Consider the following 51061-nt stretch of genomic DNA (forward strand, 5'->3'; position numbering starts at 1 on the left):
GGTGGAATGACCGTTTCGGATCACATCACTCGTTTCAGAACAGCGGGGACAAACTACATCAATCTTTGCCATCAATCATCCAAAGGGCGAAGAATACCACAACACTAAATATGCGTCACGACCGAAAAAAGTCATAATTAGCTTTGTAATAATATCATTCATTTTACTGCTATCGGATATAACATATGAATTCAAAAACTGAATATACATTAGGTGCAGATATTGCACGTTTAGTACGCAACTGGCGGAGCATTATCGATCTCCAGCTTAAACCAATAGGGTTGACTCAAACGCATTGGATTACGCTTTATTATTTAAATGGCTTACCTCCAAATCAATCGCAAATACAGTTAGCTAAAGCAATTGGAATAGAACAACCATCATTAGTTCGCACGTTAGATCAATTAGAAGGGATGGGATATGTCAGAAGAGATCCTTGCCCATGCGATCGTCGGGCGAAACAAATTAATCTGACTGAGGATGCTAAACCCATTTTGAGCCAGGTGAGAGATGTTGTTGATGGTGTAAGAGAAAGTATCCTGCGTGGTGTCAAGGACGAAGAGTTAGCAACATTTGTCAATCTAATCAGGAAGTTTGAGCAAAATATTGCTGATTTATCTGGAAAATAATTTCCGGCTATCATAAGGCTAAATACCTTAGCGTCATCTAATGGTTAAGCACCCCCGTCAGGGGGTGTGCACCTTACCTCCATATCAAGGTATATCCCGCATTTTTCCTCGATTAATCTCTGGTAATTGTTGATTTTTTTGTTCTAATACCCTTTCTGGTCATTTTGATTTACTCATCACTATTACTGAGAAGGTATCGAACATGAAAGCAGGCAATTATATTGGTGTTATGTCAGGCACCAGTCTGGATGGTGTGGATGTGGCATTAGTTAAAATTGATAACGCCAGTGTTATACAAACCGCCAGTTATTCACATCCCATGCCTGCGGATCTTAAAGCCGAAGTTTTGTCGGTATGTCAGGGACAAAAAACGACGCTATCTCAAATTGGCCAGTTAGATCTTCGTTTAGGAATGCTGTTTGCTGAGGCTATTCAGGGTTTACTGAACGCCCATCATATTGAAGCAAAAACCATCACTGCTATTGGATGTCATGGGCAAACGGTCTGGCATCAGCCGGATGGCGCTTATCCTTTTACCATGCAGCTTGGTGATAACAACCGTATTGCTGCCAGTACTGGCATTATTACCGTTGGCGATTTTCGCCGTAAAGATATGGCGTTTGGCGGGCAGGGCGCGCCACTGGTACCCGCTTTTCATCAGGCTCTCTTGATGGTGGAAGATGAACGGCGAATTATCTTAAATATTGGCGGTATTGCTAATTTGTCATTGTTGATTCCGGGAAGTGATGTTACCGGTTTTGATTCAGGGCCCGGAAATATGTTGATGGATGCCTGGATTCAGCAGCAGCAAGGGTTACCTTATGATAAAGATGCCCAATGGGCGCATCAGGGACAGCTTCATGAGCCTCTATTACAACAGATGATGTCAGATGCCTATTTCGCGTTACCGGCTCCTAAAAGTACCGGGAGAGAGTATTTTAACATCAAGTGGTTACAACGTCACTTAACCACCTTCCCCGATATTAAGCCTCAGGATGTGCAAATGACGCTGGCCGAATTAACCGTACAAACCATTATCGATCAGGTAAAAGCTTCTGGTGGTTGTGATCGGTTACTGGTTTGCGGTGGCGGTGCACGTAATCCATATTTAATGATGCGCATGGCACAGGCACTTCCTGATACCCTGGTTGATACGACGGATAACTACGGTATTAGCGGTGATGATATGGAAGCCATTGCTTTTGCATGGTTAGCTGCCCGTACATTATCCGGACTCCCGGGAAATTTACCTGCAGTTACCGGTGCATCCAGAGCAACCGTATTAGGCGCTATCTACACGCCGTAGTCTAAACTTAGAAATGATGATTCATATTGCGTTTTATCTTATTTATTGACTATGGGAGACATGATGAAAAAGTTTTTGGCAGGTTTATTCGTTATGGGACTGGCTGGTTGTACGGTGACAACTGAGCAGCGCGTTGATGGAACCGCCCTTAATTATCAATGTGAAGGGCAGTCGTTGTCGGTAATATTGAATAATGAAAAACAGCAGGTTAATGTGATTATTGCCGGAGAACCTCAACTACTTCATCAGGTAGTGTCAGCGTCAGGTGCAAAATACAGTAATAGCAAGTATTCATTCTGGTCTAAAGGTGATACGGCAATGGTAATGAAAGGTGACGATATCATTATCAACGACTGTAAACTGGTTCAGTAATCGATTCTTTTTGCCGGTTTTCTTTTCCACAGGGTTTGAAATCCGGCATCAGTGAGTGCAAGATAAGGCAAAATAAGATACCAATAGGTTTTCTGATTATGCCAACTCAATTAGGCAATGATATTGCTGATTTACGGCGTGAATACACTCAGGGTGGTTTGCGCCGCAAAGATTTACCTGAAGATCCGCTGGTTTTGTTTGAACTATGGTTAAAACAGACCTGTGAAGCTCAAATCCCCGATCCTACCGCGATGTGTGTTGCTACCGTCGATGCCCAGGGGCGTCCTTCTCAACGCATTGTGTTACTAAAACACTATGATGAAAAAGGTTTTGTCTTTTATACCAATTTAGGCAGTCGCAAAGCACAACAAATTGCGCAAAATAATCAGGTTAATCTGTTGTTTCCTTGGCATTTTTTTGACCGACAGGTCATGGTGTCCGGTAAGGCAGAGCGGCTTTCACCTATGGAAGTGCTAAAGTACTTCCACTCCCGCCCTAAAGACAGTCAAATTGCTGCCTGGGTATCCCAGCAATCATCCCGAATTTCGACCCGTGGTGTGTTGGAAAGTAAATTTCTGGAGTTAAAACAGAAATTTCTTCAGGGGGAAGTTCCATTACCCAGTTTTTGGGGGGGATTCCGCGTCAGTATTGAAGAAATGGAGTTCTGGCAAGGTGGTGTAAACCGATTGCATGATAGATTTATTTATCAGCGCACAGAAAATCACTGGAATATTGATCGACTGGCCCCTTAAATACTGGTCATTGGGCTAATCGGCGTTTATGCTACCCAGTTCATTAAAACTAATTAATTCAGCGGTAATAAATATCGCAGCTTATAACAACGGAGTTATGTATCGATGGCGAACAACCTGATTAAACAATTGCAGGAGCGGGGGCTGGTAGCCCAGGTGACGGATGAAGAGGCACTGGCAGAACGACTGGCTCAAGGGCCTATCGCACTGTATTGTGGCTTCGATCCTACCGCTGACAGCTTGCATTTGGGCCATTTGGTTCCGTTATTGTGTTTAAAACGTTTTCAGTTGGCCGGGCATCAGCCAATTGCGTTAGTCGGTGGTGCAACCGGTCTGATTGGTGATCCTAGCTTTAAGGCCGCTGAACGTAAATTGAATACTGAGGATACGGTGGCGGATTGGGTTGATAAAATTCGCCAGCAGGTTTCACCGTTCCTGGATTTTGATTGTGGTAGCAACAGTGCCAAGATGGCCAACAACTATGATTGGTTTGGCGGCATGAAAGTGCTGACTTTTCTGCGTGATATTGGTAAGCACTTTTCCGTTAACGCCATGATCAATAAAGAAGCGGTAAAACAGCGTCTGAACCGTGATGACAGCGGTATCTCTTTCACTGAGTTCTCTTATAACTTGCTACAGGCTTATGATTTTGCCTGTCTGAATAAAGAGCATGGCGTTGAGCTGCAAATTGGTGGTTCCGATCAGTGGGGTAACATTACATCGGGTATCGACTTAACCCGTCGCCTGCATCAGAAACAAACCTATGGTTTTACCGTACCGCTAATCACCAAGTCTGATGGTACCAAGTTTGGTAAAACGGAAGGTGGCGCAATTTGGCTCGATCCGAAGAAAACCAGCCCTTATAAGTTCTATCAGTTCTGGATCAATACGGCGGATGCGGATGTTTATCGCTTCCTGAGGTTCTTCACCTTTATGAGTATTGAAGAGATTGATGCTCTGGAAGCAGAAGATAAAAACAGCGGCGTTGCCCCTCGCGCGCAATATGTTCTGGCAGAGAAAGTGACTCATTTAGTGCATGGGGATAAAGGGTTAAATGCAGCGAAGCGCATCACCCAAAGCCTGTTCTCTGGTGAGCTGGCAGATATTACCGAAGAAGATTTTGCTCAACTGGCTCAGGACGGTATGCCAGCGGTTGAACTGGAAAATGGCGCTGATTTACAGCAAGCATTGGTAAGTGCGGAACTGGTGCCATCTCGCGGTCAGGCCAGAACCATGATTAGTTCAAATGCAGTAACGATCAACGGTGAAAAACAGTCCAGCCCGGAATACGTTTTTACTGATGGCGATCGCCTGTTTAATCGCTATACGTTATTGCGTCGCGGTAAAAAGCATTATTGCTTGCTGATTTGGAAATAAGCTGGAAATAATTTGTTCCATAAATTCGGCCGCTAAGCGGCCGAATTTTTTACCTTGAGCGTAGCATTCACGCGCAAATATCTGACACAATATTACCAATACCTTTCTTGTAGTAAGGACATGCCATCATGAAAAACATCTTATCCATTCAATCTCATGTGGTATATGGCCACGCAGGGAATAGCGCGGCTGAATTTCCTATGCGCAGAATGGGTGTGAATGTATGGCCGCTAAATACGGTACAGTTCTCCAATCATACTCAGTACCGTCAATGGGAAGGGTGCGTCATGCCCGCCAGCCACTTAACGGATATTGTTCGCGGTATTAGTGAAATTAACCAACTGGTACGTTGTGATGTGGTTCTGAGCGGTTACATTGGCTCACCAGAGCAGGGAAAGAGCATTTTAGATGCGGTGGCATCCGTTAAAGCGGCCAACCCTAAAGCGCGATATTTTTGCGATCCTGTTATGGGGCATCCGGAAAAAGGCTGCATTGTTGCGCCTGGCGTTTCAGAGTTTTTCTGTCAGGAAGCCTTACCGGTTAGCGATATGATGGCGCCAAACCTGCTGGAATTGGAAATATTAAGCGGTAAGACCATAACTTCAGTTGATGAAGTGGTCAGCGCGGCGCGTGGATTGTGTAAACAGGGTCCTGAGCTGATTTTGGTTAAACACTTAAGTCGTGCTGGTTATCGGGCAGACGTCTTTGAAATGGCGCTGGTAACACCCGATGACGCATGGCATATCAGTCGTCCGCTGGTCGATTTTGGGCCTCGCCAGCCGGTTGGCGTTGGTGATATCACCAGTGGCCTGTTGCTGGTCAATTTACTTCTGGAAAAATCGCTGCCGGACGCATTGGAACATGTCACCGCGGCCGTTTATGAAGTGATGCTGGAAACTCAACGCAGAGGAGAGTATGAACTGCAGTTGGTGGCCGCACAGGATAAAATGGTTAATCCAGAGCATCATTTTAAAGCGATTAAACTTTAATATTACATCGATATGTATCGTAATGTTTACAAGTAAAAAAACGGGCCTTTTGGCCCGTTTTTCTATCTTAATCTGAAAAATAGTATCAATGTAACCCTTCAGCTTTAAGGGCAGCCGCTGTTGCTGGTCTGGCGGCAATTCGCGCCATATAGGCAGTCAGCGATTTTAATGCGCTCAGATCCAGTTTTACCGCAGCAGCCCAACGGGTCACGGTAAACAGATAGGCATCAGCTACGCTAAATGAAGAACCTAAAACATAGTCTTGCTTTTCCAGCACGCTATTAACATAGGTAAACTGCTTAAGTAATTTATCTTTAGCAATTGTTTTATATTCATCAGGGGTTTGTGGATTGAACAGCGGGCTAAAGCCTTTATGCAATTCAGTTGAAACAAAATTCAGCCATTCAATCGCATGATAGTATTCCAGTGTTCCGGCGCCTGGCATCAGATGCTTACTTGGAACTTTATGAGCCAGATACTGAACAATCGCTACGCCTTCGGTCAGAATACTACCGTCATTCAGTTCCAGTGTAGGTACTTGTCCTTTTGGATTAACTGCCAGAAAATCTGCACCATGCTCAGTTTTCTTAGTGGCTAAATCCACTTTTTCTACTGAGTAGTTAAGACCGCTTTCATTCAGAATGATATGAGGGGATAACGAGCAGGCACCTGGCTTATAATATAATTTCATTAAAACTCTCCGTGCAGTTAAAGGTATGAGATTAACGGTATGAAACATTAAGGTGTCGTATTGTATCTTGCCTGAAAGATGTTTGATATATGTTGTTAAATGGTAACTAAATATCAGCAGAAAAACCGATAATGTGTGGTTCTGGCGGGAAGATTATCAATAAATCAGGGCTGATTGCTTTGCATCACTCGGTGTATGAGTGGTGCTGAGATGACCATCAAAACTGCAATAACGGCAGTAACAATGCCAATCTTCATAAACCATTCGCTGTATAAAGCCAGAGAAATGTAAGGCGAGTTAGCGTATAACGGGGCAATGGTTTGAGTTGCCACTTTTCCTGCCGTCAATGCCGCGGCGGCAAAGGTAAAAAAACACATAGAAGTTGTAAAATTTTTCAATTCCGCAGGCACCATACGATTAACGATAATAAGGCCCAATGCGGAGATAGACGGATGACCAATGCTGTGTAAGGCATAACTCAAAATTAACCAGTGAGCAGAAATAAAACCGGAACTGTCAGAAAAAGTGGCTCCCCAGGGTAAAACCAGAAATGAACTGGAACAAAGCACCATACCAATCGCTAACTTATGGGGAATAGGGAGATAATTACCTAATCGATTGTATAAGGCGGCGAGCATGGGGGCGGTAATGACGATCCAGATAGGGTTTAGCGCCTGAAACTGTTCAGGAAGAAATGAAATACCCATTACCTGATGGGAGACATGATGAATAGCAAAAAAGTTAAGTGAGGTAGGGATCTGGAGATAGAGTGTAAAAAAGACAAACACCATCAATAACAGAATAAAAACAATCATCATTTTCCGACGCATCGCGGATTTAAGATTAATAAGTTTTTGCCAATAAAACAGAATATTAGCAATAAACAGTACGACTAAAATCCAGGGTGCAGCAGTTTGATGGTGTAGCAAAAATGAGCTAAAAACAATGGCAGCGGTAATGATCGCTGATACCAGCAAACCCACCTTCAGGGAAACGGGCTGTTGGTCGGTCAGAGTCCCATACTGATTCAGGTAGTGTTTACCAAAAATTAAATGAATAATGACCAGAAACATGCCAAATACGCCCAGAGAGAATGCAATATTCCAGTCATAATGATGAGCAACCCAGGGGGTTAGAATGATGGCGGTAATTGAACCGAGACAGGCCAACGTATGATACAACGTAAAGCGGGTACGATTATAAATATCCGATAACAGGGCAACAGGATTAGTTTTAAACAGCCCATTACCTACTGAAATGGTTGCCAGACCAAAATAAATTAACCCATTTTTGTGCGTAGAAAGCACCAACAGAACATAACCGGCCATCATCAATAATGAACCTAAAAGCAGTGTGCGTTTAATGCCGAGGATCTGTTCGCCTAACCAGCGACCAACGGAAATAAAACCAAAAGCCAGAGCAACATAGGTAGAAAATAGCCTGAAGGCATCTGCCAGCGTCAGTTCAAGCTGCCAGACAAAATAGAGAGGAAGAATACATTGTAAGCCGTAATAACTAAAACGTTGCCATAACTCTAATATTGATACCAGATAGAAAGAGCGAGACTGGTTAAAAAGGTTCTGATTTGCTATAGGCACGATCACCTCTGGCTTTAAAGTCGTCTAACGAGCGGCGATATTGATTAATTATGGCATTAAGTTTAGTTAAAGTAGTTGAAAACCCAAGATGTAACTACCTGATTATCATTATTTGTAATCTGTTATTCTGTCTTTTCTTTAAACTCGCACAGATCTTCAATTAAGCAGGAACCACAGCGCGGCTTACGGGCAATACAAGTATAGCGACCATGCAAAATTAACCAGTGATGACAATCTACTTTGAATTCGGCAGGAACGACTTTAAGTAACTTTTCCTCTACCAGCTCAACGGTCTTGCCGGGAGCAAAACGGGTACGATTACATACGCGGAAAATATGGGTATCAACGGCAATCGTTGGCCAACCAAAGGCAGTATTTAATACCACATTGGCGGTTTTACGGCCCACACCGGGCAATGCTTCAAGCGCTGCACGATCTTCCGGCACCTGACTGTTATGTTTTTCAATTAAGATACGACAGGTCTTAATCACATTCTCAGCTTTACTGTTAAACAGCCCGATAGTCTTAATATACTCTTTAACGCCATCAACCCCTAATGCCAGAATGGCTTCAGGAGTATTTGCGATTGGATAGAGTTTGGCCGTTGCTTTATTGACGCTAACATCCGTTGCCTGCGCTGAAAGTAGCACTGAGATTAATAGCTCAAATGGACTGGAGAACGCCAGTTCTGTGGTCGGCGTTGGATTGTTATCACGCAGCCGGGTTAAGATTTCTATGCGTTTTGCCTGATTCAAACCGGGTATCCTTACTAGATTATTTAATGTTTTCACCTGACAGAGTAGCGATTTTTACCTCTGTGGATTTTTGCTTATAGGCTTTAACTTTCTCATCAATAACATATTTCAACGCCAGCAGGAAACCAAGACCCAAAAAAGCGCCCGGGGGTAACATTGCCAGCAGGAAAGTATTATCCAGATGCAGGACCTCAATACGCAGCACCTTAGCCCAGGAACCCAGCAAAGAATCGGCTCCGTCAAACAGGGTACCATTTCCCAAAATTTCGCGCATACCACCCAAAATAAATAGCACGATGGTTGCACCAAAGCCCATAGTAAAACCATCCAATGCGGATAGTGGCACCGGATTTTGTGCGGCATAGGCTTCTGCGCGGCCAATAACAATGCAGTTGGTGGTGATCAATGGAATAAAAATGCCTAATGATTGGTATAAGCCATAGGCGTAGGCATTAATTAATAATTGAACTACGGTAACCACACAGGCAATGATCATGACATAAATAGGAATACGGATCTCTTGTGGGACCCAGCGACGCAAAGCGGATACTGCTACGTTAGTACAAATCAGAACCAGCGTGGTTGCAAGGCCAAGACCAAGGGCATTGGTTGCGGTAGAGGAGACCGCCAACAGCGGGCAAAGGCCTAATAATTGAACCAACGCAGAGTTGTTTTTCCACAAACCCTGATTAAGCAGCGTTTTTATTTCGCTCATTTACTCTGCCTCACAGTGGGGTAATGATTCAAATTGCTGGTGATGTTGCTGTATAAAGAGCGTCGTCTGTTTTACCGCTTTTACCACTGCTCTGGGCGTAATGGTAGCGCCGGTAAATTGATCAAACATACCGCCATCTTTACGTACCAACCATTGCTTGTCCTGCTCACCATTTACCTGTTTTCCGGCAAAGCGGGTTATCCAGTCGGAGATACGCAGCTCTATTTTATCGCCCAATCCAGGCGTTTCATGGTGCTCAAGCGTTCGAACACCTAATACATTGCCGTTAAAATCAGCGGCAACCATCAATTGAATGGCGCCAGAGTAACCATCTGGCGCCGTTGTTTCTATTACAGCCGCTACAGGTATATAACCCTTACGGGCGATAAACAAGCGATGAGGGTTGTCAGAACCTAAAGATTTATCCGTGACAACGTAACATTCATTTTGTAAGGTATTATCATAAACAGTCGGTGAAATTACTTGATCAAACAGCGCTTTTTGCTGTTGAATCGCCTGTTTTGCGATGGTGGATTTCGTCAGCAGATAAACACCTGAAGTAATACCTGTTGCTAATGCAGCATACAGCGCTAATGTCAGACCGTGTCGTCTCATGGTACTCAGCATTGGGGCTCCTTAGCGATGTCCATAAGCACGGGGTTGAGTATAGTGGTCAATTAAGGGTACGGTAATATTTGCCAGCAAAATGGCAAAAGCGACCGCATCAGGATAACCACCATAGCTACGAATTAGCCAAACCAGTACACCAACCAACACACCAAAAATTAACCGGCCTTTTACCGTTGTGGAAGCAGTAACCGGATCGGTAATAATAAAGAAGGCACATAGCATGCTGGCACCAGAAAGCAGGTGAAACCAGGGCGCAGCGTTATGTGATGGGTCCAGCAACCAACCCATCGTGGCGATAATGGTTAATGTCAGCAGAAAACTGACGGGAAGATGCCATTGGATCACTTTTTTCCCAAGCAGGAACAGCCCGCCAGCCAGGAATCCAACATTCACCCATTGCCAGCCAATACCACCCAGGCTGTTATACATTGGCTGACTTAATACTTCAGTAATGCTATGACCACTGCGTAGCCCGGTTTTTAACGTATCCAATGGCGTAGCCTGACTGACACCATCAATACCCAGCATTAATTTGAAAACGTCATCCCCCTGAGAACTGTGCCCGCTAAAGATAACACTCAGGGTATCCATCAGACCAATATGGGTTGCCTGAAGTGGCGCAGGGGGTAACCAACTGCTCATTTGTACCGGGAAGGAGATAAGCAAAATAACATAACCAACCATTGCCGGATTAAAGGGATTTTGCCCCAGACCCCCATACAACTGTTTTGCGATTACAATGGCGGCAAAAGTTCCGATAACAATGATCCACCAGGGAGCCAAGGGTGGAATGCTGATGCCTAATAATATGGCGGTTAACAGCGCAGAATTATCGCTTAAGCGAGGAGCGATGGGCTGATGGCGTAACTTCAATACGGCGGCTTCGGCGCATAATGCAACCACTGTGGCCAGCACGATTTGAATTAAATTACCGTAGCCAAAGAAATACCATTGAGCAGCAATTCCCGGTATACAGGCAAGCACCACTAGCAGCATTAATCGTTGTGTCGATTGTTGGCTGTGTGAAAATGGTGAGCTAGTTATACGAAATGACATCTATTCTTCACCTGTGGTGGTTAACTGAAGTGTGGCCTGTTGAGCTTTACGGGCCTTCACTCGGGCGATCGCCTCCGCAACAGCGGCTTTACGTTCATCTGTTTCCGTCACGGGTTGTGCCTCAATGGTTTCATGCTGTTGTTCAGACAAAGTTGATTGCGGTTGCTGTGACTGTTGCTGCGCTTTACGTGCTTTAGCACGGGCAATAGCTTCAGCAACGGCAGCTTTACGAGGGTCTGACGTTGCCGTTTCTTGTTCGGATACTGGTGCGGTTGGCGTTTGTGAATCATTTTGTTGTTGAGCTTTACGGGCCTTCACCCGGGCAATAGCCTCGGCAACGGCCGTTTTACGATCGTCGGTATCAGAAACCTTTTGTTCAGCAGGTTTTGGCTTATTTTGCTGCTGATTTTGTTCTTTCTTCGCTTTAGCGCGGATAATCGCCGCTGCCAGAGCGGCTTTCCGCGAATCCTGTTCAGCATCAACACGGTTGTTAACCGGGATTTCCGGTTGTTCAACGGCTTGATCGGCCTGGCGCTGTGCTTTTCTCGCTTGTCTGAGCGCAATAACTGCGCTGTTATCCGGTAATAATTTACCATCAACGGATTTAATCGTGGGGACAGCCGTATTTGTATTATCCGTAGATTTCTGTTGGCTCACGCGCTCCAAAGCAGCCTGAATAATATGATTATCTTTATTATCCAAACGAGTTTCAGCCTGCTGATGACGCTGCTGGCGCGCGAGCTTTTCTTTTTCCAGACGAGCCTGCCGGGCTTCAAAACGAATTTTTGCCGTTCGGGCGAGTTCCGCTAACTGATCCTGTTCGCGAATTTCCGCTTTTTCCTGACGATAATATTGCACCAAAGGAATATTGCTGGGGCAAACATAAGCACAGGCACCACACTCAATACAATCGAACAGATTGTAGTTACGTGCCTTTTCATGTTCTTTGCCTCGACTGAACCAGTAAAGTTGCTGAGGCAACAGCCCCGCCGGACAGGCATCAACACACTGGGTACAACGAATGCAGGCCTGTTCTTGCTGTGGTGGTTCAATTTCATCATTAGAGGGCGCGATAATACAGTTGCTCATTTTGGTTACCGGTACCTGAATATCCGGTAAAGCAAAACCCATTAACGGGCCACCCATAATCACCATCGGTTTAGTTTGGGCCTGATATTGCAATTGTTTCAGAAGCTCAGACACCGGTGTACCCAACAGCACCCTGAAGTTTCCTTTATCCTTAAGCGCTTCTCCTGTCAGAGTCACAATACGCTCAATCAGCGGTTCACCATTAATCACCGCACGTTTGATTGCATATACCGTACCCACGTTTTGCATTAATACACCGATATCTGATGAACGTCCACCGTGAGGCACTTCAAGACCGGTAAGGATTTTTGTAAGTTGTTTGGCTCCACCTGAAGGGTATTTAGTAGGAATAACGCGCAGGGAGATATCAGCGCTTCCATTACGTTGTAACGCTTGCTGTAACTGCTGAATTGCTTCAGGTTTATTATCTTCAATACCAATCAGAATGTTTTCAGGTCTCAGTATATGGCGAAGAATTTCACAGCCGGTAATCAGCTCATCGGCATATTCCTGCATTAGTCGGTCGTCAGCAGTAATATAAGGTTCGCATTCGGCACCGTTAATGATAAGGGTATTTATCCGGCTTAATGCCCCATTAATTTTGCTGGCGGTAGGGAACACTGCACCACCTAAACCGGCAATACCTGAGCGATGAATATGGGTAATTAACTGCTCTGGCGTATATGACCGGTAATCATCCAGTATTTGTAGCTCAGTCCATTGTTCAAGACCATCCGGTTTCAGGCGAATACAGCGTTCAGGAATTGCTGATGGATGAGTACTGGGGTAATAACCTATATCAGTGACTGTTCCGGATGTGGAAGCATGCACTGGTAAAGCGCGATTTTTACCCGTGGTTAGCTTTTGGCCTTTTAATACATAATCGCCTTCTTTTACCAGCAGTTCTCCCTCAGGACCAAGGTGCTGTTGTAAAGGAATCTGTAAGTAATTGGGCAATGCAGGACGCCGGATAGGAATAAGGCGAGTTTGATCCTTCATCTCAGGAGGATGAATGCCGCCGTCGAAATCCCAGATTTTGGTTTTTCTGAACTTAGCAAATAGATCAAACATGCGAATCAATCTCTATCACTTTAACAGGGATGGCTTGCAGGTCCCATTTCCAGGTTGAAGTCGTCTGTTCCACTGGACGCATTTCAATACAGTCTGTAGGACAAGGGGCAACGCAGAGGTCGCATCCGGTACAAAGATCCGCGATGACGGTATGCATCGCTCTGGTTGAACCTACAATGGCATCAACAGGACACGCCTGAATACATTTGGTGCAGCCAATACAGTTATTCTCATCAATAAATGCCACTTTGCGTACCGGATTACTCTCCATGGTAGCCTGATCAAGCGGCTGAGGTTCGATGCCCAGCGTATCCGCCAGTTTTAGCATTACGGCTTCACCACCGGGGGCGCATTTATTAATCATTTCACCATTATTTGCTACGGCTTCAGCATAGGGGCGACAGCCCGGATAGCCGCATTGACCACACTGACTTTGGGGCAGTAGCGCCTCAACCTTATCAACGATAGGGTCGGCATCCACCTGAAAACGGCGGGCAGCAAAACCCAAAATAGCACCGCACACCAACGCCAGTAACGTCAGTGCAATAATGCTGGACCATAAAGAAAACATTAAAATCTTACCAACCCGGTGAAGCCCATAAATGCCAGTGACATTAGTCCGGCTGTAATCAACGCGATGGATGAACCTTTAAAGGGTGCGGGTACATCAGCAGAGGCCAGACGTTCTCGAATAGCAGCAAAAAGAACCATAACAAATGAAAAACCAACCGCAGCACTAAAACCATATACAGTGGACTGCATAAAATTATGTGATTGATTAACGTTTAGTAATGCGACACCCAGTACCGCACAGTTAGTGGTGATCAGGGGTAAAAATATACCCAACAGGCGGTAAAGTACCGGGCTGGTTTTACGCACGACTAACTCTGTGAACTGAACCACAACGGCAATAACAAAAATGAACGCCAGGGTACGTAAATAAGAGAGCCCTAACGGTTCTAAAATATAATTTTCAACCAACCATGCACAGATGGAGGCAAGCGTTAGCACAAATGTTGTTGCTAATCCCATTCCGATCGCGGTTTCCAGCTTTTTCGATACCCCCATAAAAGGGCATAAACCTAAAAACTTAACCAGCACGAAGTTATTAACAAAAACGGTGCCAACAAAAAGTAGCAAATAATCGCTCATTAAACTGCCTAAAAAAGAAGAAGCCGCCATATTATCAATAATTGGCGGCCTAATCACAACACTGCAAGTGTAGGGTTATTGGCATTTACCTCAATAGAGGTAAATAAATGGCGTTAACTCAGGCCAATAATTTCCCCGGACTGGTCGATATCAATATTACGATAGGCCGGTAGAGTACCTAAACCCGGCATGGTCATAATATTTCCTGCATAGGCACGAATAAAGCCCGCACCGGCAGAAACCCGGAAAGAAGAAATAGTGACAGTAAAATCTTTTGGCACATTTTTTAACGCCGGGTCGGCACTGATCGACAACGGCGTTTTTGCAATACATAGCGGAAGATGCCCGAAACCTGCTTTTTCCAACTGAGTTAACTGATCGGAGGCTTGTGCTGTCAAAACAGCCTGTTTTGCGCCGTAAGTATTAACCAGAGTCTGTACTTTTTCCAACAGACTGGCGTTATCAGGATAGAGTAAAGTGACTTCATGTTGCTTTTCGCAAACGCCAGAAACCAGCTCAGCCAACCGGGCCGTTCCTGCGCCGCCAGCGGCAAAGGCATCACTGATTTCTACGCCTTCAGCACCGTGTGATAGAGCATATTCACGCAGATATTCCAGCTCTTCACCCGAGTCGGTAGGGAACCGGTTAATGGCAATAACCACCGGTAAACCATAACGTCTGGCGTTGGTAATGTGCCAGCCTAAGTTTTGGCAACCTTGAGCCAGTAGTTCAACATTGCTTTCGGCAATTTCCGCAGGCAGTGATTGGCCAGGTTTAATATTAAACTTACCGCTATTGGCTTTCAGGCTACGTAGCGTTGCTACTAATACCACACAGGATGGTTTAATACCTGACTGACGATATTTAATATTGAAGAATTTCTCCATGCCCATATCGGAGCCAAAACCTGCTTCAGTCACCACATAGTCCGCCTGTTGCAGACCGATACGGTCAGCAATAACCGAAGAGTTACCGTGGGCTATATTGGCAAAAGGCCCGGCATGAATCAGTACCGGTGTATTTTCACTGGTCTGCATCAGCGTTGGTTGAATGGCATCTTTCATTAATACCGTCATCGCCCCGGCGACTTCCAGACGCTCTGCGGTAACCGGTTTACCCTGAATATCGAGAGCAAGAATTATGCGACCAATACGCTGGCGCATATCTTTCAGATCTTCTGACAGGGCCAGAATCGCCATAAGTTCAGATGCGGCGGTAATATCATAACCATCAGCCCGTTCAACTCCGTTAACACCGCCGCCAACACCAACGGTGATATGGCGTAAAGCACGGTCATTGTGGTCAATTACGCGCTTCCAGAGAATATGGTTAATATCAATATTTAATGTGGGCAAGCCCGTTTGCTCGGTAAACTGATCCCCCAAACGATGTTCATGATACAAACGAGCATCTAATGCCGCCGCCGCCAGATTATGCGCTGCGGTTATCGCATGAATATCACCGGTAAGATGCAGGTTTAGCTTCTCCATTGGTAATACCTGAGCTTTCCCTCCGCCTGCGGCACCGCCTTTTACACCAAATACCGGGCCAAGACTTGGCTGGCGAATACAGGCGATACAAGATTTACCGATAAAATTAAAACCCTGACTTAAACCAATAGTGGTCACGGTTTTACCTTCACCTAATGGCGTAGGAGTGATGCTGGAAACTAAAATCAATTTACCCCGGGAAGCCTGAGGCTTAATTAATGATAAATCGACTTTGGCCATGCTGGAGCCATAAGGGATAAGGTATTCCGGAGTGATGCCATAACGTTGTGCAATTTCTTGAATTGGCTTAAGTGACGGTGAAGATGCCATTCTCTACATGATCCTATGTATTAAAATCAAGATACCCAGCGGGCGGGAGTAAGCGAAGGCCAAATTATGTCATAAACCAAAGCAGAATAGGGCAAGAATAATCATTTTATTTATCTTTTTGTTTTGATAAATCTGTAGGTAATAGTGGAAGGGTATCGTTTGCGTTATGGCAAAGTTTGCATTTTTGCTAAAACAGCATAGATTACGAGACTCGATGATTAGGTTTGTGGCTAAAGGTTGTTTTTCATGTCGTGGTTGAAGGTTTTCAAGGTAGACACTTTTCTGGTGATGTTGATTGGCGTGATGATTTTAGCAACGTTATATCCCTGTGAAGGCGACATCAGAGTATTTTTTGGCTACCTGACAAAAGCGGCAATCGCATTGCTGTTTTTTATGCATGGTACAAAGTTATCACGACAAAATATTCTTAATGGCATTCGACACTGGCGTTTACACCTGATTGTTTTCGCCAGCACTTTTGTTCTGTTTCCATTGCTGGGTCTCGGTCTGTCAGTTTTTGTACCTGATTTGATGTCGACGGGGATCTACCTGGGCTTTCTTTATCTTTGCGCGCTGCCGGCTACCGTTCAGTCAGCCATTGCATATACGTCAATCGCGGGTGGTAATGTTGCTGCTGCGGTTTGTAGTGCCTCAGCGTCAAGTTTATTGGGCGTCTTCATTTCACCCGTTCTGGTCGGGCTTTTAATGCATACACAGGAAGGGAATCAGGACACCTTACAGGCAATTATTGATATTGTAATACAATTAATGTTGCCTTTTATTATTGGCCATCTTTCCCGTCCCTTTATAATTGACTGGATTGAAAGGTATAAAAAATTGATTAATATCACCGATCGTAGTTCTATCTTATTAGTGGTTTATACCGCTTTTAGTGATGCAGTTATCGGTGGTATATGGCATCAGGTTAATCAGTGGTCGTTATTAACGATTATCATTTTTTCAATATTGCTGTTAGCCATTGTTTTAACTATTAATACCTGTCTGGCCAGATGGTTGGGTTTTAGTATTAAGGATGAAATAACCATTATTTTTTGCGGCTCTAAAAAGAGTCTGGCCAATGGTATTCCCATGGCTAATGTGTTATTTCCCGCTGCATCTGTTGGTATGATGGTGTTGCCGTTGATGATCTTTCACCAAATTCAACTGATGGTCTGTGCATTTTTGGCCCAACGTTATGCAAAAAAGATCGCTATAATAGATAGATTAAACAAGTAAATGACCTCAACGATTTCTGATGATTAGAAATGTTATTTTATGTAAATAATTGTTTTGATAAGAACTTGCATATCAGAACGTTGTCATACAGTATGCACAGCGTTGTCTCAACTACACGTTAATTTGCTATTTCTTTTAGCCTATTAATATTGACTTGAACAAAGGCTAAGTTTGTCCATTAGCGCTGCGTTGCAGCAAGAGAAAGCAGAACCTGAATGTCGAAATTTAAACAGCCTGAATTTCATTACTCCTATCTGATGCCAAAATATTGGTTGACCTGGTTTGGGCTTATTACGCTCTATTTATTAGTTCAATTGCCATATCCGGTGATCCATTTTATAGGTACCCGAGCGGGTCATTTATCCATGCGCTTTTTAAAGCGTCGTAAACATATTGCCCGACGTAATCTGGAACTTTGTTTTCCAAATCTTAGTTTGGAAAACAGAGAAAAACTGTTGGTTGAAAACTTTGAATCATTGGGAATGGGACTGCTGGAAACTGGAATGGCCTGGTTTTGGTCCGATAGCCGAATCAAAAAATGGTGTAAGGTTGATAACATTGAAATCATGTCACGCATTCGTGCCAATGGAAAAGGGGTGCTGCTGGTTGGCGTTCATTTCCTGACCCTGGAACTGGGCGGGCGTATTTATGGTATGTACAATCCTGGCGTTGGCGTTTACCGTCCGCACAACAATAAATTAATGGATTGGGTTCAGTGCAAAGGCCGCAGCCGTTCAAATAAGTATTTTATTGACCGCCATGATATTAAAGGCATGATTCGTGAATTGCGTAAAGGGGAGATCCTTTGGTATGCACCGGATCATGATTATGGCCCGCGTAACAGCGTTTTCGCGCCGTTTTTTGCAGTTCCTCAGGCGGCAACGACAATTGGCACCAGTATATTAATGCGTCAGGCTAATCCGGTGATATTGCCTTTTACGCCAAAACGCCACGTTGACGGTAGTGGTTATACCGTCATGGTCACTGAACCACCAACCGGCTTTCCGATGGATAATTCTATCGAAGCAGCAAAATTTATGAATAAAGTAGTTGAGAAAGAAATATTGAAAGCTCCTGAGTTGTATATGTGGCTGCATCGTCGATTTAAGACGCGACCAGCAGGTGAAATATCTCTTTATTAATCAATTTATAAGGGTGGAAAGTAACCAGTTGCGTTGTTTTACCCAAAAGAGTAAGAAATCGCTTGCGTTATGCGGTTCATTATGAGTAAATGTGAACCGGCCTGTGCTACAGACCTATTTATGTACGACATTAGAGTAAAGCAGTTCCTTCTTAAAGCCGTTATCTTTTGATTTCGCTTATTAGACGAACATCTTCTTAGTGCCTCCATAAGTAATGACTCTGAAAATCTGGCCATAATGCCTATACCCTATGATGTATGGCAGGTTAACTAATTTAAAGGTAAGTAAAGATGTCCAAGAAAACTGGCAAAGTTAAATGGTTCAATGAAAGCAAAGGTTTTGGTTTTATTGAGCAAGATGATGGTGGTAAAGACGTATTCGTTCACTTCTCTGCTATCGCTAGTGAAGGTTTTAAAACTCTGGCTGAAGGCCAGAAAGTTGAATATACCATTCAAGACAGCCCACGCGGTCCAGCAGCTGCAAACGTTGTTGCTCTGTAATTAGCAGCAGACGTTAAGGAAGATAAGTAAAGTCTCTGACTTTCTTAACTTCAGTGACAAGGAACCCGCATCGCTGATGCGGGTTTTTTTGTGGTCTTGGAACAGAAAATTACTTGAACCTGATATTCCAGGTACAGATGTTGCAAAAACTTACTGTAGAAGGAAATGAAATAACTAAATAAATTAAGAGGTAAAAATTATGACCCTAAGAATGGGACTCGTAAAATGGTTTGATAAAAACCAAGGTATCGGTTTAATTACTCCACTTGATGGTAGTACTGAACTTTATGTAGATCGTAAATCAATTGCGACATCAACTAAGTCATTGACTGAAGGGCAAAACGTAGAATTTTCTACTTATAAAACGTCTCGCGGTCTGTTAGCAACGGATGTTATCGCATTTTAATCGATTAATTGACAATGATATGGAGGAAGAGATTAATTAAAGTGTCTGCATTATTAACGTGTTAAATCACAATTAACACGCCTCTCAAACCTTGCTGCTTTAATGTTATACTTCCTTCATAAAAATTTATTTACTGATATATCGGTATCTCCGGTATCCATTATTTTCGTCAGGATTTCGCTATGCAATATCAATGTCCACTTTGTCACCAACCGTTGCAATTGGATAATGAGGTATGGCAGTGCAGCAATCGTCACCAGTTCGACCGGGCAAAAGAAGGGTATGTGAACCTGATGCCCGTTCAGCATAAAAAATCTAAAAATCCCGGCGATAACCAAATGATGATGCAAGCCCGTCGCCAGTTTCTGGATGCGGGGTATTATCAACCATTAAGAGATGCAATTTCTTCCCTGTTAGACGGTTCGTTACCTGATGATTCGTCTCCTCGGGCATTATTAGATATTGGCTGTGGTGAGGGGTATTACACTGGTTTTTTAGCAGCGAAGTTAAAACAAAACCGGGATATTTCGGTGTATGGACTGGATATTGCCAAAGGTGCAATACGTTCAGCGGCTAAACGCTACACGGCTACTGAATTTTGTGTCGCATCCAGTCATCTTTTACCCTTCAGTAATCAATCAATGGATGCAGTATTAAGAATTTATGCACCCTGTAAGGCTCAAGAGCTCAACAGAGTAATTAAGTCTGATGGTCTGATTGTGGCAGTTACTCCAGCCCCTAATCATTTGATTCAGCTTAAAGGGCTGATCTACCAAACGCCTCAACCTCATAATGATAGTGAAGAGCAAATAGAGGGTTTCTGCCTGGCGGAAAGCCAGCGTTTAAGTTATGGGATGAATTTACCGGGTGAACAGGCGGTAAATTTGCTGCAAATGACGCCCTTTGCCTGGAAGGCCTCAGAACAGTTGATAATTGAACTCTCTGGCAACACCGATTTTTATTGTGAAACGGATTTCTATATTCGCTTATACCGCAAAAAATAGAAAACGGGGCAAAGCAAAGCCCCGTTTGACAACAACATCCTGATTTTATGCCATATTGCTAACCATTGCCCGCATATCGCTACCGGTCGGTGTCTGATGCAGTCGTAAACCAAACTGTGGAATGATAGAGAAAATATGGTCGAAAATGTCAGACTGGATACCTTCATACTCTACCCAGGCAACCGTATTGGAAAAAGCATAAATTTCCAAAGGAATACCTTCTGAACTCGCTTCCAACTGCCTAACCATTAAGGTCATATTCTGATGAATACCCGGATGGGCTTTCAGATAAGCATGAATATAAGCGCGCAATGTACCGAGGTTAGTTAAGCGGCGGCCGTTGATTGGCAGGCTTAAATCAATATGATGCTGATGATTATACTGCTCGATTTCTTTTACTTTATTCTCAATGTAAGGCTGAAGCAGATAACTGCGTTGTAGTAATTGCTGTTGTTCTGATGACAAAAAGCTAACGCTGGTAGCATCAATCCTGATGCTACGTTTAATTCGGCGACCACCAGATTCTGACATAGAACGCCAGTTTTTGAACGAATCTGAAATCAGGGCGTAAGTGGGGATAGTGGTAATGGTATTATCCCAGTTGCGAACTTTCACCGTGGTTAAACCAATGTCTAATACTGCACCATCGGCACCATATTTTGGCATCTCCAGCCAGTCATCAATTTTTAGCATATTGTTAGCCGATAATTGAATACCGGCGACTAATCCCAGAATTGGATCTTTAAACACCAACATCAGAACGGCCGTCATGGCACCCAGTCCGCTCAGTAACAGGGTTGGGGATTTACCAATCAGAATTGAAATAATCAGAATAACAATGAAGATAGCCGCAATAAGCTTAACGCTCTGGAAGATGCCTTTTAGCGGCAACTGACTGGCGATTTTGGTTCTCTGAGACAGGTTTAGTAGCGTATCTAACATGGAAAACAGAGAAAGTAAGCCATAAACCAGGATCCACAGCTGTGCACCAGTGAGAATATATTCCAGCACTTCCGGATCGCGAGTTAACCACAGGGATGAAATCACGTGGACAAGAATACCCTGCAAGACAAAAGATAAGCGATCAAACAGGTTATGTTCGATAAGCAGCCGACGCCAAAACTTATGGTTTTTAGCTTCGCTTTTTCTTATGCTCTTTAGAATCACATGGTGAAGAAACAGGTGAATGATGACAGAGAGTAGGATGATCATGATAAGTATCAGCACCAGAATCATCATTGGTGTGGCTTCAATGCCTAATTTGCTCAAAATAAGCAGTAAATATTCCCGCATTAACTTCTTCTCCATATAAAAAACTAAATTCAGCCGGAAAAATTGGGCCAATTGCTGAAATGTAACTACTAACCTAATGGTTTATCTGGTGGTGTCAATGCCGAATAGAGATTTAATCGGAAAAACAGGTAATAGTATTGGAAAGCAGGTAATAAGTTGGTGAAGTGTAGAATATTATAAACGCCCTCTTAAATAATAAGAGGGCGTTAGAGTGGGATTAATCGCAGTGAACAACCTTGATAGCTAATCCACCACGGGAAGTTTCACGGTATTTAGAGTTCATATCCTTACCGGTCTCATACATGGTTTCAATAACCTTATCCAACGATACACGGGGTTCGCTGGTACGACGTAGTGCCATGCGCGCTGAGTTGATGGCTTTCACTGAGGCAATAGCATTGCGTTCAATACAAGGTACCTGAACCTGACCGGCAACCGGATCGCAAGTTAATCCCAGATTATGCTCCATACCAATTTCAGCAGCATCACAAACCTGTTGAGGGCTGCCCCCCAGCAATTCAGTCAGCCCGGCAGCAGCCATTGAACAGGCAACGCCGACTTCACCCTGACAGCCAACTTCGGCGCCGGAAATTGAAGCATTCATTTTATACAGGGTGCCAATGGCCCCTGATGCCATAAAGTAGCGAATATAGGCTTCCGGGCTTACCGGTTGAATAAACTGGTCATAGTAAGCCAGAACCGCGGGTACGATGCCACAGGCACCGTTAGTAGGCGCAGTGACTACCCGACCACCCGCCGCATTTTCTTCGTTGACCGCTAAAGCAAACATATTGACCCAATCAATAATGTTCATTGGGTCATTGGATAATTTATCTGAAGAGATCAGCATACGACGCAGTGGGGCTGCACGACGCGCAACCTGTAGCAGCCCCGGCAGAACGCCTTCCGTATTCATTCCACGATCAATACAATCGCGCATCGTCTGCCATACAGCTGCAAAGTAAGTTTCGATCTCTTTTTTGCTGTGTATTGCCAGCTCGTTCTGCATTACCAGACCGGAAATAGACAGACCATGATGTTTGCATAAATCCAATAGCTCAGAAGCAAATTTAAATGGATAAGGTACCGTCATTTCATTTTCAGCGGTTTTACCAAAATTTTCTTCATCAACAATAAAGCCGCCACCAATGGAGTAGTAGGTTTTGGTATAAATAGTTTTATTACCGGCGAAAGCGGTAATGGTCATACCGTTTTCATGTAACGGCAGGTTATCGCTATGGAAAACCATGCCGCCCTGACGAGGGAAATCAACCTCCTGTTGACCATTCGCCAGAGGCAGACGCTCCGTGGCTTCTACGTTGCGAATAAAACCAGGAATGGAATCAATATCTACCGTAGCGGGTAAATTACCGGCCAAACCCATAATAATTGCGATATCCGTGTGATGACCTTTGCCTGTCAGTGAAAGCGAGCCGTAAACATCCACGACGACTTTACTGACAGAAGCGATTAGCCCTTTATGACAGAGATCATCGACAAACTCTTTGCCCGCTTTCATCGGACCTACGGTATGTGAACTGGAGGGGCCAATACCAATTTTGAACATGTCGAAAACGCTAATCACACAAAACTCCTCAGTAGGTAAATTGGTTTAATTATTTAGCCGAAAGTATAAATAACATCAGAAATATTATGGCTATTCATCAGTCAAATGACCTGCCTGAATTTATACGAATAAAATTTCATCTTGGCTCATGAGGTAATTATAGTCTTTTTGCGTGGTGTTCGGCTATAAATATAGTGTATTGAAAGGTATATTATTGGCGAGTTTTGCTTTCTTTTTAACCGATAAAAGACAAAAGTGAATTCGTTGCAAAAACAAATTTAATGATATGTTAGTTAAAGGGAATAAATCCTTTAACCTGAGTCGCTAAGCGTTGAAGAATGGCGGCAGTAAGGCCCCAAATCAGATTGTCGGCGTAATAAAGAAAGTAGATACGCAAAGGTTTACCACGACGAATAATGTCAATGGAATGGTAGTTATCACTGTTTAATGCGTAGTCTAAAGGAATTTCAAACAGCCTTTCTACTTCATGATGATTTTTGCTAAAGCTCAGTCCGGCTGGTAACACACCAACAACCGGCGTTACCTGAAAACCGCTGACACTGTCCATCGCAGGTAATTGACCAATAATTTCAACGTACCCTGGATTAAGTCCAACCTCTTCGTAGGCCTCTCTGAGTGCCGTGGTTTCTGGCAACAAATCTGTATCATCTGTTGCACCACCGGGAAAGGCAACCTGTCCCGGATGTTTACGCAAAGCAAAAGAGCGTTTGGTTAGCAACAACGTGAGGTGCTTACCATTAATTATCGGGACTAATACCGCAGCCTTTCGTAATTGATGAGTATCGTAGGCCGGTGGCGGTAATTGAAGCTGAAAACGCTGGATAAAATGTTGAAGAATATCGCTCATTGGCCATTATCACTGAAATACTTGGTTGAGTAACCGAGATTAACGGGAGAGATTCTCAGTTATGTATCATTTTGTGGTATTATAACCGTTAGCAATATGAATTTGTGCAATTGTGCAAAAAAGCGGCTTTATCCTACCGGGAACTCTGAGATATATGACTACGATTGGCTCACCAGCACTTCGTCACGATCAGCAGCAAGATGCTGTAGAACGTATCCAGCAATTAATGGCTGAAGGGATGAGCAGCGGAGAAGCGATTGCTTTGGTCGCTAAAGAGATTAGAGAGAACCATCAGGGTGAGCAGACTTTTGCATCCTTTGATGATGAATAATTCTTTTATGGGTTAACGTCCGAATAAAGTATACCAAACTTATCCATGTAGGTGAGGTACAGTCGAGTATCTAACTCCAACTGATGGTAGTCTGGTTCCATATAACAGCATAGATTATAAAAATCTTTATTGTGCTGCTTTTCTTTTAAGTGTGCTAATTCATGCACCACTATCATTCGTAATAATGCTTCCGGCGCTGACTTGAATAGATTTGATATTCTTATCTCTGCTTTTGATTTTAATTTAGCACCCTGAATTCGTGATATTGAAGTGTGTAAACCCAACGCATGTTTGATAATGTGAATTTTATTGTCATAACAAACTTTGCTAACTAATTGAGCGTTTTTCATGTATTGATTTTTTATCTCTATCACGTACTGATATAGCATTTTATCAGTGACGTAGATATGTGGCACAGGGTAGCGACTTAACAATAAGGCCCCCAGTTTTTCTTGCTTAACTAGTTGAGCCACTTGCAGTTGGAGATGTTCCGGATAGCCTGTGAGATAGGGAAGGGAATTCACGTTACTTTTCTTGTTCAAATGAATTTATCGTATAAATAGATGGCTCATACTAACAGTTAATAAGTTTTTTTGCATGACAGATTAATGATATTAGACTACTTAATGAAATCCTGGTCTCATTATACCTGATATTAAAATTAATATTAAGGCAAAAGCATAGGTGGTGTATTTGCTTAACCGTTTCGATACCAATTATGAAATAAAAATATGTGCTCTTGATCTAATTTTTTATTGAGTTACTGAAAACACCTTGCCTAAATTTATTGGATATGAGGTAATGTTTTTGGTCAGTAAAATAGAGCTACTTTAGATAAGTCATTTTGAATCTGATATTCCCGGCAAGTTCGTTATCCTTAACTTCTTCCAGGTTTTTTCTTAGTGCTTAAACACAAGTAACCACAACTACCGGCCTTTCATGCCTTTTGGCAGGTTAAACATCAATAGGAATTTTGTAATGTCTAAGAAAACTGGTCACGTTAAGTGGTTCAACGAAAGTAAAGGTTTTGGTTTCATCACTCCAACCGATGGCAGCAAAGACGTGTTCGTTCATTTCTCTGCTATCGTTAATGATGGTTTCAAAACTCTGGCAGAAGGCCAGCATGTTGAATTTTCTATTCAGGACAGCCCACGTGGCCCGTCTGCGGCTGAAGTTGTTGCTCTGTAATTTATTACACAATAACTGTTTGCCACAAACCCGCATTAAGCGGGTTTTTTATTGCCTGAAAATAGCTAAAACAGGGCTATGATTACTCAATCCGCTTTTTTCTTTAGTTCCTTCGCTGCTTTCTTCAGTACTTTACGAATGCGATTTACCTCAGCAGCAGGAAGCTCTACATTGCCGGGACTGGTTTTTTTGCTTTTTACCGGCGCAGGTTCTGTTAGGCTGATAAAACTTTCTTCCAACCGCTTGATGATTTCAGCATTCATTGAGTGCTTATTGTGTTCTGCCTGAACTTTTAGTTTTGCTCTTAACTCAGCAGGGATTCGTACGCTCAGTGAAGTAATCGTCATAATGATGCTCCCGTTTGGCTATATGAAGGAAGAGTGAAATATTACCTGTTAATAATGTTATAACCTCTTTAATGTAGTGGATAAAGGATAATCAGCAATAAAACAAAAATACGCCCTAAAAATCAGAGCGCATTCAAAATATAATAACTCATTAAATTAAGAGAGTGATGGAGCCGGACGCGCAATAATACTGCGGGTTTCCATTCGAACTTCCGCAATAACAACTTCCAGCGAATCGCCCTGACGATAAACCACATTACCATTAAGCAGTATGGTGCCATTCTCTGCGCTACATACCAGCTCGTCACGTACAGGGTGAATAAATGGGGCCGGAATAAATGCGACGGCACCATTATCTGTCAGCTTAATCCGCATACCACCACGAGAAATATCCATAATTTCTGCCTGATAACGGGTATCCGTTCCTGCTTTATCCTGCAAAAAGCGCGCATATAACCAATCACTAACATCCCGTTCAGCAATACGATTAGCCCGACGGCGCTCTGTTAGCGGTTGCATAACACTTTCATCCGGTGCTGTGGATGGGGTTTCGTGGATCAATGCTTTTAATAAACGATGGTTAATAATATCGCCATATTTACGAATAGGTGAGGTCCAGGTTGCATAAGCCTCCAGCCCCAATCCATAGTGAGGGGCTGGCGCAATGCTGATTTCTGCATAGGTTTGGTATTTGCGAATACGGCTATCGAGATAAGAGGTGGGTTGTTTATCCAGGAATCGACGCAGTTCACAGAATCCATCCAGGGTCAGAACCTTCTCTTTATTAAATTCCGCTCCATTGAGTTCCAGAATATTGATTGCCTGCTCAACGACGGCGGGGTCAAAACCAGCATGAACGTTAAAGATCCCATAGCCTAAACGTTTTTTTAGTACGATAGCGGCACATATATTAGCCACAATCATTGACTCTTCCACAATACGGTTAGCAATGCGGCGATGTTCAGTAATAATGTCCAGCACCTGACCATTTTCACCGAGAACAAAGCGGTAATCAGGGCGGTCTTTAAATACCAGCGCATGCTCTGTTCGCCAGGAGGTGCGACGTAATGCAACCTGATGCAGCAACGCTATTTGCTGCGCGATTTCGGGTTGCTCAGGCTTCCAACCGTCAATACCTTCAATCCAGTCTGAGAGCTTCTCATAATCAAGCTTGGCCTTTGAGGTTATCCAGGCGCAGAAAAACTCAATATCGTCATTGATTGAGCCATCAGAAGAGAGGGTTAGCTGGCAGACCAGTGCAGGACGACGTTGATTTGGCTGTAGGGAACAAAGGTTATCCGACAACTCTCTGGGAAGCATCGGAATATTAAAACCTGGTAAATAATTGGTAAATGCTCGTTTTAAGGCAATCTTATCCAGTTTACTTCCGGCGATAACATAGGCGCTGGGATCGGCAATGGCAATAGAAAGACGAAACAACTGGTTATCCAACTGTTCAACATACAGCGCATCATCCATATCTTCAGTAGATTCGCTATCAATGGTGACAAAGTTTAACCCGGTTAAATCACGACGAATAATCCCTTCATCCTGAATAGGTTCGGAGGTCCATTCTGGCGCAGTACGCTCCAACTGATAGCGTGACAGTGTCACCCACCATGGCGCTAAATGGTCGTCTCCATGGGTTATATATTCATTGATTTGTGCCTGAAACCCACGATCGTTTTTCAGTGGATGACTGGTTATCTCTGCAACGACCCAATCACCCTGAGTTAATGTATGAGTCAGTCCTTTTACGGGTTTACAGGGAATGACATCTTTAATCATTGGGTGATCGGGAATAACCATCAATCGGTCATTTTTTTGCTGAATACGACCAATAAAACGCGTCAGAGATGGTTCTAACAACGTCTCCGGCTCGGCCAGTTCACGATCCTTTTCTGTATGGATAGTGGCTGAAACACGATCGCCATGCATGACTTTCTTCATTTGTGGAGGTGGAATGAAGTAGCTTTTCTGATTATCTACCTCAAGAAAGCCAAAACCTTTTTCGGTGGCTTTAACAATGCCTTCAACCCGTGGAGTATTAGCATGAAGTTGCTGTTTAAGCTGTGCGAGCAGCGGGTTATTTTGAAACATATATGAGAAGCACTATTCAATGAGTCAACCATTTTTGTGATGGCTTGTTTTACACAAAAGGCGTGTCGGGAGCAAGCTTATCCTGTCGTTTACCGCAATTAATTGATATGTCATGATGGGATGTTCGATAATAAAAATGTGAATATCGGCTGTACCTCACAAATTGACATTTTGTTTGTGACAATAATTCACTGATTTTCTTAATATAAAAACTCTGTTTTACAACTCACATCAGGTGCCCAATTATGCTCAATGTAAATGAATATTTTGCCGGAAAAGTAAAATCGATTGGCTTTGAAAATGGGAGCATTGGTCGTTCCAGCGTAGGGGTGATGGCGGCAGGTGAATATAATTTTGGCACAGCGCAACCAGAAGAGATGACGGTCATTACCGGTTCTCTTAATGTGCTGTTACCGGGTGCGACAGAATGGACGGTGTTTTCTGCCGGGGAGTCATTCCATGTACCTGGAAAAAGTGAATTTAACGTGCAGGTATGTGAGAGTACGGCCTATTTGTGTCGTTATTTGTAATGATTTTTGATTTGCAGTTAATCATGTAGTTAAAAATATTTCGGCTTACCGCATTAGTAGTAAGCCGAAATTACAATGAGGATTAGGCTTTTAGCTCAAGCTCATTCATTGCAGCGATGCTGAAACCACCATCAACGTGCAGAACTTCACCACTCACACCAGAAGACAGGTCAGAGCACAGGAATGCTGCAGAGTTACCTACATCTTCAATGGTTACAGTACGGCGAATAGGGGTAACGGCTTCACAGTGTGCCAGCATTTTTTTGAAGTCTTTGATGCCGGAAGCTGCCAGAGTACGAATCGGGCCAGCGGAAATGGCGTTAACACGAACGCCTTCAGGTCCCATTGCGTTAGCCATATAGCGAACGTTGGCTTCCAGAGAAGCTTTAGCTAATCCCATTACATTATAATTAGGTATAGCGCGTTCAGCACCCAGATAGGAAAGGGTTAATAACGCAGAACCTGGATTTAACATGCTGCGACAGGCTTTAGCTAATGCGACAAAGCTGTAAGAGCTAATATCGTGAGCAATGTTAAAACCTTCACGGGTTACCGCATTGACATAGTCACCATCTAACTGGTCGCCAGGAGCAAAACCGATAGAGTGAACGAAACCGTCGAATTTAGGCCATACTTTAGCCAGTTGAGCAAACAGCTCAGTAATGCTTGAATCTTCAGCAACGTCACATGGTAATACGATATTGCAGCCTAATTCGTTAGCAAACTCTTCTACGCGAGATTTCAGTCTTTCATTCTGATAAGTCAGCGCCAGTTCTGCCCCTTCACGTTTCATTGCTTGTGCAATACCAAAGGCGATTGAACGATTGCTGGCAACGCCAGTAACCAGAATGCGCTTACCGGTTAAAAAAACCATAGCTATGATCCTTGTAGTCAATGTTATGACCGCCGGAGTCTATCCGGAGCAGTCATTATTAAAAAAACGGAACGATTCTATCATGCAACCAGAATAGATAGTGCATGTTTGTCATACTGCTCCGATCAGTGAGATGAAACAGACAGCGTTATTGGATATGTTGAATCCTCAAATTCTTCTGCCTGCCGTTAAATATCTGAAACATCTTTACGCCAGTGGTCAGCGGTAAGTGCTTCAGCAAAGTGGCTATTAATCATTCGACGGGTAATGTCATGCAGAGGCGATGCAATCACCTCTGCTGTATTACCGCGCTCAACCACTTCACCATTTTGCATAACCAGCAGTTGATCGCTGACGTGCTTGATCATACCGAGATGCTGGCTCACGTAGATATAGGATATACCGTGCTTTTCCTGTAATTCCATCATTAAGTTCACTAACTGTGAACGCATGGACATATCCAGCGAGGCTAGCGCTTCATCTGCAATGATAATTTTGGGCTGTAATATTAATGCTCTGGCCAGCGCTACCCGCTGCTTCTGACCAGATGCCAGCATTTGCGGATAATAGTAAGCGTGGTCGGGGAGTAAGCCGACCTGACGCAAGGTCAGATTGATCTGTTTTTCCCGCGCGGAGGCTTCCAGATTAGTATTCAGCTTCAGTGGGATATCCAACAACTGTCCGATACGCTGCCTTGGGTTAAATGAAGTATTCGGATCCTGAAATATCATGCGAATATGCTGACTGCGGTAGCCATAATCACCAAATTCCAGTTTATGATCTCCGATCATCATTTCTCCGGAAGTAGGTTTAATCATACCGGAGATCATTTTTGCCAGCGTTGATTTGCCTGAACCATTCTCGCCAATAATGGCCATGGTCTGCTTTTCACGCAGAATAAAACTGACGGGTTTTACCGCTTCCAGCTCATGAGGGCGAAACAGCCCGGTGCGAAAATGAAAGGTTTTGGATAAATTACGGACTTCAAGTAAGGCGCCCATCAGGATGGCTCCTCATGGTTAAGAGGAAAATGGCAGGCAAACTTATGTCCCTTAATATCCCTCAGCCGCGGGGTTTCTATACATTTTTTCTGTGCATAAGGGCAACGCGGCCCCAAACGGCAGCCAATAGGCAAATGCTCAAGAGAAGGAATAACCCCCGATAAGGTATTTAATCGGCTTTTATGGGGCAAGGCGCGGCCAAAATCAGGCATCGCACGAATTAGCGCCTGGGTATAAGGATGGTGAGGTGCCGTCAGCAGCTCATCACATAGCGCACTTTCTACCGTTTGACCACAGTACATCACGTTAATTCGCGTTGCCCACTTACTCATCATTTGCAGGTCATGGCTAATCAGCAAAATAGTGGTGTTGTTATTCTGATTCATTCGGGCCAGCAAGCGGAAAATTTGTGCCTGGGTTGTCGGTTCCATCGCGTTAGTTGGTTCATCGGCAATCAGTAATCTGGGCTGATTGGCCAACGCAATGGCAATCATCACTTTCTGGCACTCACCCTCAGTGATCTCATAAGGGAAACTGCGCATAATATCTTTGTGGTCTTTAATACCTACCCGATGCAATAATTCAATGGCCCGATGTTTACGCCAGTTAAAGCGCTGCCACCAACGGCCTTTATAAGTCCATCCGGGTATTGCCTGAATTAATTGACGACCAACTTTCTCTGATGGGTCCAGACAGGATTGTGGTTCCTGAAAGATCATCGAAATATTATGACCAACCAATTTTCTGCGTTGACGAGGGGTCAGCTTTAGTAAATCGATGTCATTTAAACGGAAACGGTCAGCAGTAATACGCCAGTTATCCTTACTGATACCGCAAATGGCTTTCGCTATCAGGCTTTTTCCAGAGCCGGATTCTCCCACTAACCCCCGAATTTCCCCTTCGGTCAGGGTCAGGCTAACGCGGTCGACGGCTTTTACCGGACCGTCAGCCGTCATAAATTCAATGGTGAGATTACGAATATCGAGTAAAGGCATTATTCATCACCCGTAGAAATAGCTCGGTATAACCCATCACCGAGAAGGTTAACCAGCAATACGCTAATCATAATGGCCGCACCCGGTAGCATCACGCTCCAGGGGGCAACATATAACAGTTCCAGAGAGTCTCCCAACATGGCTCCCCATTCAGGAGACGGCATTTGAGCACCAAGATTCAGAAAACCTAACGCTGCAATATCCATAATTGCCATAGATAGCGAGCGGGTAAACTCGGTAACCAATACCGGAGCAATATTTGGCAGTAAGCCATTCCATAGAATATAACCCGTTGATGCACCATCCAGACGAGCCGCAATAACATACTCTTTTTCCAGCTCATCATGCACGGTTCTGTATATGGTATGAACCATACGGGGTAATAGTGCCAGCCAGATAGCGAACATGGCATGTTCCAGCCGGGGTCCTAAAAAGGCAACCACAATAATAGCCAGCAGCAGAGAAGGAATGGCCAGTAGCGTATCAAGCAGATGGTTTAGCGCAGCGGAACGTAATCCATGGCTAACGCCAGCTAATAACCCAAGCAGCGTGCCGCAAAAGGCTGCGGCTAATGTAATCAGCAAAGCAGAACCAAAGGTTGGAGCTGCACCGTTAAGCAGGCGGCTTAAAAGATCTCTGCCTAAATCATCGGTTCCCAGGAAAAAGGAGACATCACCATGACGAGACCAGGAGGGTGGCAGAAGCTGGTAACCAAGGAATTGCTGATCGAGCTGATAGGGAGCAATCTGCTCACCAAACAGGCATAAAACAATCAGCATCAGGACGCCGTAAAGACCAATCATCGCCAGAATGTCTTTATGGATTCGCTGCCAGATATAGCTCATGGCTCCCGGCATTTTCTTTTCGCGGTATACGTTATCGGAAAGCATACCACTCCTTATTTTTAAAGGGGTTAGTCATTGCACTAAAGATATCGGCAATTAAATTAACTGCGATAGATAAACTGCCCATCACGATAATACCTGCGGAAACCACTGCAAAATCCTGCTGACGAATAGCCATTATCAGCCAACGCCCTAAACCCGGCCAGTTAAACACCGATTCGGTGATCATCGCTAGCGCCAACATAGTGGAGAACTGTAAACTCAACTTAGGGATTATCATTGGTAAGGCGTTGTGTAAAACATGACGGCGGATAATGGTAAAACGGGACAGGCCGCGTGTTGCCGCCGCTTTAATATAGTTTTGCCCGATAATTTGAATCACACTCTGGCGCGTCAGGCGCATCACTTCTGTTGTTGGAGCTACGGCTAAAGTAATTACCGGTAAAATCAGATGTTTTAATACGCTGATAATAATCTCTTCGCGATAGTGAGAATCAGAGAGCCAGGCATCAATTAATGCAACGCCGGTAATGGGTTTAATCTGATACAACAAATCATAACGACCAGAAACGGGCAGCCAGCCAAGAGTTAACGAAAAAAACAACATCAGCAGCAATGCCAGCCAGAAGATAGGAATAGAAAACCCGAACAGAGAGATCGAAGTAATAATATGGTCAGGCCATTTCTCTTTCGACATGGCGGCTAAAATTCCTAATGGAATTCCTAACCCCAGCGCAATAATAAAAGCAAAAATGCACAGCTCAAGGGTTGCGGGAAACACAATCTTTAACTGTTCGCCAACAATTTGCCCGTTAATAACTGAAGTACCAAACTCTCCCTGAAGCAAACTTTCCATATAAAAAGTATAAGCATCAATTAAGTGCGCGCCCGCCAGTGGGGCATTGGGGGTATAGTAAGAGATACTGAAGCTAACAAAGGTTAGAATCAGCAAGGTTACCAATGCCAGTAGTAGCCGCCTGAGAATATAAATAATCATTTATTATTCGTCTCTGATTTTTCCCGATAGACACCGGCAAATGAAACGTTGCCCAGTGGACTCAATACCAGCCCTTTAATATCGTATCGATAAGCCTGAATTCGTAGCGAAGAGGCCAGTGGCAAAACGGGTAGCTCTTGGGCCAGAATCTTCTGGGCTTTAGTATAGGTATCAATTCGCATGGAAAGATCCTGAGAAGTTACCCCTTTGGATAGCAACTGGTCGAACTCCTGATTACACCAACGGGCATAGTTGGTTTGTGAATCAATACCGGCACAACTGAGCAGCGGTCGGAAGAAACTATCAGGATCGTTACTGTCGGTGGTCCAACCGGTTAATGTCAGGTCGTGAGCATCGTCGCTAAGGCGAATCTCCTGAAAACGCCCCTCAACCGGAACAATAGTGACTTTAATCCCTACCTTGGCTAAATCTGCCTGTAGCAGTTCTGCCATTTTTAACGGGCTGGGGTTATAAGCCTGAGAGGCAGTAGGTACCCACAGGTGTAACCGAAGGTCAGTAATACCGGCTTCTTTCAATAACTGTTTAGATTTTTCGACATTAAATTCAGTAATTTCTGATTCATTATCATAAGCCCATGAAGTCCGTGGCAAAATCGATGATGCGGTTTCAGCAGTCCCATAATAGATCGATTGCATCAGTCGTGGGTTATTGATGGCCAGCGCAATAGCATAACGTACACGACGATCGTTGAAAGGTGCCTTTCCGGTATTAAAAGCCAGATAGGCTACGTTCATGCCGGTGCGTAGTGAAATTCGCAAACGCGGGTCGTCACGTAATATCGAAAGCTGACTGGCAGCCGGGTAAGCCAGAACATCACATTCGCCGGTCAGGAGTTTAGATAAGCGACCGGTACCGCCAGCGCCTAAATCGATGACTACCTGCTGCATTTTAGGGGAGCCACGCCAGTAGTCTTTATTACGATACAGGCGAACAAACTGTCCCGGATGATACTCGTTTAGCAGAAAAGGACCGGTACCTACCGGCTGGCGATCGATACGTTCTTGCATACCAATACGGGTCAGATTATCAGCATATTCGGCAGAGAGAACAGGGGCATAATGGGTTGCCAGATGCCACAGAAAAGAGGCATCCGCATTATGCAGTTCAATATCGACAGTATAGTCATCAACTTTACGTATGCTTTTTACCGTGTCGGAAAATTGCATACTGTCAAAATAGGGGTAACGCCCACCGTTTACCCTGTGGTAAGGCGCCTCGGCGTTAAAGATCCGACTAAAACTAAATACCACATCATCCGCGTTCATGGTTCGGGTTGGCATAAACCATTCGGTGGTTTGGAAGGTGACACCTTTGCGCAGGTGAAAACGGTAAGTTGCACCGTTATTCAGGCTTTCCCAACGTTCCGCCAATTCAGGAATTAATCGATAAGTATAAGGGTCGACATCCAACAGGCGGTCGTATAGCTGCGCGGCAATGGTATCAATCATCACTCCGCCATTGGCTATTTGTGGGTTAAAGCTATCAACAACGCCGCTGACGCAATAGACAAAACCGCTCTGACGAATATCTGGTTGAGCGGGTTTTGATGGCTCTACAGCCGCTGTTGCTCCGGGAGTGGTAATCAGGGGGGGCGTTTCCAGTTTCCCGGCTGGCGTTGCCCATGCAGGAAGAAGAAATCCCGCCCAGAGCAATACCCCAATTTTTAAACCGTACATATATAAGGGATTCTTTGATATATAGTTCAAGCTATCGATTATACAGGAGTATAGCCGTCATCCCAATGCTTAGCATTGCTTAAGCGATGTTTCATTGAAACCGTATAGCAATTATGCGAAAGCTGTCTGAAAACCGAGCGTTATGACGCTTTAGATTGCTCATTTTTGCGTAGCATTCCTCTTAACTGGTGATAGCTAAGCCCTAATAGCCTGGCGGCCTGACGTTGATTGTATTGCGACTGTTCCAGCGCTTTGGCGACTATCGATTGTTCCTGCAAGGATAACCACTGTTTCAGATCGAGGGGTAATGTCGGTAGCTCCCCGATTTGTTCATCACTGTTTGTGGTGAGTAATTTTTCTGAATTAACAGTGGAAGGAAGGCGTACAAAAGGGTCGATAATAATATTCCCTAATGGCATTTCATTTTCCCCATGGCGATACACTGAGCGTTCCACCACATTTTTTAATTCACGAATATTTCCCGGCCAGCTGTAGTTCATCAATGTTTCAATAGCTTCTGGAGTAAAGCCGGGGAAGAAAGAGTATTCCAGTTCTCTGCACATTTGGATCGCAAAGTTATCTGCCAGTAGCATGATGTCCTGGCGACGCTCCCGTAATGGTGGCAGATTAATGACGTCAAATGCCAGACGATCGAGCAGGTCGGCCCGAAACTTACCTGCTTTCGCCATGGCCGGCAGATCTTCATTGGTAGCGCAAACCAGACGAACATCAACTTGCAAGGGCTGAGTTCCGCCAACCCGTTCTAATTGACCATACTCAATGACCCGCAGTAGTTTTTCCTGAACCAACATGGGGGCATTCGCCAGCTCGTCTAAAAACAACGTCCCGCCATCGGCGCGTTCAAAACGCCCCAGATGTCTACGCTGCGCACCGGTAAACGCACCGGCCTCATGGCCAAATAGTTCGGAATCTAAAAGCGTGTCGCTCAACGCGGCGCAGTTAAGTGATATAAAAGGACCTTGCCAACGTTTAGATAGGTAATGAAGGCGATGGGCTATCAGCTCTTTACCTGTACCTCGCTCACCAATGATTAACACCGGTTTGGTTAAGGGTGCTACCTGAGAGGCTTGTTCAAGTACTTCAATAAAGCTATTTGCTTCACCGATAATGTTATCAATAACGTCAGTCATGGTTAATTTCGCCAATAGTTGGTTTTTTTCATCAAATCATTTTTCATGCATAAATAGCAAGAAAAATAAAATTCATTTAAAATCAGTTGCATGAAGAACATTAAAAGTTGGCACGCTTCTTGATATATCTATGGTAACTAACCTGAATGGCAATACATGCCAGTTAATTGATTAACCACCGTAGAAGAGGACATAACCATGGGTATTTTTTCTCGTTTCGCTGATATCGTAAACGCTAACATCAGCAACTTATTAGAGAAGGCTGAAGATCCACAAAAAATGGTTCGCCTGATGATTCAGGAAATGGAAGACACACTGGTAGAGATTCGTTCAACATCAGCACGTGCGCTGGCAGAGAAAAAGCAGCTGTCTCGCCGCATTGAACAAGGGGAAGCTCAGCAGGCTGAATGGCAGGAAAAAGCAGAACTGGCATTACGTAAAGATAAAGAAGATCTGGCTCGTGCTGCCCTGATTGAAAAGCAGAAAGTAGCCGATCTGGTCGGTGTGTTGCAGTCAGAGCTGGTTATCGTTAATGAAACGCTTGAGCGTATGCGTAACGAAATTGGCGAATTGGAAGCAAAGCTGAGTGAAACTCGTGCTCGCCAGCAAGCCTTAACCTTACGTCATCAGGCTGCCAGTTCTTCACGTGATGTTCGTCGCCAACTGGACAGTGGTAAGATTGACGCTGCAATGGCACGTTTTGAACAGTTCGAACGTCGCATTGATCATATGGAAGCAGAAGGGCAAAGCGTTGGTTTCGGGAAGGCGAAGAGTCTGAGTCAGGAGTTCACCGAGCTGAAAGTTAACGAGCAAATTGATAATGAATTAGCGGCCCTGAAAGCTAAAATGAACATGAACAAAGACGCCTAATCATAGCAGGCTGATGAGGTCGCTTATTCAGAGGGTATGAATAAGCGACAATCTAAGAATTTTAGATAAGAAGGAATATCAATGAGTTGGCTACTGGGTTTACTTGCCATACCGCTGACAATATTTATCTTGTTTGTTGTCCCTATCTGGCTCTGGCTGCACTACCGTGGAAAGCAGAGCGATGGTGGTCAGTTAAATCAGCAAGATATGCAACGGTTAGCAAAACTTACTGATGAAGCGCAGAGAATGCGTGACCGCATTCAGACTCTGGAAGCTATATTGGATGAAGAGCATCCAAACTGGAGACAACGTTAATGAACAATAAACTGTATCGTATTCCTGATGAAGGTATGATTAGCGGCGTATGTGCGGGAATTGCGCGTTATCTGGGCATTCCGGTACTGGTGGTTAGAATTTTAGCGCTGTTAGCATTAGTGTTTGGTTTCTTCTTTGTTACCGTTGTGGTTTATTTTACCATGGTTTTTTTTCTGGAAAGCGCACCGGTAGAAGAAGCAAACTTACATAGTCGAATTCCTGCCCGTCAGCGAATGAAGCAAGTTGAACAAGAACTGGCAGCCAGCGAACAGCGTCTGCGCGATCTGGAGCGTTATTTGACCTCTGAGACTTTTCAGGTGGAAAGTCGATTTCGTCGCCTGTAATACCAGCGGTATACATAATGGCATGATAAGTGACGGTCATTATCTTCATACAATGCGAGCAACCCTCTGTTCAGGGAAGCTCGCATCGACGTCATCATCTTCCGATGAGATAGCATAACCCCAGAGATTCAGGAATAATCATGCAAAAGTCAGCTAAACTGCAGGCTCTTATTCAACCGCTTATCACGATAATATTGTTCTTTGGGCGCGCTTATGCTCCGGCGTTAGTGCTATCATTCCTGTTAAAAAACAAGTTATGGCGACCGGTTCGACTGTTACTGGTCATGTTTGGTGAGCCACTGTTAAGAAAGGTGTTTGGTTCCATTGCCTGGCGCTGTAAAAAGGGTTCGGATGAAACGACTGCAAAATGAAATAAATTCGTTGGTTAACCGCGGGCTGGATCGCCACTTAAGACTGGCGGTTACCGGACTAAGCCGTAGCGGGAAAACCGCGTTTATTACCGCGTTTGTTAACCAACTTTTAAATGTGAATAATGGCGCTCGTTTGCCTCTGTTTTCTGCCGTAAGGGAAGAGCGGTTGCTGGGGGTAAAACGAATTCCACAGAAAGATTTTGGTATTCCTCGTTTTACCTATGATGAAGGTTTGGCATCGCTGTATGGTTCGCCGCCCGGCTGGCCAACACCAACCCGTGGGGTTAGTGAAATTCAGCTGGCGCTGCGTTTTCGTTCTAATGATTCGTTAATACGCCACTTTACCAGCCATTCCACACTCTATCTGGAGATTGTGGATTATCCGGGCGAATGGCTCTTAGATCTACCGATGCTGGAACAGAACTATCTGGAATGGTCTCATCAAATGAACAGCATTCGGCAGGGAGAGCGTGCTGAATGGGCTAAACCCTGGCTTGACCTCTGTGCAAAATGCGATCCGCTAGGGCCGGTTGATGAGAATCTATTGGCGGATATTTCTCAAGCCTATTGTGACTATTTATTACGTTGTAAACAGGAAGGGCTGCACTTTATTCAACCGGGGCGCTTTGTGTTACCGGGTGATTTGGCCGGAGCGCCTGCATTACAGTTTTTTCCGTGGCCGGCGATTAATGCACAAAATGAATCCCGGCTGGCGCAGGCCGATAAACGAACCAACTGGGGAATGCTGAAGGCCCGTTATGATTACTATTGTCAGCATGTAGTTAAAGGTTTCTATCGGGATCACTTCATAAAGTTCGATCGCCAGATAGTGTTGGTGGATTGCCTGCAACCGTTAAATAACGGGCCACAGGCATTTAATGATATGCGTCTGGCCCTGACTCAATTAATGCAGAGTTTCCACTACGGTCAACGCTCTTTACTCAGGCGTCTGTTTTCCCCCTGTATTGATAAGCTGATGTTTGCAGCCAGTAAGGCGGACCACATCACACCGGATCAGCATGCTAATTTGGTTTCTCTGTTACAACAACTGGTACAGGAAGCATGGCAGAATGCGGCGTTTGAAGGCATTAGCATGGATTGCGTAGGCCTGGCATCCGTACAGGCAACAGAGAGCGGCATGATTGAACATCAGGGAAACCGTCTGCCTGCGCTTAAAGGTTACCGTCTGGAGGATGGACAACCGTTAACCGTCTATCCCGGCGAGGTACCGGCCCGTTTACCGGAGCCATCCTTCTGGCAACAGCAAGGTTTTCATTTTGACCAATTCAGACCTAAGCCAATGAGCGTTGACACGCCATTACCCCATATTCGTTTAGATGCGGTTATGGAGTTTTTGTTAGGAGATAAGCTTAAATGAACCAGCCAATAAAAGGGCGTATTACTTTTGATGAGCCACTGTTGGATGAAAAAGAGCCTGTATTACGCAGTAATTTACAATTCGACCCGCAAGAAGCTGAGAACTTCTTTCCTACAGCGCCAGAGTTAGAAGAAGAGCAGGAAGAGGGTGAAGCGGAAGGCATCATTATGAATGCCCTTAAGCCAAAAACCAGCCTGTGGCGTAAAATGGTCACTTTTGGGCTGGGGGTGTTTGGCATTAGCGTGGTCGCTCAGGGGATTTATCGAATTACTGATGCGATTCAAAATCATGAGTGGATTACATTGGGTGCCTATAGTGCCGGTGCCATCATCGTTGTAGCCGGTGTCGGTTCGGTAATAACCGAATGGCGTCGTTTATACCGCCTACGAGAGCGCGCGGAAGAGCGGGATATTGCCCGTGAATTGTTACACAGCCACGCCTTGGGTAAAGGGCGCGAGTTTTGTGAAAAGCTGGCAGATCAGGCGGGTATTGATAAAAGCCATCCGGCATTACAACGTTGGCAGGCATCACTACACGAAACGCAAAACGATCGCGAAGTGGTTTCCCTGTATGCCAAATTGGTTCAGCCGGTTCTGGACCAGCAGGCTCGCCGTGAAATCAGCAGTTCTGCTGCCGAATCAGCTTTGATGATTGCCGTCAGCCCATTGGCTATCGTTGATATGGCATTTATTGCCTGGCGTAATATTCGACTGATTAACCGCATTGCCAGTATTTATGGTATTCAATTGGGGTATTTTAGTCGTATTCGACTGTTTAAACTGGTTATGCTAAATATCGCTTTTGCCGGTGCCACTGAATTAATCAGGGAAGTGGGTATGGACTGGATTTCTCAGGACATTACCGCCAGATTATCCACCCGGGCAGCGCAAGGAATTGGTGCCGGTTTATTAACCGCCCGCCTTGGCATTAAAGCGATGGAGTTATGTCGTCCACTTCCCTGGATGGATAACGATAAGCCTAAGTTAGGGGATTTTCGTACCCAATTGATCGCTCAGATAAAGAGCAAATTGCCGAAAGGCGGAAGCAGTAAGTAAGTTCGCATTTCAAATAGCCCAATAAACAAAGGCGGTGTCTGTCTATTCATGATGCCGTTTTTTTCATATGTTATTGATACTAAAATCAGGCGTTCAGTGCCTGTTCAAGATCAGCCAGAATATCTTCAATGGCTTCAATACCGATAGATAAACGAATCATCTCTGGCTTAACCCCGGCTTTTGCCTGCTCTTCTTCAGACATTTGACGATGGGTGGTTGACGCAGGGTGACAGGCCAAAGATTTTGCATCACCAATATTGACTAAACGTTTAAAGATTTGTAGTGCATCGTAGAGTTTAACACCGGCAGAATAACCATCTTTCAGACCGAAAGAGAGAATGGCGGAAGGCGTTCCATTCATATATTTTTGTGCCAATGGATAGTGAGGGTGGTCCGGCAGACCCGCGTAACTGACCCAGGCAACCTTATGGTGCTGCTTTAAGTAATCAGCTACTTTTCTGGCGTTTTCTACATGGCGTTCCATACGTAACGACAGGGTTTCAAGACCCTGCAACAGCAAAAACGCATTCATGGGGGAAAGGGCGGCACCACAGTTACGTAAAGGAACGGTTCTGGCACGGGCAATAAAAGCCGCAGCACCAAAGCTTTCGGTATAAACCACTCCGTGATAAGCCGCTTCCGGCGTACTGAACATAGGGAATCGCTGTTGATATTTTTCCCACGGGAAGTTACCGGAATCGATAATAGCACCACCTAATGAATTACCATGACCACCAACATACTTAGTAATTGAATGAACAACGATATCGGCACCAAACTGTATTGGCTTACACAGTACCGGGGAGGCTACGGTATTATCGACGATCAACGGAACGCCACGCTCGTGAGCAGCGTTTGCCAGTCCTTCAATATCAACAATGTTGCCTGCCGGATTGCCAATGCTTTCGCAATACACCGCTTTAGTATTCTCATCAATGAGCTCTGCAATTGCCTGAGGTGAATCATCCCGGGCAAATTTTACGTTAATACCGAAGCCCGGCAGCATATGGGCAAACAGAGTATAGGTACCACCATACAGCTGTGGCGTACTGACGATATTATCTCCGGCCTGAGCCAGAGTCTGAATAGCATAACTGATAGCCGCGCTGCCGGCAGAAACCACTAATCCGGCGATTCCACCTTCCAGAGCCGCCATTCGTTTTTCTAAAATGTCATTGGTTGGGTTCATTATTCGGGTATAGATGTTACCCGGTACCGCCAGATTGAACAGATCGGCACCGTGTTGAGCATTGTCAAACTCATAAGCAACCGTTTGATAGATGGGTACAGCAACGGACTTGGTGGTTGGATCGCTTTGAAATCCATGATGCAGGGCTAGTGTTGCGTCTTTCATTCGCTATTCTCTTTTTTCTATTTTTAAGGGGATATATTTAAGGAAATGTTACTTAATCATTGTTTGTTGTTAAATGAAACAGACAAATGATGTTTTTAATCGATTATTTTTCAGGAACAGACATTGAAAAGCCTGATGAAATCTTAAAATGACCATATCGATGGCGTTGTGCGGGTGTATCCAATGAGTTTTTGTTAAATCTGTCAACTTTTTGTGACACTCCTCTTCATCTGGATGAGCGCAGCAGGTATGATAGGGACAACAATCGTTACCGCGCGCTCGTTAAACAAGGCTATTCATAATGCGTCTTGAAGTCCTCTGCGAAGATCGTCTGGGATTAACCCGCGAATTACTTGATTTGCTGGTTGCCCGCAATCTTGATCTACGGGGCATCGAAATTGATGTCAGCGGCAAGATCTACCTTAATTTTTCTTCTATTGATTTTGATGTATTTAGCGCATTAATGGTAAATATCCGGCGGATTACCGGCGTAATCGATGTCCGTACCGTTTCCTATATGCCTTCAGAACAGCGTTTACACGCATTGAGAGCACTGTTGGAGTCTCTGCCTGAACCGGTGATTTCTATCGATTTGAAAGGGCGGATCGACCTGGCAAACCATGCTGCGCTAATGCTATTTGGACTCTCTGAGGAGAGAATACTTACTCAGACCGCTTCCAGCCTGCTAAGTGGCTATAACTTCCTGCGTCATCTGGAAGGAGAAAATATTGTACCTCATTCGGAACGTGCGATTATCCGCGGTCAGGATTACCTGATGGATATCACCCCTGTCTATCAAAGCGATGATGAACAGCAGCCGAAAGAGGTAACCGGTGCGGTAATCGTTCTGAAGTCTGCCGCCAGAATCGGACGTCAGCTACAGAATAAGAACGTCGCGGATAACAATGCATTTGGTCATATTGTTGCCATCAGTAGCAAAATGAAATTACTGATTGAGCAGGCCAATAAGCTGGCCATGCTGGATGTTCCTCTGCTAATTATTGGTGATACCGGAACCGGTAAAGATGTTTTAGCCCAGGCCTGCCACGTTCGTAGTGCCCGTCGGGATAAGCCTTTCCTGGCGATCAACTGCGCCTCTTTACCTGATGATGTGGTGGAAAGCGAGCTGTTTGGTCATGGGGGAAGTGCACAGATAGAAAGTAAGAAAGGATTCTTTGAACAGGCGAATGGTGGTTCAGTTTTACTGGATAACATCAGTGAAATGTCACCGACCATGCAGGCTAAACTATTACGTTTTTTGAATGATGGCACCTTCCGGCGGGTAGGTGAAGATCAGGAAGTCTATGTGGATGTACGTGTGATTTGTGCAACGCAAAAGAGCCTGTTCAATTTAGTCAACCAAGGCCTGTTCAGAGAGGATCTCTATTATCGCCTGAACGTATTAACGCTAACTATTCCGCCGTTACGGGAGCGGGTATCTGACATTATGCCGCTGGCAGAACAATTTATTACTCTGTTCGCCGATCAGCTTGGCGTTCATCGTCCTAAACTGGCGTCGGATTTAACACCGTTGTTAACTCAATACGGTTGGCCGGGCAACGTCAGGCAGCTAAAGAATATTCTTTATCGTAGCTTTACCCAATTGGAAGGTAATGAGCTACAGGTTAAAGATATTGTACTGCCCGAAGTCTCAGCGGAAATGATGCTGAATAATAATGTAATGGATGGCAGTCTGGATGAGATCTGTAAACGTTTTGAATGTTCAGTATTAACTCAGCTGTATAGCAGCTATCCAAGTACCCGTAAGCTGGCTAAACGGTTAGGGGTATCCCATACAGCGATTGCTAATAAGCTCAGAGAGTATGGTTTAAGCCAACCATCACGTACCGCTGAAAATGCAGAAGCTGTCGATAATGAGTAAAAGCTAAATTCAGTAAAACAGAAGGGAGCCGCTGGCTCCCTTTTTCATTCCGTCTATTCGATAGTGCCGCGATTATTTCAGTGCGGTCAGTGCTGCATCGTAGTTTGGTTCAGTCGTGATCTCTTTAACCAGTTCGCTGTAAATCACTTTATCATTAACATCCAGAACAACCACTGCGCGGGCAGTCAGGCCTTTTAATGGGCCATCCTGAATATCCACACCATAATTTTGTTTAAATTCAGGATTACGGAATACAGACAGAGTCACCACGTGATCTAAACCCTCAGCACCACAAAAACGGGACTGAGCAAAAGGCAGATCGCCAGAGATGCATAACACAACCGTATTGTCGACATCGCCCACGCGTTGGTTAAATGTTCTGACGGATGTTGCACAAACAGAAGTGTCCACACTCGGGAATATATTCAGTACTTTACGTTTACCTGCGTAGGTGCTTAATGTGACATCAGAGAGGTCTTTTGCCACCAGGGTGAATGCTTTTGCGCTGTCGCCTGCTTTGGGTAATTGCCCGACAACAGATACCGGGTTGCCTTTCATTTGTACGGTTTGAGTCATAACTGCCTCCAGTGAATGTTACTTTAAATTAACAATTAAGTTATCTTAGTCTAACAATATAGTTTTGGATATCTCAAAATAAATTACTCTTGCTGTGAATGGCTCCTGTTATCGACTTCAGTACTGATTTTTCTTTTTAAATCAGTCTGATTCGATGTTAAGAGCTGATTTTTTTCAGGTTCTATTGCTCTAATCGGCAAAAAAGTTGATTATTTTTCGCCGGACAACAGGTAGCATCTCTGTATGAACGATCTGTTTTGATTCATAATAGCCGTTCATAGATGTAAACTGATGGTTACCTCGTCTGCGGTAAACCAGACAAATTTAACTGATATAAAGCTGAAGTTTAGGAATTAAGAATGAACCGTGTTTTTGCAGTTTGTAAGGCTGTGCTGGCTATGTTGTTCGTTGGTCATTTTTCTGTAGCTCAGGCTATGGAATACCCATTACCTCCGTCAAATAGCCGTTTAATTGGTGAGAATAGGGTATTGATTGTTCCGAATGACGGACGCTCACTGGAACGAATCGCCTCAGATTATCAAATCGGCCTGATTGCTATGCTGGAAGCAAATCCGGACGTTGATCCACTATTGCCAAAAGCGGGTTCAGAATTAATTCTTCCGCTACAAATGATCCTGCCGGATACTCCGCGTGATGGTATCGTCATTAACCTGTCGGAACTTCGCCTTTACTACTATCCGAAAGGGAAAAACACCGTTATCGTTTATCCAATCGGTATTGGTCAGTTAGGTCGAGATACACCGGTAATGACAACCACCATTATCGAAAGAAAAGCCAACCCAACCTGGACACCAACGGCTAACATCCGTAAGAATTACGCAGCAGAAGGGATTACTCTGCCGGCGGTGATTCCAGCCGGACCTGAAAACCCTATGGGGCTATTCGCATTACGTCTGGCAGCAGCAGGCGGTACTTACCTGATTCATGGTACTAATGCGGACTTCGGTATAGGTATGCGTGTTAGCTCCGGCTGTATCCGTTTACGTCCTAACGACATTGAAGAGCTGTTTAATACTGTTCCGGTGGGAACTCGCGTTCAGGTAGTTAATGAGCCGATTAAGGTAACCGTAGAACCTGACGGTTCTCGCTATGTTGAAATTCATCAACCATTATCTAAGTCTGAAAATGACGACCCGCAGACTAAGCCGATTGAGATCAATTCAACTATCGCAACATTTATTAATAACCCGTCAACGGACTCTTCCCGAGTGAATGCTGAAATTGAGCGTCGTTCTGGATTACCATTGCTGGTGAATCGTTAATACTGCAATAAATAGAGCAGCGGGAAAGCCTTCCCGCTGCTTTAATAAGATTTTCTGCCATCATGTTTTCCCTTCGATATATTTCCCTGTTGTAACTTAATTATTTCTCTTCTCCGTTAAATCTATTTCTGGTTTGATAATTAATCGCCTGAGCGTCAATTTGAGGTGTTTTTTATATTATGGCTTACAACCATCTTAAATTTTTTGTAATACGCTTAAAATGGACCAGAGGCGCTATTATTGCCATAAAAGTAAAGAGCTAAAGAGAGAGGGCCGCGAGGGCAGAGTAGAGAGTGAAACGAGAAAGCGTGGATAAGTAATCGGCTAATACCGATAAAAAAAATGGCGCACTTAAGTGCGCCATTTTCCCTTACGAGAAATATTATTTCTTGTAAGAACGAGTCATGTTGTCTAAACGTTGGTTAGCACGAGCTGCTTCATCTTTAGCAACTTGTACATCAGAACGTAAAGCAGCAACATCGCTGATCAGTTGAGTCAGCTTGCTGTTAGTTGCAGTGTCAGTGCTTTTAGCACAACCAGCTAACAGAGTAGCACCTAAAATTACAGCACCCAGTACCACTTTAGTACGGTTCATATTTACACCCTCAATTTGAGTTAACTTTTTGCATGTAGCCCGATAAGTATTACACAAACTTTTTCGGAATGAGAATAATTTTTTAACTTCTCGCAAACTATTTTGCCTGTTTGGTTAAAGAATAGTCAAAACAAATTTTTATTTGCGAAAAAAAGAATTTTATACTACTAAAAAAAGTGAACGTGTGGGGCATGAAATTTTATCTAAAGATAAGTGGGATAAATAACCCTGTGTTTTTATACATCATTATCCATTTTTGGATGAAAAATATAGCACAATTGGACAATAATTCTGTCAGTCAACTTAGCCTTAAAGCAGACGAAAAAAAACGTCATCTGATTCAGATGACGTTTTAATGTTACAAGAGTTGTTAAAGAATATGTACGGAAGCGGTATTGGTTGTGCCGCTGGCAACCAGTGCACCAGATACCATTACGATAACATCATTCTTCTGAGCCAATCCGCTGGTTAACGCCATTTCTTTACCAATACGGTAGAAATCATCGGTAGAGGCGATTTCTTTAACCACTTGAGCTGTAACGCCTTTGGTCAGAACTAACTGACGAGCGGTGGTTTCATTAGTGGTTAGCGCCAGAATTGGTGCGGTAGGGAAGTATTTACGGATAGCTTTTGCTGATTTACCGCCTTGAGTGGCAACAACGATCAGTACCGCATCCAGCTTTTCTGACGTTTCTACTGCACCACGACATACGGCTTCAGTAATACGTAGTTTACCGGAAGAGGTTAGTTTATCGACGCGGCATGGCATCACGCGGTCGGTACGATCGCAAATGGTCGCCATGATAGTAACAGCTTCCAGTGGGTATTTACCTTTAGCACTCTCACCTGACAACATGACAGCATCAGTACCATCCAGAATGGCGTTAGCAACGTCACCGGCTTCTGCACGAGTAGGGCGAGGGTTTTTGATCATTGAGTCCAACATTTGCGTTGCGGTGATAACCACTTTGCGCGCCTGATTACATTTCTCAATCATCATTTTCTGAGCAAAGATAACTTCTTCAACCGGGATTTCAACACCAAGGTCACCACGAGCAACCATGATGCCGTCAGAAGCTTCGAGAATTTCATCGAAATTGTTCAGGCCTTCCTGGTTTTCAATTTTGGAGATGATTTGAATGTGCTCACCGCCGTGTGCTTTTAAGTGCTCACGGATGTCCAGTACGTCTGAACGTTTACGAATAAAGGAAGCAGCGACGAAGTCAACGTTTTGCTCACAGCCAAATATCAGGTCCTTTTTATCTTTTTCTGACAGGGCTGGAAGTTGAATAGAAACGTTTGGCAGGTTGATACCTTTGTTTTCACCCAGGTCACCACTGTTCAGCACTTTACACACAACTTCTTTGGCACGAACTTCGATAACTTCCATGCCAATCAAACCATCGTCAACCAGCACGGTATTACCAACTTTCAGGTCTTCTGCAAAACCCGTGTAGGTCACAGCAACGCGCTCACTGTTACCAACAACGCTTTGGTCAGTGGTGAAAATGAACGTTTGGCCAGCAACCAGAGGGGCATCATTACCGCCTTCCAGTTTCATGGTACGGATTTCCGGGCCTTTGGTGTCCAGCAGGATAGCGGCTTTTTGACCGGTTCTGGCCAGCACTGCACGCAGGTTAGAAATACGTTGTCCGTGCTCATTATAATCACCATGAGAAAAGTTCAAACGCATTACATTCATACCTGCATTCAGCAGCTTACCCAAAACTTCTTCCGATTCAGTTTTTGGACCGATGGTACATACAATTTTAGTCTTTTTCATGATGATAATTTTTACCGATATTTTTGTGTGGAAAGAAAACGAGAGCCTACTATTGAGACTTCAGAAAAGAATACACGCACAATCAGGTTACTTTCAGTATTGCGAAATATAGTCAATATCGCCAGTCTGTGGACAGAAATCATCCCTTATACCGAAGAAACTGCGGTTTGCTCATCTGCTGAAACCTTTCAACTCACTATTTTGCCTATTATAAGGGGGAAATGCACCAGAAGAAAATGGATAAATGTCGAAATAATAATGTAATAAGCAGCTAAATTTAGTGAGAACGTACAAAAGGGCCGGAAACAGGGGATGAGAGGAAAGTAAAAATGGTGCGCCCTAGTGAACTCGAATCACCGACCTCCACCATGTCAAGGTGGCGCTCTAACCAACTGAGCTAAGGGCGCTTTGAAATGCCAGATATACAAGAAGAGATATCTGGTGCGTCCGAGTGGACTCGAACCACCGACCCCCACCATGTCAAGGTGGTGCTCTAACCAACTGAGCTACGGACGCATATTTCTGTATCGCTAAAGCCTGATGCATTAACGATGCGCACGAATATTAACGATGAAGTGGCTCACTGGCAAGGAGAAAAAACGATTTTCTTCTGCCAACTTCGTTAACTGGTGACTTACTGTTCAGGCAGCCTCTTTTTTATCCAACAGGCTGCCTGAAGAGAGATTAACGTTGAGCGCGGGATAGAATTAGCTCTACGGGTTGTTTTTGTAACCAACACATACGAAGCATTATTAACACCGCAGAAGCGCTTAAACCAACGATAAATCCAATCCAGAAACCAGCAGGGCCCATTGCAGGAACAACTAAATCGGTCAGTCCCAGACAATAACCAACGGGCAGACCCACGATCCAGTAAGCTGCAAAAGTAATATAGAAGATGGAACGGGTATCTTTATAACCCCGCAGGATGCCGCTACCAATAACCTGAATAGAGTCAGAACATTGATACACCGCCGCTAATAACATCAGGTGGGCCGCCATCATCACGACCGCAGGGGTGTCGTTATATAACAATGCTATTTGATGGCGGAAAACTACAGTAAACAAGGCCGTGATTGCGGCCAGAGTTAACCCCATTATCAACCCGGTATAGGAAACTACTCGGGCTTCATCAACTTGCTTCTGCCCCAGTTTAAAGCCAACCCTAATTGAGGTTGCTACGCCCAACGCTAACGGAATAACAAATACCAGGCTGCTAAAGTTAAGTGCAATCTGATGTCCGGCTACAGGAACAACCCCTAATGGTGAAACCAGTAAAGCCACGACGGCAAACAGAGTCACTTCGAAAAATAGCGCCAGAGCTACTGGCAACCCCAGGTTAAATAAGCGTTTGAGAGTAGGTATACAGGGTTTCTCAAAGACACTATATTGAACAATATCTTTTTGGGAGCGAGCAGAACGTACATATAGTTTGATACCAATAAACATCACCCAATATACCGAGGCGGTAGCAATACCACAGCCTACGCCGCCCATGGCTGGAAAACCTAATTTACCGTGAATCATCACATAGTTAACCGGAATATTGACCAGCAAACCAATAAAGCCGATAACCATACTGGGTTTAGTTTTCGATAATCCGTCGCACTGGCTACGGTAAACCTGAAACAGCAAATAACCCGGTGCTCCCCACATAATAGCGCGCAGGTAGCGAATGGTGATATCAGCCAGCTTCTCATCGATATTTTGCATATGTTCGATAACATAATGACTGTTGTATAACACCACGATTAAAAACAGGGAAATAAACAGAGCCATCCACACGGATTGAGTAACCTGATGGGCTACTTCCTTTCTGCGTCCGGCACCGTTCAGTTGTGCCACCACCGGTGTTAACGCCATTAACAAACCCTGACCAAATAGAATAGAGGGCAACCAGATAGAAGTACCAACGGCCACAGCGGCCATATCGGTGGCGCTAACGCCTCCTGCCATGATGGTATCAACCACACCCATAGCGGTTTGAGAGAATTGGGCTGCAATAACTGGAATGGCTAAAACCAGCAGATTACGCGCTTCACGGGTATACTTCTGCACGTACTTACCTTTAATTTATTGAGATTAAAACAAAAAATGTCACTGAGGTATCAATATCACAGTGATAAACGAAATGTGAGGGACATGATTCTACCTGTTAAACACCAGTAAGCCAATGAAACACACATGATTAGAATTCAGAAACCAAAATAAAACCGGAAACTGGATTTGGTTTTTATATCAAATTGCGTCAAACTTCCGGTTAGTTGATTTTGTATATGACTAAAATGTCACTACTGATTATTGAGGCCTATTGAATGTTTACCGGAATTGTTCAGGGAACCGCTCCTGTTGTTGAGATTGAAGAAAAAGCTAATTTTCGCGTTCATAAAATGAAGTTTCCTGCCGAACTGTTGTCTGGGCTGGAGACGGGGGCATCCGTTTCACATAATGGCTGTTGCTTAACGGTAACGGAAGTGGATGGCGATATCATCAGCTTCGACTTAATGAAAGAGACATTACGTGTAACCAATTTGGGGGCGCTTTCTGTTGGTTCTAAGGTAAATCTGGAGCGGGCAGCTAAATTTGGTGATGAGATTGGCGGTCATTTAATGTCTGGTCATGTGATGTGTCAGGCAGAAATCATGAAAATTCTGAGTTCAGAAAATAATCGTCAAATCTGGTTCAAAATGCCGGAAGATTTGATGAAGTATGTGTTGAATAAAGGATTTATCGGTATTGATGGTATCAGTCTGACAATTGGTGAAGTCGTGAAAAGTCGTTTTTGTGTGTATCTGATTCCAGAGACGCTGGAACGCACCACTCTGGGTACCAAGCGTTTAGGGGATACGGTGAATATTGAGATTGATCCGCAAACTCAGGCGGTTGTAGATACGGTTGAGCGGGTACTCGCCAGTAAAAATTAACCACGTATTTTTAAGCGCAGTCGGTAACATGCCCTTATAGGGCTAGAGCAAACCACCCGCATAGCGCTGAGGGATCCCCACAAAATCAGCGCTAATAAACCAACACCATACTCTGGTAGGTTTTGGCGAGATGTCAGATAAGAAATTACCCGCCGCGATTTAATACTGTTGGCCTGGTATCTCAGATGCAACCCTCTATTTTCAGCGTGATAACCAATAAGCCACAGCACTATTGTGCTCAGTGTTGCCAGCAGGCT

Annotated in this window: 51 protein-coding genes, 2 tRNA genes and 2 pseudogenes; 23 read left to right on the forward strand and 32 right to left on the reverse strand. The window is 44.3% G+C overall.

Annotation, left to right across the window (positions count from 1 at the left end):
* On the reverse strand, nt 1–72 hold a 72-nt coding region (locus tag LPW36_RS11085), incomplete at its 3' end, for an IS1 family transposase (protein WP_338085959.1).
* A 113-nt stretch (nt 73–185) separates the two neighbouring features.
* Between LPW36_RS11085 and slyA the strand changes: the two genes are divergently transcribed.
* The 6 genes from slyA (at nt 186) to pdxY (ending at nt 5425) form a co-directional block, all read left to right on the forward strand.
* Nucleotides 186–629, forward strand: coding sequence for a transcriptional regulator SlyA (gene slyA / locus LPW36_RS11090; RefSeq protein WP_230609721.1), 444 nt, complete (start codon nt 186–188; stop codon nt 627–629).
* A gap of 202 nt (nt 630–831) precedes the next feature.
* Entirely contained in the window at nt 832–1935 is a 1104-nt protein-coding gene (gene anmK / locus LPW36_RS11095) for an anhydro-N-acetylmuramic acid kinase (RefSeq protein WP_230609722.1), read from the forward strand.
* A gap of 60 nt (nt 1936–1995) precedes the next feature.
* Nucleotides 1996–2307: an MliC family protein gene (locus tag LPW36_RS11100; RefSeq protein WP_230609723.1), complete on the forward strand. Its 312-nt coding sequence runs from the start codon at nt 1996–1998 to the stop codon at nt 2305–2307.
* A 98-nt stretch (nt 2308–2405) separates the two neighbouring features.
* A complete protein-coding gene (gene pdxH / locus LPW36_RS11105; RefSeq protein WP_230609724.1) occupies nt 2406–3059 on the forward strand; it encodes a pyridoxamine 5'-phosphate oxidase in 654 nt (217 codons plus the stop codon).
* Between the two features lie 105 nt (nt 3060–3164).
* Nucleotides 3165–4436, forward strand: coding sequence for a tyrosine--tRNA ligase (gene tyrS, locus LPW36_RS11110; RefSeq protein ID WP_230609725.1), 1272 nt, complete (start codon nt 3165–3167; stop codon nt 4434–4436).
* Between the two features lie 128 nt (nt 4437–4564).
* Complete coding sequence (gene pdxY / locus LPW36_RS11115) at nt 4565–5425, forward strand: pyridoxal kinase PdxY (RefSeq protein WP_230609726.1); 861 nt, start codon at nt 4565–4567, stop codon at nt 5423–5425.
* Between the two features lie 85 nt (nt 5426–5510).
* On the opposite strand, the gene gstA is transcribed toward pdxY, so the two are convergent.
* The 10 genes from gstA to LPW36_RS11165 all read right to left on the reverse strand — a co-directional run bounded on the left by gstA (nt 5511) and on the right by LPW36_RS11165 (nt 16002).
* Entirely contained in the window at nt 5511–6116 is a 606-nt protein-coding gene (gene gstA / locus LPW36_RS11120; RefSeq protein WP_230609727.1) for a glutathione transferase GstA, read from the reverse strand.
* Nucleotides 6117–6280: 164 nt separating this feature from the next.
* Nucleotides 6281–7714, reverse strand: a complete 1434-nt coding sequence (locus LPW36_RS11125; protein WP_230609728.1) for an oligopeptide:H+ symporter — start codon at nt 7712–7714, stop codon at nt 6281–6283.
* Nucleotides 7715–7836: 122 nt separating this feature from the next.
* Complete coding sequence (gene nth, locus LPW36_RS11130) at nt 7837–8469, reverse strand: endonuclease III (RefSeq protein ID WP_230609729.1); 633 nt, start codon at nt 8467–8469, stop codon at nt 7837–7839.
* Nucleotides 8470–8488: 19 nt separating this feature from the next.
* Nucleotides 8489–9184: an electron transport complex subunit E gene (locus tag LPW36_RS11135; protein ID WP_230609730.1), complete on the reverse strand. Its 696-nt coding sequence runs from the start codon at nt 9182–9184 to the stop codon at nt 8489–8491.
* Nucleotides 9185–9811: an electron transport complex subunit RsxG gene (rsxG, locus tag LPW36_RS11140; RefSeq protein ID WP_230609731.1), complete on the reverse strand. Its 627-nt coding sequence runs from the start codon at nt 9809–9811 to the stop codon at nt 9185–9187.
* A 9-nt stretch (nt 9812–9820) separates the two neighbouring features.
* Entirely contained in the window at nt 9821–10870 is a 1050-nt protein-coding gene (gene rsxD / locus LPW36_RS11145) for an electron transport complex subunit RsxD (RefSeq protein WP_230609732.1), read from the reverse strand.
* The gene (rsxC, locus tag LPW36_RS11150; protein ID WP_230609733.1) at nt 10871–13030 is read right to left on the reverse strand and encodes an electron transport complex subunit RsxC; all 2160 of its coding nucleotides are present in this window, start codon (nt 13028–13030) and stop codon (nt 10871–10873) included. It lies immediately after the preceding gene.
* The gene (rsxB, locus tag LPW36_RS11155) at nt 13023–13601 is read right to left on the reverse strand and encodes an electron transport complex subunit RsxB (protein ID WP_230609734.1); all 579 of its coding nucleotides are present in this window, start codon (nt 13599–13601) and stop codon (nt 13023–13025) included. Before rsxB ends, rsxC begins: the two co-directional genes overlap by 8 nt.
* Complete coding sequence (gene rsxA / locus LPW36_RS11160; protein WP_130591367.1) at nt 13601–14182, reverse strand: electron transport complex subunit RsxA; 582 nt, start codon at nt 14180–14182, stop codon at nt 13601–13603. The genes rsxB and rsxA overlap by 1 nt, the downstream gene beginning before the upstream one ends.
* 113 nt (nt 14183–14295) lie before the next feature.
* On the reverse strand, nt 14296–16002 hold the full coding sequence (locus LPW36_RS11165) for a formate--tetrahydrofolate ligase (protein ID WP_230609735.1): 1707 nt from the start codon (nt 16000–16002) through the stop codon (nt 14296–14298).
* 246 nt (nt 16003–16248) lie between these two features.
* Here LPW36_RS11165 and LPW36_RS11170 point away from each other — a divergent pair, with 246 nt between their 5' ends.
* The 5 genes from LPW36_RS11170 to rlmA all read left to right on the forward strand — a co-directional run bounded on the left by LPW36_RS11170 (nt 16249) and on the right by rlmA (nt 20290).
* Nucleotides 16249–17238 (forward strand): bile acid:sodium symporter family protein, encoded by a 990-nt coding sequence (locus tag LPW36_RS11170; protein ID WP_230609736.1) that lies wholly within the window; start codon nt 16249–16251, stop codon nt 17236–17238.
* 215 nt (nt 17239–17453) lie between these two features.
* Nucleotides 17454–18380 carry a Kdo(2)-lipid IV(A) acyltransferase gene (locus tag LPW36_RS11175; protein ID WP_230609737.1) on the forward strand — a complete coding sequence of 309 codons (927 nt, stop codon included), beginning with the start codon at nt 17454–17456 and terminating at the stop codon, nt 18378–18380.
* 290 nt (nt 18381–18670) lie between these two features.
* On the forward strand, nt 18671–18880 hold the full coding sequence (cspE, locus tag LPW36_RS11180) for a transcription antiterminator/RNA stability regulator CspE (RefSeq protein WP_047780981.1): 210 nt from the start codon (nt 18671–18673) through the stop codon (nt 18878–18880).
* A gap of 199 nt (nt 18881–19079) precedes the next feature.
* Nucleotides 19080–19286, forward strand: coding sequence for a cold-shock protein (locus tag LPW36_RS11185; protein ID WP_140918587.1), 207 nt, complete (start codon nt 19080–19082; stop codon nt 19284–19286).
* Nucleotides 19287–19468: 182 nt separating this feature from the next.
* The gene (gene rlmA / locus LPW36_RS11190) at nt 19469–20290 is read left to right on the forward strand and encodes a 23S rRNA (guanine(745)-N(1))-methyltransferase (protein ID WP_230609738.1); all 822 of its coding nucleotides are present in this window, start codon (nt 19469–19471) and stop codon (nt 20288–20290) included.
* A 45-nt stretch (nt 20291–20335) separates the two neighbouring features.
* Here the strand turns inward: rlmA and LPW36_RS11195 are convergent, their stop codons facing one another.
* The 3 genes from LPW36_RS11195 to LPW36_RS11205 form a co-directional block, all read right to left on the reverse strand.
* A complete protein-coding gene (locus LPW36_RS11195) occupies nt 20336–21583 on the reverse strand; it encodes a mechanosensitive ion channel family protein (RefSeq protein ID WP_276574010.1) in 1248 nt (415 codons plus the stop codon).
* 217 nt (nt 21584–21800) lie between these two features.
* Complete coding sequence (locus LPW36_RS11200; protein WP_230609739.1) at nt 21801–23168, reverse strand: L-serine ammonia-lyase; 1368 nt, start codon at nt 23166–23168, stop codon at nt 21801–21803.
* Between the two features lie 271 nt (nt 23169–23439).
* Nucleotides 23440–24018, reverse strand: a complete 579-nt coding sequence (locus tag LPW36_RS11205; RefSeq protein ID WP_230609740.1) for a CoA pyrophosphatase — start codon at nt 24016–24018, stop codon at nt 23440–23442.
* Between the two features lie 154 nt (nt 24019–24172).
* Between LPW36_RS11205 and LPW36_RS11210 the strand changes: the two genes are divergently transcribed.
* A complete protein-coding gene (locus LPW36_RS11210) occupies nt 24173–24349 on the forward strand; it encodes a YoaH family protein (RefSeq protein WP_230609741.1) in 177 nt (58 codons plus the stop codon).
* 5 nt (nt 24350–24354) lie between these two features.
* Here LPW36_RS11210 and LPW36_RS11215 read toward each other — a convergent pair whose 3' ends face one another.
* Nucleotides 24355–24873 (reverse strand): M48 metallopeptidase family protein, encoded by a 519-nt coding sequence (locus LPW36_RS11215; protein ID WP_230609742.1) that lies wholly within the window; start codon nt 24871–24873, stop codon nt 24355–24357.
* A gap of 454 nt (nt 24874–25327) precedes the next feature.
* Here LPW36_RS11215 and cspE (LPW36_RS11220) point away from each other — a divergent pair, with 454 nt between their 5' ends.
* On the forward strand, nt 25328–25537 hold the full coding sequence (gene cspE, locus LPW36_RS11220) for a transcription antiterminator/RNA stability regulator CspE (protein ID WP_130591357.1): 210 nt from the start codon (nt 25328–25330) through the stop codon (nt 25535–25537).
* An 86-nt stretch (nt 25538–25623) separates the two neighbouring features.
* Here cspE (LPW36_RS11220) and LPW36_RS11225 read toward each other — a convergent pair whose 3' ends face one another.
* Both LPW36_RS11225 and LPW36_RS11230 read right to left on the reverse strand, forming a co-directional pair.
* Nucleotides 25624–25884 (reverse strand): Arc family DNA-binding protein, encoded by a 261-nt coding sequence (locus LPW36_RS11225; RefSeq protein ID WP_230609743.1) that lies wholly within the window; start codon nt 25882–25884, stop codon nt 25624–25626.
* Nucleotides 25885–26040: 156 nt separating this feature from the next.
* Nucleotides 26041–27984, reverse strand: coding sequence for an exoribonuclease II (locus LPW36_RS11230; protein ID WP_230609744.1), 1944 nt, complete (start codon nt 27982–27984; stop codon nt 26041–26043).
* 245 nt (nt 27985–28229) lie between these two features.
* Here LPW36_RS11230 and ppnP point away from each other — a divergent pair, with 245 nt between their 5' ends.
* Nucleotides 28230–28514 carry a pyrimidine/purine nucleoside phosphorylase gene (gene ppnP, locus LPW36_RS11235; RefSeq protein ID WP_230609745.1) on the forward strand — a complete coding sequence of 95 codons (285 nt, stop codon included), beginning with the start codon at nt 28230–28232 and terminating at the stop codon, nt 28512–28514.
* Between the two features lie 82 nt (nt 28515–28596).
* Here ppnP and fabI read toward each other — a convergent pair whose 3' ends face one another.
* The 7 genes from fabI to pspF all read right to left on the reverse strand — a co-directional run bounded on the left by fabI (nt 28597) and on the right by pspF (nt 36074).
* The gene (fabI, locus tag LPW36_RS11240; protein ID WP_230609746.1) at nt 28597–29388 is read right to left on the reverse strand and encodes an enoyl-ACP reductase FabI; all 792 of its coding nucleotides are present in this window, start codon (nt 29386–29388) and stop codon (nt 28597–28599) included.
* Nucleotides 29389–29576: 188 nt separating this feature from the next.
* A complete protein-coding gene (sapF, locus tag LPW36_RS11245) occupies nt 29577–30392 on the reverse strand; it encodes a putrescine export ABC transporter ATP-binding protein SapF (RefSeq protein WP_230609763.1) in 816 nt (271 codons plus the stop codon).
* Entirely contained in the window at nt 30389–31384 is a 996-nt protein-coding gene (gene sapD, locus LPW36_RS11250) for a putrescine export ABC transporter ATP-binding protein SapD (RefSeq protein WP_230609747.1), read from the reverse strand. Before sapD ends, sapF begins: the two co-directional genes overlap by 4 nt.
* Complete coding sequence (sapC, locus tag LPW36_RS11255) at nt 31384–32274, reverse strand: putrescine export ABC transporter permease SapC (RefSeq protein ID WP_230609748.1); 891 nt, start codon at nt 32272–32274, stop codon at nt 31384–31386. The genes sapD and sapC overlap by 1 nt, the downstream gene beginning before the upstream one ends.
* On the reverse strand, nt 32261–33226 hold the full coding sequence (sapB, locus tag LPW36_RS11260; RefSeq protein ID WP_230609749.1) for a putrescine export ABC transporter permease SapB: 966 nt from the start codon (nt 33224–33226) through the stop codon (nt 32261–32263). The genes sapC and sapB overlap by 14 nt, the downstream gene beginning before the upstream one ends.
* Entirely contained in the window at nt 33223–34923 is a 1701-nt protein-coding gene (sapA, locus tag LPW36_RS11265; RefSeq protein WP_230609750.1) for an ABC transporter substrate-binding protein SapA, read from the reverse strand. The genes sapB and sapA overlap by 4 nt, the downstream gene beginning before the upstream one ends.
* A gap of 140 nt (nt 34924–35063) precedes the next feature.
* Nucleotides 35064–36074, reverse strand: coding sequence for a phage shock protein operon transcriptional activator (pspF, locus tag LPW36_RS11270; protein ID WP_230609751.1), 1011 nt, complete (start codon nt 36072–36074; stop codon nt 35064–35066).
* 198 nt (nt 36075–36272) lie between these two features.
* On the opposite strand from pspF, the gene pspA reads away from it, so the two are divergent.
* From pspA to LPW36_RS11300, 6 genes are all read left to right on the forward strand, one after another.
* Complete coding sequence (gene pspA, locus LPW36_RS11275; RefSeq protein WP_230609752.1) at nt 36273–36944, forward strand: phage shock protein PspA; 672 nt, start codon at nt 36273–36275, stop codon at nt 36942–36944.
* 81 nt (nt 36945–37025) lie between these two features.
* The gene (gene pspB, locus LPW36_RS11280) at nt 37026–37259 is read left to right on the forward strand and encodes an envelope stress response membrane protein PspB (protein WP_130591345.1); all 234 of its coding nucleotides are present in this window, start codon (nt 37026–37028) and stop codon (nt 37257–37259) included.
* Nucleotides 37259–37603 carry an envelope stress response membrane protein PspC gene (pspC, locus tag LPW36_RS11285; RefSeq protein WP_130591344.1) on the forward strand — a complete coding sequence of 115 codons (345 nt, stop codon included), beginning with the start codon at nt 37259–37261 and terminating at the stop codon, nt 37601–37603. The genes pspB and pspC overlap by 1 nt, the downstream gene beginning before the upstream one ends.
* A 140-nt stretch (nt 37604–37743) precedes the next feature.
* The gene (locus LPW36_RS11290) at nt 37744–37974 is read left to right on the forward strand and encodes a phage shock protein D (RefSeq protein WP_230609753.1); all 231 of its coding nucleotides are present in this window, start codon (nt 37744–37746) and stop codon (nt 37972–37974) included.
* Nucleotides 37955–39352: a YcjX family GTP-binding protein gene (locus LPW36_RS11295; protein ID WP_230609754.1), complete on the forward strand. Its 1398-nt coding sequence runs from the start codon at nt 37955–37957 to the stop codon at nt 39350–39352. The genes LPW36_RS11290 and LPW36_RS11295 overlap by 20 nt, the downstream gene beginning before the upstream one ends.
* Nucleotides 39349–40407 carry a YcjF family protein gene (locus LPW36_RS11300; RefSeq protein ID WP_230609755.1) on the forward strand — a complete coding sequence of 353 codons (1059 nt, stop codon included), beginning with the start codon at nt 39349–39351 and terminating at the stop codon, nt 40405–40407. The genes LPW36_RS11295 and LPW36_RS11300 overlap by 4 nt, the downstream gene beginning before the upstream one ends.
* Before the next feature lie 85 nt (nt 40408–40492).
* Here the strand turns inward: LPW36_RS11300 and LPW36_RS11305 are convergent, their stop codons facing one another.
* Nucleotides 40493–41761, reverse strand: a complete 1269-nt coding sequence (locus LPW36_RS11305; RefSeq protein ID WP_230609756.1) for an O-acetylhomoserine aminocarboxypropyltransferase/cysteine synthase family protein — start codon at nt 41759–41761, stop codon at nt 40493–40495.
* 301 nt (nt 41762–42062) lie between these two features.
* Between LPW36_RS11305 and tyrR the strand changes: the two genes are divergently transcribed.
* Nucleotides 42063–43643, forward strand: coding sequence for a transcriptional regulator TyrR (tyrR, locus tag LPW36_RS11310; protein ID WP_230609757.1), 1581 nt, complete (start codon nt 42063–42065; stop codon nt 43641–43643).
* 72 nt (nt 43644–43715) lie between these two features.
* Here tyrR and tpx read toward each other — a convergent pair whose 3' ends face one another.
* Complete coding sequence (gene tpx, locus LPW36_RS11315) at nt 43716–44219, reverse strand: thiol peroxidase (protein ID WP_230609758.1); 504 nt, start codon at nt 44217–44219, stop codon at nt 43716–43718.
* A gap of 398 nt (nt 44220–44617) precedes the next feature.
* On the opposite strand from tpx, the pseudogene LPW36_RS11320 reads away from it, so the two are divergent.
* Nucleotides 44618–45493: pseudogene (locus LPW36_RS11320) on the forward strand (L,D-transpeptidase family protein); the annotation flags it as partial.
* 391 nt (nt 45494–45884) lie between these two features.
* On the opposite strand, the gene LPW36_RS11325 reads toward LPW36_RS11320, so the two are convergent.
* The 5 genes from LPW36_RS11325 to LPW36_RS11345 form a co-directional block, all read right to left on the reverse strand.
* Complete coding sequence (locus tag LPW36_RS11325) at nt 45885–46097, reverse strand: LPP leucine zipper domain-containing protein (protein ID WP_047781007.1); 213 nt, start codon at nt 46095–46097, stop codon at nt 45885–45887.
* 370 nt (nt 46098–46467) lie between these two features.
* A complete protein-coding gene (gene pykF, locus LPW36_RS11330; RefSeq protein WP_230609759.1) occupies nt 46468–47880 on the reverse strand; it encodes a pyruvate kinase PykF in 1413 nt (470 codons plus the stop codon).
* 330 nt (nt 47881–48210) lie between these two features.
* Nucleotides 48211–48287 (reverse strand) — tRNA-Val (locus LPW36_RS11335).
* Between the two features lie 32 nt (nt 48288–48319).
* A tRNA-Val gene (locus tag LPW36_RS11340) sits at nt 48320–48396 on the reverse strand.
* Between the two features lie 168 nt (nt 48397–48564).
* A complete protein-coding gene (locus tag LPW36_RS11345) occupies nt 48565–49938 on the reverse strand; it encodes an MATE family efflux transporter (RefSeq protein WP_230609760.1) in 1374 nt (457 codons plus the stop codon).
* 257 nt (nt 49939–50195) lie between these two features.
* On the opposite strand from LPW36_RS11345, the gene LPW36_RS11350 reads away from it, so the two are divergent.
* Nucleotides 50196–50804 carry a riboflavin synthase subunit alpha gene (locus tag LPW36_RS11350; RefSeq protein WP_230609761.1) on the forward strand — a complete coding sequence of 203 codons (609 nt, stop codon included), beginning with the start codon at nt 50196–50198 and terminating at the stop codon, nt 50802–50804.
* Here LPW36_RS11350 and LPW36_RS17980 read toward each other — a convergent pair.
* A pseudogene (locus LPW36_RS17980) lies at nt 50801–51061 on the reverse strand (hypothetical protein); the annotation flags it as partial. The gene LPW36_RS11350 and the pseudogene LPW36_RS17980 sit on opposite strands and share 4 nt — an antisense overlap.

It is taken from the genome of Limnobaculum eriocheiris (assembly GCF_021010575.1).
Lineage (GTDB): Bacteria > Pseudomonadota > Gammaproteobacteria > Enterobacterales > Enterobacteriaceae > Limnobaculum > Limnobaculum eriocheiris.

Bases quoted from the DNA above. Each gene is read 5' to 3' on its own strand.
- LPW36_RS11170 (WP_230609736.1), top strand. From the start codon at position 16,249: ATGTCGTGGTTGAAGGTTTTCAAGGTAGACACTTTTCTGGTGATGTTG.
- fabI (WP_230609746.1), bottom strand. From the start codon at position 29,388: ATGGTTTTTTTAACCGGTAAGCGCATTCTGGTTACTGGCGTTGCCAGC.
- ppnP (WP_230609745.1), top strand. From the start codon at position 28,230: ATGCTCAATGTAAATGAATATTTTGCCGGAAAAGTAAAATCGATTGGC.
- LPW36_RS11185 (WP_140918587.1), top strand. From the start codon at position 19,080: ATGACCCTAAGAATGGGACTCGTAAAATGGTTTGATAAAAACCAAGGT.
- LPW36_RS11100 (WP_230609723.1), top strand. From the start codon at position 1,996: ATGATGAAAAAGTTTTTGGCAGGTTTATTCGTTATGGGACTGGCTGGT.
- LPW36_RS11135 (WP_230609730.1), bottom strand. From the start codon at position 9,184: ATGAGCGAAATAAAAACGCTGCTTAATCAGGGTTTGTGGAAAAACAAC.
- gstA (WP_230609727.1), bottom strand. From the start codon at position 6,116: ATGAAATTATATTATAAGCCAGGTGCCTGCTCGTTATCCCCTCATATC.
- LPW36_RS11325 (WP_047781007.1), bottom strand. From the start codon at position 46,097: ATGAACCGTACTAAAGTGGTACTGGGTGCTGTAATTTTAGGTGCTACT.
- pspA (WP_230609752.1), top strand. From the start codon at position 36,273: ATGGGTATTTTTTCTCGTTTCGCTGATATCGTAAACGCTAACATCAGC.
- LPW36_RS11300 (WP_230609755.1), top strand. From the start codon at position 39,349: ATGAACCAGCCAATAAAAGGGCGTATTACTTTTGATGAGCCACTGTTG.
- tyrS (WP_230609725.1), top strand. From the start codon at position 3,165: ATGGCGAACAACCTGATTAAACAATTGCAGGAGCGGGGGCTGGTAGCC.
- anmK (WP_230609722.1), top strand. From the start codon at position 832: ATGAAAGCAGGCAATTATATTGGTGTTATGTCAGGCACCAGTCTGGAT.
- LPW36_RS11210 (WP_230609741.1), top strand. From the start codon at position 24,173: ATGACTACGATTGGCTCACCAGCACTTCGTCACGATCAGCAGCAAGAT.
- rsxD (WP_230609732.1), bottom strand. From the start codon at position 10,870: ATGTCATTTCGTATAACTAGCTCACCATTTTCACACAGCCAACAATCG.
- sapB (WP_230609749.1), bottom strand. From the start codon at position 33,226: ATGATTATTTATATTCTCAGGCGGCTACTACTGGCATTGGTAACCTTG.
- rsxA (WP_130591367.1), bottom strand. From the start codon at position 14,182: ATGAGCGATTATTTGCTACTTTTTGTTGGCACCGTTTTTGTTAATAAC.
- pdxY (WP_230609726.1), top strand. From the start codon at position 4,565: ATGAAAAACATCTTATCCATTCAATCTCATGTGGTATATGGCCACGCA.
- LPW36_RS11290 (WP_230609753.1), top strand. From the start codon at position 37,744: ATGCAAAAGTCAGCTAAACTGCAGGCTCTTATTCAACCGCTTATCACG.
- tpx (WP_230609758.1), bottom strand. From the start codon at position 44,219: ATGACTCAAACCGTACAAATGAAAGGCAACCCGGTATCTGTTGTCGGG.
- LPW36_RS11295 (WP_230609754.1), top strand. From the start codon at position 37,955: ATGAAACGACTGCAAAATGAAATAAATTCGTTGGTTAACCGCGGGCTG.
- rsxG (WP_230609731.1), bottom strand. From the start codon at position 9,811: ATGCTGAGTACCATGAGACGACACGGTCTGACATTAGCGCTGTATGCT.
- LPW36_RS11230 (WP_230609744.1), bottom strand. From the start codon at position 27,984: ATGTTTCAAAATAACCCGCTGCTCGCACAGCTTAAACAGCAACTTCAT.
- LPW36_RS11305 (WP_230609756.1), bottom strand. From the start codon at position 41,761: ATGAAAGACGCAACACTAGCCCTGCATCATGGATTTCAAAGCGATCCA.
- rsxB (WP_230609734.1), bottom strand. From the start codon at position 13,601: ATGTTTTCTTTATGGTCCAGCATTATTGCACTGACGTTACTGGCGTTG.
- cspE (WP_047780981.1), top strand. From the start codon at position 18,671: ATGTCCAAGAAAACTGGCAAAGTTAAATGGTTCAATGAAAGCAAAGGT.
- LPW36_RS11165 (WP_230609735.1), bottom strand. From the start codon at position 16,002: ATGGCATCTTCACCGTCACTTAAGCCAATTCAAGAAATTGCACAACGT.
- sapC (WP_230609748.1), bottom strand. From the start codon at position 32,274: ATGCTTTCCGATAACGTATACCGCGAAAAGAAAATGCCGGGAGCCATG.
- pdxH (WP_230609724.1), top strand. From the start codon at position 2,406: ATGCCAACTCAATTAGGCAATGATATTGCTGATTTACGGCGTGAATAC.
- LPW36_RS11175 (WP_230609737.1), top strand. From the start codon at position 17,454: ATGTCGAAATTTAAACAGCCTGAATTTCATTACTCCTATCTGATGCCA.
- pspC (WP_130591344.1), top strand. From the start codon at position 37,259: ATGAACAATAAACTGTATCGTATTCCTGATGAAGGTATGATTAGCGGC.
- LPW36_RS11195 (WP_276574010.1), bottom strand. From the start codon at position 21,583: ATGCGGGAATATTTACTGCTTATTTTGAGCAAATTAGGCATTGAAGCC.
- sapA (WP_230609750.1), bottom strand. From the start codon at position 34,923: ATGTACGGTTTAAAAATTGGGGTATTGCTCTGGGCGGGATTTCTTCTT.
- cspE (WP_130591357.1), top strand. From the start codon at position 25,328: ATGTCTAAGAAAACTGGTCACGTTAAGTGGTTCAACGAAAGTAAAGGT.
- rlmA (WP_230609738.1), top strand. From the start codon at position 19,469: ATGCAATATCAATGTCCACTTTGTCACCAACCGTTGCAATTGGATAAT.
- LPW36_RS11205 (WP_230609740.1), bottom strand. From the start codon at position 24,018: ATGAGCGATATTCTTCAACATTTTATCCAGCGTTTTCAGCTTCAATTA.
- rsxC (WP_230609733.1), bottom strand. From the start codon at position 13,030: ATGTTTGATCTATTTGCTAAGTTCAGAAAAACCAAAATCTGGGATTTC.
- pykF (WP_230609759.1), bottom strand. From the start codon at position 47,880: ATGAAAAAGACTAAAATTGTATGTACCATCGGTCCAAAAACTGAATCG.
- sapD (WP_230609747.1), bottom strand. From the start codon at position 31,384: ATGCCTTTACTCGATATTCGTAATCTCACCATTGAATTTATGACGGCT.
- LPW36_RS11350 (WP_230609761.1), top strand. From the start codon at position 50,196: ATGTTTACCGGAATTGTTCAGGGAACCGCTCCTGTTGTTGAGATTGAA.
- LPW36_RS11225 (WP_230609743.1), bottom strand. From the start codon at position 25,884: ATGACGATTACTTCACTGAGCGTACGAATCCCTGCTGAGTTAAGAGCA.
- slyA (WP_230609721.1), top strand. From the start codon at position 186: ATGAATTCAAAAACTGAATATACATTAGGTGCAGATATTGCACGTTTA.
- pspF (WP_230609751.1), bottom strand. From the start codon at position 36,074: ATGACTGACGTTATTGATAACATTATCGGTGAAGCAAATAGCTTTATT.
- pspB (WP_130591345.1), top strand. From the start codon at position 37,026: ATGAGTTGGCTACTGGGTTTACTTGCCATACCGCTGACAATATTTATC.
- tyrR (WP_230609757.1), top strand. From the start codon at position 42,063: ATGCGTCTTGAAGTCCTCTGCGAAGATCGTCTGGGATTAACCCGCGAA.